The 57,234-nt window shown below is 54.8% G+C and carries 55 protein-coding genes (2 of these 55 running past the window's edge); 26 read left to right on the top strand and 29 right to left on the bottom strand.

Translation table 11 applies throughout. The features are described from left to right. The 5 genes from IV433_RS16680 to IV433_RS16660 form a co-directional block, all read right to left on the bottom strand. On the bottom strand, positions 1–253 hold the 5' end (the start) of the coding sequence (locus IV433_RS16680; protein WP_195815105.1) for a pirin family protein. It extends 602 nt beyond the left edge of the window; only the first 253 of its 855 coding nucleotides appear in the window; it begins with the start codon at positions 251–253; its stop codon lies beyond the left edge, outside the window. Positions 254–408: 155 nt separating this feature from the next. Beyond that, on the bottom strand, positions 409–636 hold the full coding sequence (locus IV433_RS16675) for a hypothetical protein (protein ID WP_015697366.1): 228 nt from the start codon (positions 634–636) through the stop codon (positions 409–411). 208 nt (positions 637–844) lie between these two features. Beyond that, positions 845–1,801, bottom strand: a complete 957-nt coding sequence (locus IV433_RS16670; protein ID WP_195815106.1) for an ABC transporter substrate-binding protein — start codon at positions 1,799–1,801, stop codon at positions 845–847. Between the two features lie 9 nt (positions 1,802–1,810). Next, on the bottom strand, positions 1,811–2,908 hold the full coding sequence (locus IV433_RS16665) for an LLM class flavin-dependent oxidoreductase (RefSeq protein ID WP_195815107.1): 1,098 nt from the start codon (positions 2,906–2,908) through the stop codon (positions 1,811–1,813). An 851-nt stretch (positions 2,909–3,759) separates the two neighbouring features. After that, positions 3,760–4,668 (bottom strand): LysR family transcriptional regulator, encoded by a 909-nt coding sequence (locus IV433_RS16660; RefSeq protein WP_195815108.1) that lies wholly within the window; start codon positions 4,666–4,668, stop codon positions 3,760–3,762. 195 nt (positions 4,669–4,863) lie between these two features. Between IV433_RS16660 and IV433_RS16655 the strand changes: the two genes are divergently transcribed. Both IV433_RS16655 and IV433_RS16650 read left to right on the top strand, forming a co-directional pair. Then, complete coding sequence (locus tag IV433_RS16655) at positions 4,864–5,469, top strand: cysteine dioxygenase family protein (RefSeq protein WP_195815109.1); 606 nt, start codon at positions 4,864–4,866, stop codon at positions 5,467–5,469. Then, positions 5,462–7,078, top strand: coding sequence for a rhodanese-like domain-containing protein (locus IV433_RS16650; RefSeq protein ID WP_195815110.1), 1,617 nt, complete (start codon positions 5,462–5,464; stop codon positions 7,076–7,078). The genes IV433_RS16655 and IV433_RS16650 overlap by 8 nt, the downstream gene beginning before the upstream one ends. Before the next feature lie 64 nt (positions 7,079–7,142). Here IV433_RS16650 and IV433_RS16645 read toward each other — a convergent pair whose 3' ends face one another. Then, positions 7,143–7,409, bottom strand: coding sequence for a DUF3811 domain-containing protein (locus tag IV433_RS16645; protein WP_095922033.1), 267 nt, complete (start codon positions 7,407–7,409; stop codon positions 7,143–7,145). 174 nt (positions 7,410–7,583) lie between these two features. Here IV433_RS16645 and IV433_RS16640 point away from each other — a divergent pair, with 174 nt between their 5' ends. Next, a complete protein-coding gene (locus tag IV433_RS16640; RefSeq protein WP_195815111.1) occupies positions 7,584–8,702 on the top strand; it encodes an ABC transporter substrate-binding protein in 1,119 nt (372 codons plus the stop codon). A 112-nt stretch (positions 8,703–8,814) separates the two neighbouring features. Here IV433_RS16640 and IV433_RS16635 read toward each other — a convergent pair whose 3' ends face one another. Then, entirely contained in the window at positions 8,815–9,186 is a 372-nt protein-coding gene (locus IV433_RS16635) for a protein YebF (RefSeq protein ID WP_104922019.1), read from the bottom strand. A gap of 215 nt (positions 9,187–9,401) precedes the next feature. Here IV433_RS16635 and IV433_RS16630 point away from each other — a divergent pair, with 215 nt between their 5' ends. Together IV433_RS16630 and IV433_RS16625 are read left to right on the top strand one after the other, a co-directional pair. After that, entirely contained in the window at positions 9,402–10,277 is an 876-nt protein-coding gene (locus tag IV433_RS16630) for an NAD(P)-dependent oxidoreductase (RefSeq protein WP_195815112.1), read from the top strand. Positions 10,278–10,436: 159 nt separating this feature from the next. Beyond that, positions 10,437–11,450 carry an isopenicillin N synthase family dioxygenase gene (locus tag IV433_RS16625; protein WP_195815113.1) on the top strand — a complete coding sequence of 338 codons (1,014 nt, stop codon included), beginning with the start codon at positions 10,437–10,439 and terminating at the stop codon, positions 11,448–11,450. Position 11,451: 1 nt separating this feature from the next. On the opposite strand, the gene IV433_RS16620 is transcribed toward IV433_RS16625, so the two are convergent. The 4 genes from IV433_RS16620 to IV433_RS16605 all read right to left on the bottom strand — a co-directional run bounded on the left by IV433_RS16620 (position 11,452) and on the right by IV433_RS16605 (position 16,165). Continuing rightward, positions 11,452–12,501, bottom strand: a complete 1,050-nt coding sequence (locus tag IV433_RS16620) for an HlyD family secretion protein (protein WP_195815114.1) — start codon at positions 12,499–12,501, stop codon at positions 11,452–11,454. A 48-nt stretch (positions 12,502–12,549) separates the two neighbouring features. Then, positions 12,550–14,298 carry an MFS transporter gene (locus IV433_RS16615; RefSeq protein WP_195815115.1) on the bottom strand — a complete coding sequence of 583 codons (1,749 nt, stop codon included), beginning with the start codon at positions 14,296–14,298 and terminating at the stop codon, positions 12,550–12,552. Between the two features lie 189 nt (positions 14,299–14,487). Beyond that, complete coding sequence (locus IV433_RS16610) at positions 14,488–14,946, bottom strand: MarR family winged helix-turn-helix transcriptional regulator (RefSeq protein WP_195815116.1); 459 nt, start codon at positions 14,944–14,946, stop codon at positions 14,488–14,490. 151 nt (positions 14,947–15,097) lie between these two features. Continuing rightward, entirely contained in the window at positions 15,098–16,165 is a 1,068-nt protein-coding gene (locus IV433_RS16605; protein ID WP_195815117.1) for an FAD-binding protein, read from the bottom strand. 114 nt (positions 16,166–16,279) lie between these two features. Between IV433_RS16605 and IV433_RS16600 the strand changes: the two genes are divergently transcribed. Then, complete coding sequence (locus tag IV433_RS16600; RefSeq protein ID WP_195815118.1) at positions 16,280–16,690, top strand: VOC family protein; 411 nt, start codon at positions 16,280–16,282, stop codon at positions 16,688–16,690. A gap of 137 nt (positions 16,691–16,827) precedes the next feature. Here the strand turns inward: IV433_RS16600 and gap are convergent, their stop codons facing one another. After that, on the bottom strand, positions 16,828–17,838 hold the full coding sequence (gap, locus tag IV433_RS16595) for a type I glyceraldehyde-3-phosphate dehydrogenase (protein WP_195815119.1): 1,011 nt from the start codon (positions 17,836–17,838) through the stop codon (positions 16,828–16,830). A 79-nt stretch (positions 17,839–17,917) separates the two neighbouring features. Further along, on the bottom strand, positions 17,918–18,895 hold the full coding sequence (locus tag IV433_RS16590; protein WP_195815120.1) for a GlxA family transcriptional regulator: 978 nt from the start codon (positions 18,893–18,895) through the stop codon (positions 17,918–17,920). Between the two features lie 200 nt (positions 18,896–19,095). Between IV433_RS16590 and IV433_RS16585 the strand changes: the two genes are divergently transcribed. Both IV433_RS16585 and IV433_RS16580 read left to right on the top strand, forming a co-directional pair. Further along, on the top strand, positions 19,096–19,701 hold the full coding sequence (locus tag IV433_RS16585; RefSeq protein WP_195815121.1) for a transglycosylase SLT domain-containing protein: 606 nt from the start codon (positions 19,096–19,098) through the stop codon (positions 19,699–19,701). Positions 19,702–19,827: 126 nt separating this feature from the next. Beyond that, the gene (locus IV433_RS16580; protein ID WP_195815122.1) at positions 19,828–20,190 is read left to right on the top strand and encodes a cupin domain-containing protein; all 363 of its coding nucleotides are present in this window, start codon (positions 19,828–19,830) and stop codon (positions 20,188–20,190) included. 202 nt (positions 20,191–20,392) lie between these two features. Here the strand turns inward: IV433_RS16580 and IV433_RS16575 are convergent, their stop codons facing one another. Beyond that, positions 20,393–21,001 (bottom strand): class I SAM-dependent DNA methyltransferase, encoded by a 609-nt coding sequence (locus tag IV433_RS16575; RefSeq protein ID WP_195815123.1) that lies wholly within the window; start codon positions 20,999–21,001, stop codon positions 20,393–20,395. Between the two features lie 204 nt (positions 21,002–21,205). On the opposite strand from IV433_RS16575, the gene yqfB reads away from it, so the two are divergent. Next, positions 21,206–21,514: a N(4)-acetylcytidine aminohydrolase gene (yqfB, locus tag IV433_RS16570; protein WP_195815201.1), complete on the top strand. Its 309-nt coding sequence runs from the start codon at positions 21,206–21,208 to the stop codon at positions 21,512–21,514. A 56-nt stretch (positions 21,515–21,570) separates the two neighbouring features. Here the strand turns inward: yqfB and IV433_RS16565 are convergent, their stop codons facing one another. Further along, on the bottom strand, positions 21,571–22,212 hold the full coding sequence (locus IV433_RS16565; RefSeq protein ID WP_195815124.1) for an HD domain-containing protein: 642 nt from the start codon (positions 22,210–22,212) through the stop codon (positions 21,571–21,573). Positions 22,213–22,327: 115 nt separating this feature from the next. On the opposite strand from IV433_RS16565, the gene IV433_RS16560 reads away from it, so the two are divergent. Then, on the top strand, positions 22,328–23,287 hold the full coding sequence (locus tag IV433_RS16560; RefSeq protein ID WP_195815125.1) for a GlxA family transcriptional regulator: 960 nt from the start codon (positions 22,328–22,330) through the stop codon (positions 23,285–23,287). A 27-nt stretch (positions 23,288–23,314) separates the two neighbouring features. On the opposite strand, the gene IV433_RS16555 is transcribed toward IV433_RS16560, so the two are convergent. Then, a complete protein-coding gene (locus tag IV433_RS16555; protein ID WP_195815126.1) occupies positions 23,315–23,896 on the bottom strand; it encodes a DNA-3-methyladenine glycosylase I in 582 nt (193 codons plus the stop codon). Between the two features lie 180 nt (positions 23,897–24,076). Here IV433_RS16555 and tus point away from each other — a divergent pair, with 180 nt between their 5' ends. Beyond that, a complete protein-coding gene (gene tus / locus IV433_RS16550) occupies positions 24,077–25,012 on the top strand; it encodes a DNA replication terminus site-binding protein (protein ID WP_195815127.1) in 936 nt (311 codons plus the stop codon). A 69-nt stretch (positions 25,013–25,081) separates the two neighbouring features. Here the strand turns inward: tus and fumC are convergent, their stop codons facing one another. Next, positions 25,082–26,479, bottom strand: a complete 1,398-nt coding sequence (gene fumC / locus IV433_RS16545) for a class II fumarate hydratase (protein ID WP_165057555.1) — start codon at positions 26,477–26,479, stop codon at positions 25,082–25,084. Positions 26,480–26,740: 261 nt separating this feature from the next. Here fumC and manA point away from each other — a divergent pair, with 261 nt between their 5' ends. From manA to fetB, 4 genes are all read left to right on the top strand, one after another. Continuing rightward, positions 26,741–27,922: a mannose-6-phosphate isomerase gene (gene manA, locus IV433_RS16540; RefSeq protein ID WP_195815128.1), complete on the top strand. Its 1,182-nt coding sequence runs from the start codon at positions 26,741–26,743 to the stop codon at positions 27,920–27,922. Between the two features lie 144 nt (positions 27,923–28,066). Further along, positions 28,067–29,602 carry a YdgA family protein gene (locus IV433_RS16535; RefSeq protein WP_195815129.1) on the top strand — a complete coding sequence of 512 codons (1,536 nt, stop codon included), beginning with the start codon at positions 28,067–28,069 and terminating at the stop codon, positions 29,600–29,602. 154 nt (positions 29,603–29,756) lie between these two features. Continuing rightward, entirely contained in the window at positions 29,757–30,428 is a 672-nt protein-coding gene (gene fetA, locus IV433_RS16530) for an iron efflux ABC transporter ATP-binding subunit FetA (RefSeq protein WP_195815130.1), read from the top strand. Then, a complete protein-coding gene (fetB, locus tag IV433_RS16525) occupies positions 30,415–31,188 on the top strand; it encodes an iron efflux ABC transporter permease subunit FetB (protein ID WP_195815131.1) in 774 nt (257 codons plus the stop codon). Before fetA ends, fetB begins: the two co-directional genes overlap by 14 nt. Positions 31,189–31,239: 51 nt before the next feature. Here the strand turns inward: fetB and IV433_RS16520 are convergent, their stop codons facing one another. The 5 genes from IV433_RS16520 to IV433_RS16500 form a co-directional block, all read right to left on the bottom strand. Further along, positions 31,240–31,935 carry a GntR family transcriptional regulator gene (locus IV433_RS16520; protein WP_195815132.1) on the bottom strand — a complete coding sequence of 232 codons (696 nt, stop codon included), beginning with the start codon at positions 31,933–31,935 and terminating at the stop codon, positions 31,240–31,242. 284 nt (positions 31,936–32,219) lie between these two features. Next, entirely contained in the window at positions 32,220–32,834 is a 615-nt protein-coding gene (locus IV433_RS16515; protein ID WP_229893430.1) for a dual specificity protein phosphatase family protein, read from the bottom strand. A gap of 93 nt (positions 32,835–32,927) precedes the next feature. Next, a complete protein-coding gene (locus IV433_RS16510) occupies positions 32,928–34,661 on the bottom strand; it encodes an ABC transporter permease (protein ID WP_195815134.1) in 1,734 nt (577 codons plus the stop codon). Between the two features lie 19 nt (positions 34,662–34,680). After that, complete coding sequence (locus tag IV433_RS16505) at positions 34,681–35,682, bottom strand: ABC transporter substrate-binding protein (protein ID WP_195815135.1); 1,002 nt, start codon at positions 35,680–35,682, stop codon at positions 34,681–34,683. Positions 35,683–35,736: 54 nt separating this feature from the next. Further along, positions 35,737–36,798 carry an ABC transporter ATP-binding protein gene (locus IV433_RS16500; protein ID WP_195815136.1) on the bottom strand — a complete coding sequence of 354 codons (1,062 nt, stop codon included), beginning with the start codon at positions 36,796–36,798 and terminating at the stop codon, positions 35,737–35,739. Between the two features lie 320 nt (positions 36,799–37,118). Here IV433_RS16500 and IV433_RS16495 point away from each other — a divergent pair, with 320 nt between their 5' ends. Next, complete coding sequence (locus IV433_RS16495) at positions 37,119–37,457, top strand: type II toxin-antitoxin system RelE/ParE family toxin (protein ID WP_326838661.1); 339 nt, start codon at positions 37,119–37,121, stop codon at positions 37,455–37,457. Continuing rightward, positions 37,441–37,743: a helix-turn-helix domain-containing protein gene (locus IV433_RS16490; protein WP_195815137.1), complete on the top strand. Its 303-nt coding sequence runs from the start codon at positions 37,441–37,443 to the stop codon at positions 37,741–37,743. The genes IV433_RS16495 and IV433_RS16490 overlap by 17 nt, the downstream gene beginning before the upstream one ends. A gap of 27 nt (positions 37,744–37,770) precedes the next feature. On the opposite strand, the gene xdhC is transcribed toward IV433_RS16490, so the two are convergent. The 6 genes from xdhC to IV433_RS16460 all read right to left on the bottom strand — a co-directional run bounded on the left by xdhC (position 37,771) and on the right by IV433_RS16460 (position 45,661). Then, positions 37,771–38,559: a xanthine dehydrogenase accessory protein XdhC gene (xdhC, locus tag IV433_RS16485; protein ID WP_195815138.1), complete on the bottom strand. Its 789-nt coding sequence runs from the start codon at positions 38,557–38,559 to the stop codon at positions 37,771–37,773. Between the two features lie 11 nt (positions 38,560–38,570). Continuing rightward, a complete protein-coding gene (gene xdhB / locus IV433_RS16480) occupies positions 38,571–40,973 on the bottom strand; it encodes a xanthine dehydrogenase molybdopterin binding subunit (protein WP_195815139.1) in 2,403 nt (800 codons plus the stop codon). After that, positions 40,966–42,384, bottom strand: a complete 1,419-nt coding sequence (xdhA, locus tag IV433_RS16475) for a xanthine dehydrogenase small subunit (RefSeq protein WP_195815140.1) — start codon at positions 42,382–42,384, stop codon at positions 40,966–40,968. The genes xdhB and xdhA overlap by 8 nt, the downstream gene beginning before the upstream one ends. Further along, positions 42,381–43,019 carry a TetR family transcriptional regulator C-terminal domain-containing protein gene (locus IV433_RS16470; RefSeq protein WP_195815141.1) on the bottom strand — a complete coding sequence of 213 codons (639 nt, stop codon included), beginning with the start codon at positions 43,017–43,019 and terminating at the stop codon, positions 42,381–42,383. Before IV433_RS16470 ends, xdhA begins: the two co-directional genes overlap by 4 nt. Then, positions 43,016–44,368, bottom strand: a complete 1,353-nt coding sequence (gene guaD, locus IV433_RS16465) for a guanine deaminase (protein WP_195815142.1) — start codon at positions 44,366–44,368, stop codon at positions 43,016–43,018. Before guaD ends, IV433_RS16470 begins: the two co-directional genes overlap by 4 nt. Positions 44,369–44,488: 120 nt before the next feature. After that, on the bottom strand, positions 44,489–45,661 hold the full coding sequence (locus tag IV433_RS16460; RefSeq protein ID WP_195815203.1) for an ROK family transcriptional regulator: 1,173 nt from the start codon (positions 45,659–45,661) through the stop codon (positions 44,489–44,491). A 317-nt stretch (positions 45,662–45,978) separates the two neighbouring features. Here IV433_RS16460 and IV433_RS16455 point away from each other — a divergent pair, with 317 nt between their 5' ends. From IV433_RS16455 to ydfG, 8 genes are all read left to right on the top strand, one after another. Continuing rightward, positions 45,979–47,229, top strand: coding sequence for an extracellular solute-binding protein (locus IV433_RS16455; RefSeq protein WP_195815143.1), 1,251 nt, complete (start codon positions 45,979–45,981; stop codon positions 47,227–47,229). 69 nt (positions 47,230–47,298) lie between these two features. Then, on the top strand, positions 47,299–48,201 hold the full coding sequence (locus tag IV433_RS16450) for a carbohydrate ABC transporter permease (protein ID WP_195815144.1): 903 nt from the start codon (positions 47,299–47,301) through the stop codon (positions 48,199–48,201). After that, entirely contained in the window at positions 48,198–49,037 is an 840-nt protein-coding gene (locus tag IV433_RS16445; RefSeq protein ID WP_195815145.1) for a carbohydrate ABC transporter permease, read from the top strand. The genes IV433_RS16450 and IV433_RS16445 overlap by 4 nt, the downstream gene beginning before the upstream one ends. 25 nt (positions 49,038–49,062) lie before the next feature. After that, positions 49,063–50,016 carry a carbohydrate kinase family protein gene (locus IV433_RS16440; RefSeq protein WP_195815146.1) on the top strand — a complete coding sequence of 318 codons (954 nt, stop codon included), beginning with the start codon at positions 49,063–49,065 and terminating at the stop codon, positions 50,014–50,016. Beyond that, on the top strand, positions 50,017–51,111 hold the full coding sequence (locus IV433_RS16435) for an ABC transporter ATP-binding protein (RefSeq protein WP_195815147.1): 1,095 nt from the start codon (positions 50,017–50,019) through the stop codon (positions 51,109–51,111). A gap of 115 nt (positions 51,112–51,226) precedes the next feature. Continuing rightward, positions 51,227–52,672, top strand: coding sequence for an MFS transporter (locus tag IV433_RS16430; protein WP_195815148.1), 1,446 nt, complete (start codon positions 51,227–51,229; stop codon positions 52,670–52,672). A 47-nt stretch (positions 52,673–52,719) separates the two neighbouring features. Further along, entirely contained in the window at positions 52,720–53,784 is a 1,065-nt protein-coding gene (locus IV433_RS16425; protein WP_195815149.1) for an aldo/keto reductase, read from the top strand. Positions 53,785–53,959: 175 nt separating this feature from the next. Further along, a complete protein-coding gene (gene ydfG, locus IV433_RS16420) occupies positions 53,960–54,709 on the top strand; it encodes a bifunctional NADP-dependent 3-hydroxy acid dehydrogenase/3-hydroxypropionate dehydrogenase YdfG (protein ID WP_152326213.1) in 750 nt (249 codons plus the stop codon). A gap of 122 nt (positions 54,710–54,831) precedes the next feature. Here the strand turns inward: ydfG and IV433_RS16415 are convergent, their stop codons facing one another. Beyond that, positions 54,832–56,127, bottom strand: coding sequence for an NCS2 family permease (locus tag IV433_RS16415; protein ID WP_104922061.1), 1,296 nt, complete (start codon positions 56,125–56,127; stop codon positions 54,832–54,834). Positions 56,128–56,454: 327 nt separating this feature from the next. On the opposite strand from IV433_RS16415, the gene IV433_RS16410 reads away from it, so the two are divergent. Then, positions 56,455–57,234: the 5' portion of a LysR family transcriptional regulator gene (locus IV433_RS16410; RefSeq protein ID WP_195815150.1), read on the top strand. 126 nt of this gene lie beyond the right edge of the window; the window shows 780 of its 906 coding nt (coding positions 1–780); it begins with the start codon at positions 56,455–56,457; its stop codon lies off the right edge, out of view.

Genomic DNA, 57,234 nt, shown 5'->3' with positions numbered 1-57,234 from the left:
TTTCATGGCCGCCGGTGTCGCTGTGTGCCAGTTCGCCGCGCAGGATAAACGTGACGGTTTCAAACCCGCGATGCGGGTGAGGGCCGAAGGGTAAACCGAGGTTATCCGGTGCATAAACCTGCGGGCCGTGATGATTGAGAAACAGGAAAGGGTCGAGCTGCTCGAGTTCCGGCCCCGGAACCGGACGGCGGGTTTGCAGATCGCGGATATCATCACGACTGGCTTTGTATTGCTTAACAATTTTTCGGGTCATGGCGGGGTTTCCGTTAAAACACTGGATAATAACGAAGACTAGCGGGTTCAGCGGAGGTTGTCACAGCAGATTGTTAACAAGGTGTAATTTACGCTGAAACGGTAAACAAAACGCGGGCGGCTGGCTCACAACCGCCCGGAAACGCAGTCCTGATGTCAGAAAACTTTCGACGAGAAATCCGTTTTCACTTCGCTTTCGATGTAGGTATTCAGCCCCCAACCGGCGCGGGCGAGTTCTTTCATTTTTTCGAGATGTTCCGGGCCGGGATGACGGATATCGTAGAGATAAACGTGATTGTTTTTGAATCGGACTTTGATCGAGTTGGCATCAATCTGGAAGCTGACAACCTGTGAATCACCACTTTTGTTCGCGTAATTTTCCATGCTGCATCCTGTTAGCTGAGCCTGATGACGGGCGACGTCTTCTATTAACCACGTCTGAAATTTCCGTACAGGGCGGCAGTTCACAGTTTACGAAACACAGGGAAAACACGGCTTATCAGTGTGTTATAGCGCACAAAGAGAGCAGGCAAAAAGGTAAACACCGGCACTGAGCCGGTGTTTATGAAGGTGCGGCAGAAACCGCGTGACGTTATTTCAGCAGGAAAGAATGGTCAAAGGTGCCGGTGACATTCAGCGCGACCGGCAACAGACCCTGCGCATGATAGAAATCGGCAGTCTGCTGTTGCTGTGTTTGCGTAGCTGCGTCGATGGGTTGCCAGTAGGATTTACGGCGTTCAAACGACAACTTGGCCGCGTCCAGCGGGAAGCCAATAATCTTCGCCAGCTTTTCGCTGTAGGCATCCAGATTTTTATACGCCCAGATCTGCGCGTCGCTCAGCCGTTGCAGGTAATCCGCAATCGCCTGACGTTTACCCTGATCTTTAAGCGCCGTGTCAGTCGCTGCAAGGAAGCTATTCCCCGACCACAAACCGCGCCCGTTCACCAGCACACGCAGATGATCCTGCGTTTCAGCAAACGCGGTGTAGGGTTCCCACGTCGCCCACACATCTACGGAACCCTGCGTCAGCGCCAGTTTGGCATCGCTCGGCGGGAGAAAACGGAACGTGACATCTTTGGCGCTCAGCCCGGCGGAGGCCAGCGCTTTCAGCGCCACGAAATGTCCGATAGAACCGCGGTTGGTGGCGATGCTTTTACCTTTCAAATCCGCCGCCGATTTAATCGGGCTGTCGGCTTTCACCAGCAACGCGGTGCCGTAAGCGTCAGATTTGTCGACGGCGATGGCTTTCACCTGCGCGCCCGCCGCTTCGGCAAACAGCAGCGGCGCATCGCCAATAATGCCGACATCCACGGCCTGGGCATTCAGGGCTTCCGCCAGCGGGGCGGCGGCGGGGAATTCTGACCATTCAATTTTGTAGGGCAGATTGTCCAGTTTATTCGCCGCTTCCAGCTGTGCCCGCATATTTCCTTTCTGGTCGGCAACGCGCAGGGTGACCTGTTCGGCGAAGGCAGACGATACGCCGCCGACCAAAGACATCATTAACAGCAGATTTTTCAGAGTATGTAATGTATTGACAGAAACTCGCATCGGGATCCCTTAAACCAGCGTAGGCTGGGTGGTCGGACGGACAGCCTGACGTGCGGCGATTTTCGCACGGGTCAGGGGAATCAGGCTTTTGCCATACTCAACGGCGTCGTTAAGCGGGTCAAAGCCACGGATCAGGAAAGTGGTAATGCCCAGATCGTAATATTTCAGCAGGGCGTCAGACACCTGTTCGGGCGTACCGACCAGCGCGGTCGAGTTTGATCCGCCGCCAATCAGCCCGGCGATACCGGTCCACAGGCAGGAATCCAGACGATCGCCCTGCGCCACGGCATTCAGCAACCGCTGTGCGCCAACGCTTTGCGGTTTCGGTGCCAGCGCCGTCCCTTTTTCCACCTGCTGCGCGGTGGCTTTCGCCAGAATTTCATCCGCCTTTGCCCAGGCTTCTTCTTCGGTATTGCCCAGAATCGGGCGGAAAGAAATGCTGAAATCAATCTCACGCTGATGTCTGGCCGCAGAGGCTTTCACCGCCTCAACGGTTTCCCTGGCGCTTTCCAGCGGTTCGCCCCACAGCGCAAAAACGTCAGCCTGTTTACCGGCTACGCGGATGGCGTCGTCAGACGAACCGCCGAAGAAGACCGGTAAGCGTTTCTGGAAAGGTTTGATGGCGGAGAAGGCGTTTTCCGCCTGGTAAAACTCGCCCTGGTGGTTGTAGCCTTTTTCCGAATACCAGCTCTGTTTCAGCACATCGATATATTCGTCGGTGCGGCGGTAGCGGGAATCTTTCGGCTCGAAATCGCCGTCACGCTTTTGCTCAGCATCGCTGCCGCCGCTGATGATGTGTACCGCCAGACGGCCATCGAGCAGATGATCGAGCGTCGCCAGTTTACGGGCCGCCAGCGTCGGCGCGACAAAACCGGGACGATGCGCCAGCAGGAAATGAATGCGCGAAGTGCTGGCACCGGCATGGGCGGTCACCAGAAATGCGTCGGGCTGGTCAGAAGCGTATGCCACCAGAATGCGGTCAAAACCGGCGTTTTCATGGGCACGGGCGAAATCCGCGATGTATTGCTTATCAAAAATCGGTCCGGTCGGCGGGATGATTTCAGATGCCAGACGATGGCCGATCATACCAATAAATTGCACGCTCACAGGCTGTCACTCCTCAGGTCAGAGGCCAGCGGGATTGTGGCTGCGCTGGCAGGAGTTATCACCATAAACGGGATGGTACTATGTTAAAAATTAATTATATGGATAAGCTAATATAAAAAATGTGCATTGTATGGGGGCAGAGTTTAGCTGTGGGCATGGGGCAAGACCTTGGGGTGGCCCCAAACTGGCTTTAAGCCAAAATCAAGACCTTGGGTTGCCACCCAAACAGGCAAAACCTTGGGCTCGCCGCCCAAACTGGCCCAAAGGGCGCGTTAACGCGCGCGCCCTCTGGACACCCGCGCTTTTTAACTGCGCGCTATCGCTTGTAAAGTATGTTTCAGGTACGGCAGTTATTGCCGCAAACGTCGCCGCTGCGCGGTCCTCTCATTTTGGATTCGAACCAGCTCGAAAAAAGACTCTCGCTGTTTCTCATCACTCATTCGACGCCGTTTTGAAAGCGGCCAGAGACTTTCTAATTCGAAACCTAACTATTTCCGAACTAAGAAATGCAGTGCAAACTTCTATTTTTGAAAGCTTCTGGCCGCTTTCAAAAATCACGCCGTAGGAGTGGTGGAAAACCGAGCGTGTTTTTGCGAGGTTTGTAACCCGAACGAAGGGAACCGCGCAGCGGCAAGTTTTCGCGGCAATAGCTGTGGCTGCTGAAACATAGCCAGCGAGCGGCAGCGCGCAGTTTAAGAGCCCGGGATTTTCAAGGGTTGCGGCGATAGGCGCCCCTTGAAGCCGGTTTGGGTGGCAACCCAAGGTCTTGATTTTGGCTTAAGACCGGTTTGGGCGGCGAGCCCAAGGTCTTGATTTTGACTTAAGGCCAGTTTGACAGCCCCCCAAAGGTTTTAGCCCGTTTGGCTGGCAACCCCAAGATCCAGCCCCTCGGCTACCGCCGCTGCAAACGCGTCAATCGCCGGAACCTGACTCGCCGGGACATTCGGATACACCAGCCATAGCTGGCTTCGCGGGGCGAAATCTTTCAGGGCGTAAATCTCAAGCTCATCGCGCAGAGGGTGGCGTTCGACCAGCGGTTTAGGCATCAGGCCGAGCCCGCGGCCTTCGGCGATCAGCGATAACTGGAGCGTGGTGCCAAAGGCTTCGAGATTGATGAGCAGCGGCAAACCCTGCTCGGTCAGTGCGCGTTGCAGGGCGGCGCGAAAACCGCAGCCTTCGGGATTGAGGATCCAGCCGCGCTGATAACAATCTTCCAGCCGCTGCGGCAGGGTGCCGGTGGTTTTCGGGCCGACAACCACCAGGTCAACCGCGCCGAGTGGCTGGTTTTCCACGCCCTCGGGGAATTGCTTACTGGCCGGAAACAGCACCACGGCGGCTTCCAGTTCCTGACGCTGAATGCGTAACAACAATTCTTCTCCCCAGCCGCTGGAGAGACGAGGCTGAATCTCCGGGAACTGCGCGGAGAGGCTTTTCAGCGCGGGAAGCAGGCTGCCTTCGCTCAGGCTTTGTGGCACTGCCAGACGTAACAGGCCGGAAGGCGGGCTGTCGGCGGCGACCAGATCACTGAGCGCATCCACTTCACGCAGAATATGACGGCACTGCTGATAAACGCGGTTGCCCATCAGCGTCGGTTTCAGGGGTTTGGTCTGGCGATTTAACAGCGGAATACCCAGCGACTCTTCGAAATTCTGCACCCGGCGGGTAATTGCCGGCTGCGTCAGCCCCAGCTCATCAGCCGCAAGTCGCGTTGACTGCAACCGGATAACCGCCACAAAAGCGGTCAAATCTTCAATTTTCATCGGGACCCAATATCGGAAAGTAAACGTTATGCGTCTCCACAGGATAAAACAATTCAACCGGTGACGCTGGATCCCACCGCACATTTTTATGTGTGAATTGCATATTAGCTTATCCATAAAATGAATTTTGCTTGAGTTTGACCGGTGCTAGCCTGAAGGAAATCAGAATCGCTTACAGAAGAAAGAGGTGAAGGTATGGCGGCTTTACAGGTGGCACCGCTGCGGCAGTTTCTGGCGGATTTTACCCGGCTGGTGCAGGAGCCTCACGGGCAGACCGAATTACTGGCGCAGGGCAGTACGTTGCTGGAAAAGCTCGTCAGCACGGATAACTGGCTGCCGGAGGACACTGCGCAACCGCACGCTGAGCATTATCAGCAATACCTGTTGTATGCCGATCCGCTTTCACGTTTTTCTGTCGTCAGTTTTGTCTGGGGACCGGGGCAGAAAACGCCGGTACACGATCACCGCGTCTGGGGGCTGATTGGCATGCTGCGCGGCGGGGAAACCAGCCAGAATTATGTCCGCCACAGTGACGGCAGTTTGCATCCGGAAGGCGCTGCCGTGACGTTACAGCCAGGCGATGTGGAAAAAATCGTGCCGGATTTACTCGATATCCATCAGGTCAGCAACCTGCATGACGACCGGGTTTCAGTCAGCATTCACGTCTACGGCGGCAATATCGGCGCGGTGTCGCGGGCGGTTTATCTGCCGGACGGCACCGAAAAAACCTTCATCTCCGGTTATTCCAATTCGCACATTCCCAATATCTGGGATCTGTCAAAAGAGAACACTCATGTCTGAATCTCATCCGTTACCTCTGCGTCATTTTTCACAACTGCATCAGGCCCTGCGTGACGGGCAGGAAGTGGCTCTGGTTGATCTGCGTGAAGAAGGGGCGTTTGCCACCGGGCATCCGCTGTTTGCCGCCAATCTGGCGTTGTCCAAACTGGAACTGGAAGTGCAGGACCGCATTCCTAACCGGCAGACCGCCATCACGCTCTATGATAACGGTGAGTTTTATGACGAACGCCGCGGCGAACGCAAAACCACGCGCGCGGCGGCATTGCTGAAATCGCTGGGTTACCGGGATATCGCGCTGCTGGCGGGGGATCTGGCTGGCTGGAAAGAAGCGGGCGGTGAGATTTTTATTGATGTGAATGCGCCAGGTAAGGCATTTGGTGAATGGGTTGAACATCATTATAAAACTCCGTCTCTGACGGCTAATGAAGTTCAGGCGTTACAGGAAAAGGGCGCGAATGTGGCGGTGCTGGATGTGCGCCGGTTCGATGAGTTTCAGACGATGAGTATTCCGGGTGGCGTGAGCGTGCCGGGCGGAGAACTGGCGCTGCGTTTACGCGACGTGGTGCCTGATAAAAAAACGCAAATCATCGTCAACTGCGCCGGTCGTACCCGCAGCATTATCGGTACGCAATCGCTGATCAATGCCGGATTCACGCAGCCGGTTGCGGCATTGCGTAACGGCACCATTGGCTGGACGCTGGCGGGGAAAACGCTGGCGCATCAGGAACATGCTCATTATCCGGCGCTGAGCGAAGATTCCCGTCGCATTGCCCTGAAAGGCGCGCAGGCGCTGGCAATTCGTGCGGGCGTACGCTCGGTGACATTGTCACAAATCCATGAATGGCAGCAGGATCCGCAACGGACGTTGTATCTGTTTGATGTCCGCACGGCGGAAGAATACCGTGCCGGGCATCTCACCGGTGCGCGGCATGTTCCGGGCGGCCAGCTGATTCAGGAAACCGATCATTATGCGACGGTGCGCGGCGCGCGCGTCGTTCTGGCCGACAGCGACGGCGTGCGTGCCCGGATGGCAGCTTCCTGGCTGGCGCAGATGAACTGGGAAGTGTACGTCGCGGAATTCAAAGAAGAAGATTTCGCGGAACAGGGCGACTGGAAAGCACAGGTCGCGCCTGCGCCTGCTGTGGAATCCGTCACGCCGGAACAGCTGCAACACTGGCTGGCAGAAGGCAGCACGGGCGTGATTGATCTCACCACCAGCGCGAATTTCCGCAATCGCCGCATTCCCGGCGCAGTCTGGACGACGCGGGGCAATATTCCGCAGGTCATTGCCGCACAGCCGGAGAAAACGCGCTGGGTCGTGACCTGCACCAGCGGTTTGCTGGCGCGTTACGCTGTCACGGAGGTCACGGCGCTGACCGGTAAAGAGACGTATTTGCTGGAAAAGGGCACGGTCGGCTGGATTAACGCCGGAGAATCACTGGAGCGCGGCGAGTCGGTATATCTGGAGAACGCGCAAGATCGCTATCAGCGTCCGTATGAAGGCACGGCGGTGAGCGCGCAGGCGATGCAGGATTATCTGGACTGGGAATACGGTCTGGTGGCGCAGCTGGAAAAAGACGGGAGCCACGGCTTTAAGTTGCTGAAGTAAAATCGGTTAACGCGATGTTCTGAGCTGACCCTCTGCGTAATACACGAAGAGGGTCAGTTTGTTCTTAACGGCGGCCGCGCGGATGGGTGCGGGCAGTCCAGTCATAGGTCGCTGAGGTGCTTGGTACCGCTTTATTGCGGCGTTTCTCGGCACGCGCACGCGCGGCCACTTTCTCTTTCTCTTCCATCAGCTTGTCGATGTAGTCATCTTTAATCCGGTTGTTTTCCGAATTAGTCAACTCACGGCCCTGAGCTTTGCGGGCTTTGTCGAGCAACGTTTTCAGCTCGCGTTGTTCGCTTTCCGTCATATCTTGTTGTGTCAGTCTTTTCATCATTACTGCGTCCTGTGAGGAAAGTGGCTACCAGTGTAGTCGAATTACGGGCAGGCGTCGCTGCAAACTGGCGCGTGCGCGTTACCCAACCCTGTAGTAGTGGGCAATCATCACATTGCGGCAAATAACGATAATCATTATCATCTCAGCCTTTGTGACGGGTTTTGAGGTGTTATGCGTAAGTTCACACAGTCTCTGCTGGTTTCCTGCCTGTTATTATCCGGCCTGGCGCAGGCCAGAACCGTGACCGATATTTCTAACCGGACGGTCAACGTGCCGGATAATCCGCAGCGGATCGTGGTGGGCGAAAGCCGTATGTTGTATACGCTGGCGCTGGTGCAGGACGGAAACCCCGCGCAGCACGTTATTGGCTGGCCGGGCGACATGGCGCAGCTCGATGCACAAAGCTGGGCGATGTACGTAAAAGCTTTTCCGGAAATCGCCACCATCCCGCTGCTCGGGCAAAACAACTATACGCAGCTGAACGCGGAGAAGGTGATTGCGTTGAAACCCGATCTGGTGATTTTGCCGGTGTATGCTAAGAAACAAACCGACCGCGACCAGATGGAAATCACGCTGACCAGTGCGGGGATCCCGGTGATCTACGTCGATCTGCGCGTGGATCAACTGCATAACACGATCCCCAGCGTAAAGTTGCTGGGCGACGTGCTGAACCATCCGCAGAAAGCGGCGCGCTTTATCGCTTTTTATCAGCAGCATATGGATCGCGTTCGTGAACGCATCGCGGCGTATCAGGGCAAAAGACAGACGGTGATGCTGCAATTGCATCTGGGGCGCCGTGAAGGGTGCTGCACCACGGTTTCTCACGGGAATCTCGCTGACCTGCTGGCGTTTGCTGGCGGGGATAACATCGCCAAAGGTGCTTTTGGCAGCGTGTACGGAGATCTGAACGCAGAGAAAGTGATTATGGCCAACCCGGATGTGTATATCACCACGGGCATGGCGGGCCCGGAAGGGAGAAGAGTGTCCAACCTGATGCTGGGGCCACAGGTCACGCAACAGGAAGCGGAGCAAAGTTTCCGGCAGATAATGGATAAACAGCCGGTGCTTTCCACGCTGAAAGCGGTGCGCGAAGGGCGGGCGTACAGCGTCTGGCATAATTTCTATCTCAGCCCGTATCACATGGTCGACGTCGAAGTGTTCGCCAAAGCGCTGTATCCGCAGCTGTTTAAAGATGTTGATCCGCAGGAAACCTTGAAAGAACTGTATACGCAGTTCCTGCCGGTTCCGTTCAGCGGCACTTACTGGAGTCAGCTGCCACCGGCGAAGTAATTCATCCGTTCGCAACAGACAATAAAAAACCGGCACAATCGCGTGCCGGTTTTTGTTTATGGGGCAAATGCTGTTATCAGAAATCCACCGCTGCGGGGGAGGAAAACCGGCATTATTCGACGGTGGAATATTTCACGTAATGGTTTGAGCAGTTGAAGTGCGCCACATAACCCAGCGTGCCGTTAGGCCCCTTGGCGCTGAAAGGAATGTGGTAAGTGCCTTTGTCTTCTTTGACGTCATCGCTGATGAAATTCAACACCGGCACGGAGGTACCCATATTGTCTTTATCGTTGCCCCAGTTGGGAATGCGGTTTTGCATGTAATCGCGGGTCACAGTGTCGATGGCGTTATCTTTGGTGATGGTGCTGCATGCGCCTTCAGTCGTGCGCTGCATCCACCACGGATAAACATAGACCGAGCCCAACATCAGCACCATCAGGGCGAAAATGACGGAAATGATCCCGATTAAAACAACTTTACTCATAGTGCTGCGACTCCTGAAAATTCTCAGTCAAATCAGAGTTGCCGGGGCATTATGGGACAGCCCTGGCACGAAAGCGCGTATGTTACGCCACTTCGCTGGAAGAGGTTAAGTATTATAAGCCCCTCTGTTGCATCTGGTTACAGAAGCCGGTTCCGCCGCAGGGCCTGCGATGATAGCCTTTTGAATACATTTAACGTTTGCACAAGGAGTAAGACATGAGTCAGCAACCTGTAGTCGCGGTGCTCGGTTTGGGGGCGATGGGACATGCATTTGCCACCAATCTGATTAAAAAAGGTTTCACCACCCGCGTGTGGAACCGGACAGCATCGCGTGGTGACGATCTGGTGAAGGCGGGCGCGCAACGCGGCCTGACACCGCGTGAAACCGCAGAAGGTGCCGATGTGGTGATTACCATGTTATCGGACGGCAAAACCTCTCTGGAAGTTTATCAGGGCGATAACGGGCTTTTAGCCGGGCTGAAGCAGGGCGGAATTATCGCGCAAATGGGAACGCTGGGCGTCGATGCCACTGAATCGCTGATTGTGCTGATTAAAGAACAGCGCCCGGACGTGGTGTTCTTTGATGCGCCGGTTTCGGGTACCAAAGCGCCCGCTGAACAGGCGCAAATTGTGGTGCTGGCCAGCGGTGACCGTGAGGCGGGTGCGGCCGTTGAACCGGTTTTTGCTGCCATTTCGAAAGCCACTAAATGGCTGGGTGAAGCCGGTCGTGCGTCTAAAATGAAACTGGTGGTTAACGCGTGGCTGATTGCCATGATGGAAGGCATCGCCGAAAGCACCCAGCTGGCCGAAGAACTGGGCTTTACGCCGGATGACCTGTGGGACGTCCTCGACGGCGGCCCTCTGGCGGCGCCGTATATCAAAGGCAAAATGGCGATGTTCAAAAGCGGCGATTATACCCCGCAGATGCAGCTGACCTGGGCGCTGAAAGATATCAATCTGGCGATTGATGCGGGCAGTAAGCTCGAGTTGCCTGTAATGAAACGCATTAGTGAAACTTGGCAGGCCGCCGTGGATGGCGGTTATGGCGACCAGGATCTGGCGGTGGTTTACCGGTATCTCGGTTCCCGCTGACCGGAGAGGCCCACGGACGGGCGTGCTATAACCGGTTAATATCCCGCGTAGTTTTTTCATAACTCCGAAGCATAAACCAGATTATCTGGCTATTGGTCGGCCGCTCCGGCGCTGTGATAGCGTTGACGATTATCACCCATAATCACGGCGGAGTAAGCAATGAGCCAGACGTCAGCAACTATCCCATTGGTCGATTTCAGCCTGTTTTCCGGTACGCCAGAAGAGCGTGAAGCGTTTTTGTCGCAGCTGCGTTATGCCGCCCGCGAAATCGGCTTCTTCTATCTGAAAAACCACGGCGTGGATGCCACGCTGCTTCACGACGTGCAGCGCGTAGCGCGGGAATTTTTTGCCTTGCCGGAAGAAGATAAACTGGCCGTCGCCATGATCAATTCTCCGCATTTTCGCGGCTATAACCGCGCCGCGTCAGAGATTACCCGCGGTCAGCCGGACTGGCGCGAACAGTTTGATCTGGGTGCCGAACGGCCAAAATTACCGGTAAGCGGAGAGACGCCTGCGTGGGCAAGATTGCAGGGGCCAAATCAGTGGCCGGAAGCGCTGCCTGAGTTGCGCCCGCTGCTGCTGCGCTGGCAGAGGGAAATGACGGCGATGTCGCTGCGTTTATTGCGCGCTTTTGCGCTGGCGCTGAAACTGCCGGAAGACGCCTTTGATCCTTTGTATGGCGAAAAACCCAATGAGCACATCAAGCTGATCCGTTATCCGGGGCGGGCGGCTGAGGCGGGAAATCAGGGTGTCGGCGCGCATAAAGATTCCGGTTTCCTGAGCTTTTTATTGCAGGATGAACAGCGCGGTTTGCAGGTTGAAGTTGAGGAAAATGAATGGGTCGATGCGCCGCCGGTGGCGGATACGCTGGTGGTGAATATCGGCGAACTGCTGGAGCTGGCCACCAACGGTTACTTGCGTGCGACGGTTCACCGCGTGGTGTCTCCGCCTGCTGAAGGCGAACGGCTGTCGCTGGCCTTTTTCCTCGGCGCGCAGCTGGACGCCGTTGTGCCGCTCTTTCCGCTGCCGCCGGAGCTGGCAAAAGAAGCCCGTGGCGATGCCAGCGATCCGCTGAATCCGCTGTTCCGCGACGTGGGATTCAACTATCTGAAAGGGCGGCTGCGCTCTCATCCTGACGTTGCGCGGCGCTATTACGCTGATATTGTCAGCTGATTCAGATTTTGGGTGCCTTTGAGGTATCAACGCTGACGACCGTGGACATTCCCGGTCGCAGCTGGTCGCTCTGCGCCTGATCCGGTTCCAGCTCAATGCGTACGGCGATACGCTGAGAAATCTTGGTGAAATTCCCGGTCGCATTATCGGCTTTCAGTACGCTGAATTCCGAACCGGCGGCCGGAGAAATCCGCACCACGTGGCCTTTAAACGGATGATCGTTCAGCGCATCCACCGTGAAAGACGCAGGCGTCCCGACAGCCATTCCCGCCAGCTGGCGCTCTTTAAAATTGGCCGTCACCCAGACCTGTTTTGGCGTGACCGACGTTAGTTGCGTTCCGGCACTGACGTATTGCCCCATGCGGGCACTGATTTCGCCGAGCTGCCCGTCGGACGGCGCGATAATCTGCGTGTGCTGTAAATTGATTTGTGCCACTTCAACTTTCGCCTGTGAGGCTTTTAATGCCGCCGCCAGCGACGCTTTATTGGCTTCCACCAGCGCGAGACTCTGGCGTGCGATATTCACGGATGCGCGCGCTTTTGCCACGTTGGCCTCCGCCGTCAGTAACGCCGCCTGAAGTTCATCTCCGGTGGTTTTTGACACCAATCCTTTTTGTAGCAATGGCCCGTTGCGATGGGTATCGAGTGACGCCTTGCTTTGTGTTGCCTGCGCGCTTTGCAATTCCGCTTCTGCAAGTTGCAGGCTGGCAGCACTGGACGCACGGTTCTGCTCGAAGTTTTGCAGCGTCACCTGCGCCTGCGCCGCCGCGGCTTCGGCCTGTAACAACTCCTGCCGGTAAGTGCTGTCGTCAATCACAAACAACACATCGCCTTTTTTCACCGGCATAAAATCCTGCACTTTCACCCCGGTGATGTAACCCGAAACCTGCGGGCTGAGCAGGGTGACGTTTCCGCGGATATACGCGTTATCGGTCGATTCCACCCTGGAGTTAAATGGAAACAGCTGCCAGCTGTACAACACAATCATCACGCCAATAATGCCTAAGCAAAGCACTACAATAATGGATGGATAACGAAAGATATTTTTCATCACTTTGTCCGTATACCTCGTTTCAGTTCGTCAACAGGATCTGTTTATTCAGGCAACCGCTTCGGAGGCTGCGCGTTTTTTTGTCTGGATCCTTCCGGCAATAATGTGCGCGCCGAGCACGGCAATACAGCCCAGCGACATATAAAAAACCACTCTAAAAACATCGTTGTAGGCCAGCAGTCCCGCCTGCTGGGTGATCTTCGTGCTCAGCTGCGCCAGACCTTCGGCATTCAGCTGTGAGCCATCCGTCAGAACCGGTTTCAGCAGGTGGCTGTACTGGGAAATTCGTTCGACCACCAGCGGATTCTGCAAACTGATATGTTCAACCAGAACGGCGGAATGATACTTCTCGCGCAATATCTGAATGGTGCCCAGGAAAGCGCCGCCGACCTGTGCGCCGACGTTCTGCGTCGACAGAAACACCAGCACGAAACTGATGATCTGGCTTTGCCCGAACTGCAACGCGCGGATAAAACCCAGCCATAAGGACGTCGGCAGAAAGATGGCACCGGCAAACGCAATCATGCCCTGCGTCAGGTAAAACTGTTCCGGGCGGGTGTCCGCAGTGGAACTGGCGTCCATCAGCGAGGCCACGGCAATCAGGGCAATGGAAAACAGATGGATGTAAACGATGCGGTTCGCTTTATGAATAATGCTGACGACCACCAGCCCGGCAACGGTGGCGGCCAGAATCACGCAAAACAGCGTAACCAGCTGGTCATTCACCAGACCGACCAGATTCAGAAAGCCAACCATGCCGGTGGTTTGCTCGGAAAGCAGCATACGGATAAACAGCATTGAACCGCTGAACAGCAGCATTTCCGGCGTCATCAGCCAGCGCAAATCGATAATGGGATTCTTACGTTTGAGCTCGACCATAAAAGACAGTGTCAGCGCAATAATCCCGACCACCAGCACTTCGCCGATCCAGTCTTTCTCCTGCCACCAGTAATAACGGCCCATCGTCAGCACCACGGACATACAGGCGACGGCGGTGGCAATCAGCGGATAGCTGATCCAGTCGATGCGTTCGAATACCTTCACGCGGGGCGGATGCGTCAGCGGCAGGATCCAGATAATTGCCAGACAAATCAGGGAAAGACCGGATTCCAGCATCGTCAGCTGGTGCCAGTGGCCGAGATCGAGAAGATGCGGCGAAATAATGCGTGAAACCGGCAGGGCAATCTGGCTGCCCGCCAGCCCGAAACACAGCCCGGCGGTCAGCTTTTTAGCGGGCGGGAAAATCTCGAACATATAAAACAACGCCAGCGGGCCGAGAGAGGCCATCGCAAAACCCATGACGGCGCGGACGGCCAGCGCGGTCTGAAAATCATGGGTAAAGGTTTGTGCCAGAGACGCCATGGCAAAAAACAGCAGCCCGTATTCCCCGAAACGCCTGAAGCCAAACTGGGTACGGATTTTATAAAGCAGGATCGTGCCGGTGACGCTGGTCGCGGTATAGGCTGCCACCAGCCAGTAACTTTCGACATTGGAAATGCTCAACGAGCCCTGAATACCCGTCAGGTTAGAGCTGACCAGGTTAATCCCCAGCCCCTGCGTCAGGCCAATAATCAGCGAGGCCAGCGCATAAACCACAATCCGGCCACGCGGATAGTGCCAGAGCCAGGTGCTGACCCGGACGGCGAAAGGGTGATGCTGTGACGGAGGCACCGAGGCTGGCTGCGGTTTCGGTAATCCTTCAGGCGGTGGTGCGGAGAGTTCTTTTTCTGGTGATGCATCCCGTGTTGTTAATTCACCGGCGTCCTGCCGGACATCTGAATCAGAACGCGTCGTCATCGTTATGCCTTGTAAGTCGTTACCCAACTAGTTTGTAGCTTGCTACATAATGTAATAAGGCGTTTCAGATGTGTCTAGTCCAATTATTCATATTGGTGATATTTACAAACGCAAATAACGAACAACAAATCAGTAACGCAAGTGATTAATGCAGAGGAAAGGGGGACAAACGGGAAGGGGAAAACGCCACTAAAGCGCGGCGATATTGGCGGTGATGCTGGCGAGAACGTCGCGGGCGACATCAATATCTTTATCCGGAATGCCTTCCATTACGCGGATCAAAATGTCATCGGTCATGCTGCGAACCTGATTCGCCAGTTCAATTCCGGCATTTGTCAGCTTAATGTCTTTCGAACGACGGTCAGAATCTCCTGGGCAGCGTTCCAGCAAACCCAGCTCGGTAAGGCTGTCAAACAGGCGGATGGCGGTAGGGTGCTCGACTTCCAGCAGGGCAGTCAGCTCTCCCTGAGGCAGGCGACCCTGAGCCGCCTCTAAGTGCAACAGCACCTGCCCGCGGGCGAGCGTCAGCCCAATGGTTTTGAAACGGGCATCACAGTAAGTGCGCAACTGACGGCCGATATGGATAGTTTCCGGGAGGAAACGGAGCCTGGGAATGGATGCTTCCGGGCGGCGGCGTAAAGTGGTCAAAAGTTCCTCACTGTCGGGCGTAAGCAGGTTTTCAGTGGCGTAAGATTAGCACGATCAGCAACATTTACCATTAATCCCCCGGCTCCATTAACATTTTGAGACAACAGGAAGAGGGCCTTCCTGCCGTCCAGAAACGCCGGAAACAGCGGTTTTATTTCTGTGTTGTCATATCGACATGTGAAATTTTGCTTTTCATGATCAGCCCGCGCAACAGCGGAGACGTCAGAATGGCCGCTTTGACAATTTTGCCGAATAATTTAAGACGAAGTTTCAGCGTCCCTTTCTGATAAGCCCGGTGCGGCGAAACGCTCTCTGCATTGAGGATCTTGCTCAGGATCTCCGCGCTGTCAAAAGCATAACTGATGCCTTCCAGAGAACTGGCGCTGATAAAACCGGCGGCTTCGCCAATCAGGAAAATGTTCTCTTTACCGCAGCGGAAATCGCTCAGTTTTGACGGGCAGAGCACGATACATTTCTCCGTTTTAACCACGTCGCCGAACGTAAAGGAATAGGGCTGCAAACGGTTTTTCAGCGCTTCAAATTGCTGATTGCCATTCTTCATCGGAAAGGCTCCGCCCAGAATGAAATAGCCGTCTTTCGACATACTCCAGGCATAGCAATCCGTCACCGCATTATCAAAAATACAGGAGTAAAACGGCACCGGATGTTTATCGACAAACCATTGTTGTATTGAGAGATACTTGCGGATTTCATGATCAGGATAAAGCATGCGACGAAGCATGGAGTTTGCGCCGTCAGCGCCCACCACGTATTTCACAGTCGCTTCCTGTTCAGCGCCGTTATCGTTAAAACGAATGTGATACAGGCCATCGTCCCGGCGGGTGATTTTGCGACACAGACTGTCATGCCGGACATCAACGCTGGCAGGAATCAGTGTTTTAAGCCACAAATCAAACCGGTGACGATTGATATTCACGTAAGTACGCTGATAATTACGAATGAGCTTCGTCTGCAAATCGTAGGTTTTCACGCTAAATATCTGTGGATCGGCCAGCACGGAAGTCGGCAGGTTGACGCCAAAACGGACAAAAGAACGTTGCGCATCCGTGGCCAGTAAACCGCCGCAAGGTTTCTGAAAACCGTCTTCACCGCATTGTTGTTTCTTATCGAGGGCCAGAATTTTCAGACCCGGTTTAAGCAGCCTGGCGAGCGTTGCACCGGCCGGGCCTAATCCAATAATCGCTATATCGTAATCCATCGGGGGCTCATCATCCCTGAGAAAAACAAGAGTATAAGCGTTACGCCTGCTCAGCGAGAAGCCGGTAATTCACTCTTTTTTGAGATTTTTTAAATCAATAGCCTGGAGTCAGTTATGCAACCTGTCATCAATATGATTACGCTCGGTGTGAAGGATTTAGCCGTCGCAACGGAGTTTTACCAGAACGGTCTGGGGTTCCCCAAAGTGGTTATTGATTCTGACGGTGTGAGTTTCTTTGAGCTGGCAGGGGCGTGGCTGTCTCTGTTCCCGTGGGATGAGCTGGCCAAAGATGCCGAACTCAGCCCGGAAGGTCAGGGATTTCGCGGAATGGCGCTGGCGCAGACTGTCGCCAGCGAAGCAAAAGTAGACGCCGTTCTAGAACAGGCTGTGAAGGCGGGCGGTACGCTGATAAAGCCAGGGCAGAAAGTTTTCTGGGGCGGATATTCGGGTTACTTCGCCGATCCGGACGGACATCTGTGGGAAATCGCCTATAACCCGTTTATGAAAATAGGGCCGCAGGAGTAACGCATTTCGTTCAAAGCGCAGACGCTTAGTTACAACATACTGTTTATTGTTCGAAACAAGGAGTCTGTCTGAAACAACTGTAAAAACACCGCCTTGCGGCGGTGTCTCATTATAATGTCTTGCAGGAAAATAGGGGGTTATAAACCTCTTTTTTCCATCAGCAGGGCCAGATCAACCAGACGGTTTGAGAAGCCCCATTCGTTATCGTACCAGGCCAGAATTTTCACCAGCTTACCGCCGATAACCAGCGTGGAAAGCCCGTCAACAATCGAAGAACGTGGGTCGCCGCGATAATCGCTGGAAACCAGCGGTTCTTCGCTGTAGCCCAGGATATCTTTCAGCGGGCCAGACTCCGAAGCTTTACGGAATGCCGCATTGATTTCTTCGACCGTGGCTTCGCGTTTCAGGTTGACGGTCAGGTCAACAATCGACACAACGGGAACCGGCACGCGCAGGGAATAACCGGTCATTTTGCCATCCAGTTCAGGAATGACTTTACCGATAGCTTTGGCCGCTCCGCTGGAATACGGAACAATCGACACCGCCGCCGCACGCGCACCGCGCAAATCTTTCTCCGGCTGATCGTGCAACGCCTGGCTGTTGGTATACGCATGCGTGGTGTTCATCAGGCCATGCTCAATCCCGAAGGTTGAATGCAAAACCAGCGCCGCCGGTGCCAGACCGTTGGTGGTGCAACTGCCGTTACTGACCACTTTGTGTTTGGCCGGGTCATAGTCGCCGTCATTTACGCCCATCACGATAGTGATATCGTCGTTTTTGGCCGGTGCGGAAATAATGACGCGTTTGGCGCCGCCTTTGGTGATATGCAATTCGGCTTTGTCTTTTTCAGTGAAGAAGCCGGTCGCCTCAATAACGATATCCACACCGACGCTGCTCCACGGAATCGCTGCCGGATCTCTTTCGGAGAAGACGCGGATAGCTCTGCCATCGAGCAGCAGCTGCCCTTCGCCTGCTTCGACTTTGGCATTTAACGTGCCTGAGAGTGAATCATATTTCAGAAGATGCGCGAGGGTTTTACTGTCGGTGAGATCGTTGATAGCGACGACCTGGAAGTCATCACGACCCAGTGCGGCGCGTAAAACATTTCGACCAATCCTGCCAAACCCGTTGATACCAACTTTGACCATGATGAAACTCCTTTATTATCAGACCTGCATGTAATGTAGACCGAAGGAGATATGGCGTAAATGACAATAAAAGATCAATTTACGCCAACATGCGTGAGCAGAAGCGTTCCCGGTATTCCGTCGGGGTCAGGTGTAAATTCCTTTCAAAAACACGCCGCAAATTCAGGCCACTGCCAAATCCGGTGACCTGTGCGATTTGCTCGACGCCTTGTGTGGTTTGTTCAAGCCGTTGCCTGGCCGCATTAAGGCGAACTTCTTCAACATATTTGGCCGGCGTGATCCCGGTTTCGCGGGTGAAAACCCGGGTAAAATTACGCGGGCTCATGGCGGCACGTTCAGCCAGAGCTTCGACAGATAAATCGCCGGTGAGGTTCTCCGGTAACCAGAGCTGAAGCTCGCGGATAGGGCCTTCGCTGGCCTGATTCAAAAGATAGCGGCTAAACTGTGCCTGTCCACCAGGCCTGCGCAGAAACATCACTAAATCCTGTGCAACGTCTCTGGCCAGATTAAAACCCTGATCGTCTTCCACCAGCGCGAGTGTAAGATCAAAGCCGGAACTGACGCCGCCGGAAGTCCAGACCGGGCCATCCTGCACATAAATAGGCCCGCGTTCGACGGCGATCTGCGGGAATTCAGCTTGCAACGTGTCCAGTAACCGCCAGTGCGTCGTGGCGTGACGTCCATCCAGCAAGCCGGTTTTCGCCAGTAACATGGCTCCGCCACAAATGGAAACAACACGCCGGGCATGGGGTGCAGCGCGTTTGACCCAGTCAACGACGTCCGATCCTTCTTCTTCGGTCAGCCCTTTGCCAGTGATCAGAATAGTGTCGCGGGGAAGTTCAGGGTCAAGGTCGCAAAGCCGGTGGTCAGCCAGCAAATTCAGGCCGGAAACGCCGTGAACCACGCGGTGAGGTTGCGTGGTGGCGACCGTGACCTGATAAGGAGAATTCGTCCCGCCAGCAGGCATCAGACGATTCGCCTGCATAAGGATGTCGGCGATACCGGCCGCTTCAAATAACATGCCCCCGTCAGGGACGATAATCAGAAAAGTTTTCATGGCATTAAAAATACAATTTGTATTAAATAAGTCAATACGCTATTTAAGGCTAAGCCCGTGAAAGAAGAAACGGCAGGAGGTTTGCATTGCGCATTTTTGGCACACGTAAAACGTGAAAAAATTCAATTAAACCATGATACTCAGCGGCGTTAAGGGTATCTTGTCAGCGTCCAAAATGACGCATTTAACCGTGAGATTTCATGAATTCATTACTCAAACAGCCGTCACGGATCAGCCTGTTGATCATGCTGATGATTCTGGCGGGTTGCTCTGGCAAAACGCATTATAAAAAATACGATACCCACGCTTATGACAATATCATTGAAGATGCGGCCGATAATTACAAAGTTGACCGGAAACTGATCAAAGCAATTATCCAGGTTGAGTCCAGCTACAATCCGGACGCCGTCAGCCCGTCGAATGCCATTGGCCTGATGCAACTTAAAGCCTCGACCAGCGGCTGCGATGCATACCGGTATAAAGGTAAACGCGGTTGCCCGAGCGACAGACAATTGCATGATCCGGAAACCAACATTGATTTGGGTACGGCATATCTCAGCGGATTACAGCATCAGCAATTAAACTGGATTAACGATCCGCTGACGCGTCGCTATGCTACAGAAGTCGCTTACGCTAACGGTGCCGGTGCTTTATTGCGGACATTTTCCTCAAACCGCCAGACGGCAATTCTGATGATCAATCAGCTGACGCCGGAAGCGTTTAACTGGCATGTTCGTCAGTATCATCCGGCCCCGCAGGCACCACGATATATGGCGAAGGTCGAGAAGGTTTATGCCGGGTTATAGCTGAAACCGGCCAAAATAAAGAATGCGCTACGTGAATTCTGCAGCATTATGGTACTGCCAGAAATTCAGAATTCACGTAGCGTTGTCAGTTTGAACTGGTTGATATCCGCCGAAAGGAGCGTCCGCATGCTGTCTAATTTGTTTGCCGGTTTACCGGTTACTGCCAGTGCGCAGGAAAACGAAACCTTCGAAGCGCTGTTGAACATACCGGGCATGCGTATTGAGAGAATTGTTTCAACCGGCCAGGCAAGTCCGCCAGATTTCTGGTATTGCCAGACGCAAAGCGAGTGGGTCACGGTTCTGCAAGGTTCAGCCGGTTTGCGAATGGAAAACGAAACGCAGACGCGGGTAATGCACGCCGGCGACTGCATCAACATTCCGGCGTTACGCAAACACCGTTTGGAGTGGACAGCCGCAAATGAAATCACAGTCTGGCTGGCCGTGCATTATGGTGATATTGAAGATCAAAGCACAGGTGAAGAGTCATGAAAAAGGAACAGAATGGCAGGAGAGACGATAGATTGATGGTGGGTTCGTTAATAGCATTTCAATTTAACATAATATACATTATGCGCACTTTGGTTATCTAAGAAACTCAGGATATCCGGCTTTAGTTCGTCACGTCATTCCGTAAAATCTGCCAGTTCTGCATCCTTTCATTCCGGCAGCTTTCACCACTTCACTGACTATCTCAGCCTTTAAACTGTGCCAGCCAGATGGTATGTCCTGCACATGTCGGGTCTTCGGCAACCATCTTCACTTCCCTGAAACCATGTTCATCAAACAGCGCACGGTATTCTTCCGGAGCCAGACTTGCGTGATACAGATCTTCCCCTTCAAATGTGCCAATCGCCTCACCGTTGCCGGGACCGCTGGTGAACATCAATGCTGCATCAGGCTTTGCGTGTTTCTCAAAAATGGCAAACATGGCACGCTGATCATCGCGCGTCAGATGAAAAAAACTGTCCCAGGCAATCAGCCCGTCGAACTTCTCGTTCAGCGATAACGAACGCATATCGGCAACCTGCCAGTGTTGTTCCGGGAAACGTTCACGGCAAATCGAAATCATCGGTTCTGAAGAATCGACGCCGGTCACTGAGAAATGACGTTCTATAAAATATTCGGCGATGGGTTTTCCTGCTCCGCAACCGATGTCCAGAATGCGGCCTTCTGACGGGATCAGAGCCAGAAAACGGTCCAGCCACGCCTTTTCATATCCCTGATTTTTACGCAATTTATCCCAGATATCAGCATGTCGCTGATACAGTGAAATGATGTTTTTCGCCGAAATATCGTCCATTTCCTCTCCGTTCTGACCGTCATTTGATCGCGCTACGTGAATTCTGAGTGTCTCACGCGACCTCAGCACCTGTCAGCGAAAGATTTGGATTAGTTCGTAATTCATCACTTTTTTATCATATTTATCAATGTGTTTGTTGATTTTATCGGCATGCTTCGTATGATGTGGCGAACAAGACTTTAACGTAGCGCTGAGGGATAACATCTGATGAAAGACATCACATTTTACGGTCGTTTCGAGGCCGATATTCTGGCCGGGCGCAAAACGATCACGCTCCGTGAAGCCAGCGATGCTAATTTTGTGGCGGGCGATCGTGTTCGCGTAAGTCGTTATGAAGACAACGTTTTCTTCTGCAATATCGAGATTATCGACGTTACGCCGGTACAATTTGACGAGCTGAATGACGCCCATGCCTTGCAGGAAAATATGACATTACCTGAGCTGAAACAGGTGATCAGCGAGATTTACCCCGGTCTGAAATCACTGTTTATGATTGAGTTTCGTCTGGTCTGACAGTTTTGTACGACAGGAAAACGCACCGGAATCTTGCCCGGTGCGCCCTTTTCTTCTTACCCCTGCCAGCGGGATCCGCGGATCACCGAACAGAAATTGCCTCTGATGAAATCGGGTTCTTTGTCGGCAATGACATCCGCTTTCACGTTGCCAAATGTGGTTTGCGGTCTGTTTTTGATGCCATCATAAAATGCCTGAATGATGTCTTCTTTAAATGCCGGTGTCCGCGGATGCGCATCCACAACCGCATTTCGCACGTCGTCATCGTATCCCTGATAATTAATCCCGAGAACGTCCATTTCCACACCTGCTGTCACCAGCGCAATGACCGGATCCATAAATTCAGGGATCCCGGGCGTCGTGTGCAAGGCAATCGCGGTCCAGACTTTATCAATATCCTGCGTGCTGACGCCGTGTTGCTGCATAAATTTGCGGGCCGCGTTTGCGCCGTCCACTTCAAAGCGTTTATCGCAGCTACAATTTTCGTGGGTCAGCCCCATGTCGTGGAACATACAGCCGATATACAGCAACTCGTGATCGACTTTAAGCTGACGTTGCTGACCGGCAAGTGCCGCCCAGTAATACACGCGGCTGGAATGATGGAACAGTAAATCGGTTTCTGTATCGCGGACCAGTTCGGTGGCTTCGCGCGCCATTTTGCTGTCGGGAATGCGGATGCCCTGAATGTTCAGACTCATAATATTTCTCCGTTGGGGTTGAATGAGCCCAGATTAAGCTTCACTATGAATGTCATCAATCGTCGCAATATGACGATTAGGGACATATCCGCATTCTGCGACAGGAAATCATCTCATGCCCAAACACATCATCATTCTGGCCGTGCCAGGCGTTCAGTTGCTGGATGTCTCCGGCCCGCTGGACGTTTTTGCCGAGGCAAATCAGCAACGCGGGCGTGAGGTGTATAAACTCAGCGTGATGGCCGTGGCCGATCCGATCGTTGTTTCATCTTCCGGCGCCCGCCTGCTGGCCGATCTGACACTCGACGACCCGCTTCCCGACGCGCTTGACACCTTCCTGGTTGCCGGTGCGCCGGTGCTCGACAGCTTCATTTCAGACGAAAAGCTGCATGAAAATATTTGCCGCTGGAGCCATCACGCACAGCGTTTCGGTTCGGTTTGCAGCGGCGCGATGCTGCTTGCGGCGGCCGGATTAATCAACGGGCGTCGCGTTACCACACACTGGACTGTTGCGGAACGGCTTCATCAGGAATATCCGCAGGTGAACGTAGAAGCTGACGCAATTTTTATTGCCGATGCCGAACTTCGCACCGCGGCTGGCGTAACGTCCGGGCTGGATTTAGCACTGAATATGGTGGAGGAAGATCTCGGGCGGGAAACGGCACTCGACGTTGCCGCGCAGCTGGTAATGTTTTTCAAACGTCCCGGCGGCCAGTTACAATTTAGCCGCCATGGGCAGGCTTCGTTAAGCGGGCGTTCTGCTTTGCAGGACGTTCAGCGCTGGGTGCTGAACACTCTGGATCAGCCGCATAATTTGCAAAGTCTCGCCACACATATGGGGATCAGCACCCGGCACATTACCCGTTTATTTAATCAGGAACTGAATCAGTCCCCGGCCGAATGGCTTGAACAGCAGCGTGTATTTCACGCGCGTCAGCTGCTGGAAACTGGCGAGCTGGCGGTGAAACAAATCGCGGCGGAATGCGGATTTTCCAGCGTCGATATCCTGCGACGGGCGTTTGTCAGACAACTTTCAGTGACACCGTCACAATATCAAAAGCATCACAGCTCATGATATTTATTGCCTATCATTCAGTAGGTTTCAGGCATCTTCCGCAACCTGAGCACGTCGAAAACAGTCGGGATGATGTGTATTAATCAGGCCCGTCGCTTCCATCCAGGCATAAACAATCGTCGGGCCGACGAAGGTAAATCCCCTTTTCTTCAGATCCTTCGAAATCCGTTCTGACAGCGCATCTTTCGTGGGAACCGGGCCGGTGTGCTGAATGGCTTTCCCGCCAATTTGCGCCCAAATCCACTCACCAAATTCTTCGCCTGACGCCTGCATGGCCAGATACGCACGGGCGTTTTTAATCACTGCGGTGATCTTGCTGCGTGAACGAATAATGGCGGCGTCATTCACTAATCTTTCGATATCTTCTTCAGTAAATTCAGCCACTTTTTGCGGGTCAAAATGGTAAAATGCCTGCCGCAAAGCATCGCGTTTTTTCAGTACGATCCGCCATGATAAACCCGCCTGGAAACCGTCCAGCATCAGCTTTTCCCATAAGGCACGACTGTCGCGAACCGGTTTTCCCCATTCGCGATCGTGGTAATCGCGCATCATCGGGTCGTTATCGCCCCACGGGCAACGCGGTAAATCATCAGGAAATTCAGAGTTCATGGCAGGCCTTCTGGCGATGTGATAATCAAGCTTACGATAAAGCCGCGCAGGTTTAAACCGTTGGCCTTTTTCCCTGATAAACAGCATTAAAATCCTGGAATTGATAAAAAAACCGAAGGTCAGGTGTGCACGGTTTTGAATTATGTCATAAACTGTATGTTGTAACTAACTGGAGGATTTATGGCAGATTATGATTTAATTGCCCGGATGAACGGTTGTTTTAACGAACTGGAACTGGCTTTGCACGATCTGGGTAATTTCCTGAATCAGCTGGAATTATTGCAGGCCAGAGTGTTTGCCTTGCCGGAGATTGCCAAGGGCGAAGAACATAATCCTGCGGATAAAATTCAGGTCACCCCTTTTACCGGTGAAGCCGCGCAGCAGCTGGCGTTACAGCATTTCCAGCGTCTGTTTATCCATCATAATAACGAGAATGTGAGCAGTAAATCCGCCGTCCGTCTGCCTGGCGTGTTGTGTTATGCGGTGGACGAAGCCGAGCATCAGTCCGCCCTGCTGCTGATTGAAGAAGTGAATAAATTAAAAGCCGAGCTGGAGAATATTGTCACGGTTGAATCAGGTCTCGCCCGCGAACAGCGCTTTGAATTTGTTCATACTCACCTGCGCGGGCTGATTACGCTGAACGCTTACCGCTCGGTCAATTTTCTGAATGATCCGGATTCCGTGCGGTTTGGCTGGGCGAACAAACACATCATCAAAAACGTCACGCGCGATGAAGTGCTGGCTCAGCTGGAAAAAAGCCTGAATGCGGGCCGCGCTGTTTCGCCATACACCCGCGAACAGTGGATGGAAAATATTAACCGTGAAATGAACGACGTAAAGCGCCTGCCTGAGCATGCGGCGCTGAAATTTAAACGTCCGGTGAAAGTCCAGCCGATTGCGCGCGTGTGGTACCGCAACAGTCAGAAGCAGGTGCAACATCCCTGCCCGCTGCCGCTGATTGCGCTGTGTCTGCGCACGCCGGTAATGCAGGTGCCAAAACTCGGCGAATTGCAGGATTACGATGCGTCGTCGGTGAAACATAAATATAAGCCGAAATCACAGCCGCTCAGCCTGCTGATCAAACGTCTTCATTTATATACCGACTATCCGTTATAAAGCGCGGCACATAAAAAAGGTCCGGAAATCCGGACCTCATTTTGCGTTCTCACAGTTAACCGGAAACGATCAGCGTTTCATGCTGCCCACCATGTCTTCCGGACGCACCCACTCATCAAACTGTTCTTCCGTCAGATAACCGAGTTTCAGGGCTGAGCCTTTCAGCGTCAGGCCTTCGTGGTGCGCTTTTTTGGCAATTTCTGCCGCTTTGTCGTAACCGATATGCGTATTCAGCGCGGTCACCAGCATCAGCGATTCGTTGAGCAACTGCGAAATACGGTCACGGTTAGGCTCGATGCCCACTGCGCAATGCTCGTTAAAGCCGCGCAGGCCGTCAGCCAGCAGACGGACGGATTGCAGGAAGTTGTGGATCACCAGCGGACGGAACACGTTTAGTTCGAAGTTACCGGAAGCACCGCCGATATTCACCGCCACATCATTACCCAGCACCTGCGCGCACAGCATGGTCATTGCTTCGCACTGCGTCGGGTTCACTTTACCCGGCATAATGGAACTGCCCGGTTCGTTTTCAGGAATGGAAATCTCGCCGATGCCGCAACGCGGGCCGGATGACAACCAGCGCACATCGTTGGCAATTTTCATCAGCGACGCGGCCAGGCCTTTCAGCGCGCCATGCCCGTGAACCAGCGCATCGCAGGTGGCCAGCGCCTCAAATTTATTCGGTGACGTCACAAACGGTTGACCGGTCAGTTCGGCCAGCGCTTTCGCCACGCGCACGGCATATTCCGGATGCGTATTCAGGCCGGTACCGACCGCAGTGCCGCCCAGCGCCAGTTCGGCGATATGCGGAATGCTGTTTTCGATATGCTTAAGGTTATGTTCCAGCATCGCCACCCAGCCGGAAATCTCCTGGCCCAGCGTCAGCGGCGTGGCATCCTGAAGGTGTGTACGCCCAATTTTGACGATATCGCGAAACGCTTCGGCCTTAGCCTGAAGGGTTTTGTGCAACACGTTCAGTTCAGGGATCAGCTTTTCGCGCAGCTCAGTCACCGCCGCCACATGCATGGCGGTCGGGAAGACATCGTTCGAGCTTTGGCTTTTGTTCACGTCATCGTTCGGATGAACTTTGCGCCCTTCGCCGCGCTCGCCGCCGAGGATTTCACTCGCCCGGTTGGCCAGCACTTCGTTCATATTCATGTTGGTCTGGGTGCCGGAACCGGTCTGCCAGATAGAAAGCGGGAATTCTGTGGTGTGTTTGTCGGCCAGCACTTCGTCTGCCGCCGCAATGATGGCGTTACCGCGTTCAGCGGGTAATAAACCCAGATCGATATTCACACTGGCCGCTGCACGTTTTGTTTGTGCCAGTGCGTGGATCAGGGCCACCGGCATTTTTTCCGAGGAAATACGAAAGTGTTCAAGCGAACGTTGTGTCTGTGCGCCCCAAAGCTTATCTGCCGGAACATCGATAGGCCCCATTGAGTCTTTTTCAATGCGAGTCGCTGCCATTACAGTCTCCTTAGCTTTTTTGCCCGAATGATGAATTCGGTTGATAATTGTGGTTTTTTGCAGGTTTTTGAGTGCCGGATGCGGTCCCACGCATTCACGAAGCTATGCCTCGAGTATAGTGTCATATAAGGCAGACGTATAATTCGAATCGGTTCTGATTCCGAGTTTTCGCCCTAACCGCACTTTTTGAGGCATCTTAGTTGTAAAGCCCGCTTTGTCATTGTTTACTATGCCCAGAACTTTTCTATTCAGGATGAAGCAATGCAAAAAATGCATAACGGTGTACAAAATTACGCCTGGGGCAGTAAAAACGCGCTGACTAAACTCTACGGTATCACCGACCCGCAAGGCCGTCCGATGGCTGAGCTGTGGATGGGTGCTCACCCGAAAAGCAGTTCTCAGGTTGAGAATGCCGAAGGCCAGACCCTTTCCCTGCGTGATCAAATCAGCGCTGACCTTGATGGCCAGCTGGGTAAAAAAGTCGCCAAACGTTTCGGCGAATTGCCTTTCCTGTTTAAAGTCCTGTGTGCCGACCAGCCGCTTTCCATTCAGGTTCACCCGAGCAAAGGTGCTGCCGAAATTGGTTTTGCGAAAGAAAATGCGGCGGGCATTCCTCTGGACGCCGCAGAGCGTAACTATAAAGATCCGAACCATAAACCTGAGCTGGTTTACGCCCTGACGCCTTTCCAGGCGATGAACGGTTTCCGTGAACTGCGTGACATCGTTTCCCTGCTGCAACCCGTTGCCGGTGCGCATCAGCTGATTGCCAGCTTCCTGAATTATCCTGATGTCGATCATCTGCGTGCCCTTTTCGCCGGCCTGCTGAGTCTGAAAGGCGAAGATAAATCCCGTGCGCTGGATGTGCTGAAATCCGTACTCCGTGAGCAACACGGCGAGCCGTGGGACACCGTGCGCAGTATTTCTGAATTCTATCCGGACGATTCCGGCCTCTTCTCTCCGCTGCTGCTCAACGTGATCACCCTGCAACCGGGTGAAGGCATGTTCCTGTATGCCGAAACGCCGCACGCCTACCTGAAAGGCGTGTCTCTGGAAGTGATGGCGAACTCAGACAACGTGCTGCGCGCCGGTCTGACTCCGAAATACATCGATATCCCTGAGCTGCTGGCAAACCTGAAATTCAACGCCAAGCCTGCCGGTGAACTGCTGACCACGCCGGTGCAAAAAGGCGCGGAACTCAACTTCCCTATTCCTGTCGAAGATTTTGCCTTCTCGATTCATGAGATTGCCGCGGAACCACAAACGCTGGAACAGGACAGCGCCGCAATCGTCTTCTGTATTGAAGGCCAGAGTGTGCTGTCAAAACAGGGTGAAACGCTGACGCTGCTGCCGGGTGAATCCTGTTACCTGGCCGCCAGCGAATCGCCGGTGACCGTGAGCGGTAACGGTCGCATTGCGCGGGTCTTCAATACCCTGAGCAAGTAAGGTGAGATGAAACGAAGATGAAACAAATTGGGGCTCCGTGCCCCAATTTGATGATTTTTCTGTTGATTCAGCTACACTCAGGAGACTAATAACGCCGTAAGGCGTTTTTTATTTTCGGGATATTTCATAAGGATAAACAGAGATATGAATAAGTCGATAGTCGCTGTAAGCGTCATTGTAGTCCTTGGCGCGGCCTGGACAGGCGTCTCGTGGTATACGGGTAAACTTATTGAACAACATCTGGATGAACAGGTTGCGGCGGCTAACAGCCAGTTGCAGAGCGCTTATCCAAAAGCAGGTCTGAAAGTCAGCTATCAGGATTACCATCGCGGGTTGTTCAGCAGCAACTTGCGTCTTGTTTTGCAACCTGATGCGGCAGCTGCCGCGGCCGGTACCAGCGTGCTGAAAACCGGTGATGAAATTGCCTTTATCGAAACCATCGATCACGGTCCGTTCCCTGCCGCTCAGCTGAAAAGATTCAATCTGATTCCAAGCATGGCTTCCGTGCATTCAGAGCTGCAAAACACCCCGACGCTGAAAGGTCTGTTTGACGTCACCAAGGGTAAATCGCTGATCACTGCGGACACGCGTCTGTCTTACAGCGGCGCCAGCGCGTCGGCGATTGATATCATTCCGGTGACATACCAGAAAGACGAAAGTCAGCTGCAATTCTCCGGCGGTACAATCAATGTTGATGTTGATAAAGACATGACTGCGATGAAACTGAAAGCCAGCACCGACAGCGTGGCACTTACCTCTAAAAACCAGTGGGGCCAGCTTGAGAAAGTGACGCTGGCCGGTTTCAGCATGGACAGCGATACGCAGCAAGGGAAATTCCAGGTTGGCGTGGGCGATCAAAATCTGATCGTGAAACAAATTCTGGTCAACATTGACGGCAAAGATGCCGGTTCACTGGACAATTTCAAGCTGGTGAGCAAGTTCTCTGAAAGCGGCAATAACATCAACGGTCAGCAGGATTACACCATTGATGCGCTGAAAATACAGGGCGCGGATTTCGGCTCTGCCAAACTGACGCTGAAACTGGATAAACTGGACGGCGCTGCACTGAAAGAGTTTGCCGACAAATACAATAATCAATCCCGTGAACTGCTGATGCGTCAGAGTGAACTGGATCCGGCGGTTTATCAGCAACAGGCTGCCGATTTACTTCTGGCCGGTCTCCCGACGCTGCTTAAAGGCAACCCGAGCATCAGCATTGCGCCGCTGAGCTGGAAAAACAGCAAAGGCGAAAGCACCTTCAACCTGCAACTGGATTTGAAAGATCCGGCCGCAGCGCCAGCACAGACGCAAGATCAGATGTTGTCTCAGCTGGTGAATAAGGTCGATGCCACACTGAACATTCCACTGCCGATGGCGACTCAGGTCACCACGCAGGTTGCGCAGCTTGAAGGCTACAGCGCCGATGACGCCGCGAAACTGGCTCAGCAGCAGGTTCAGGGTCTGGCCGCGATGGGTCAGATGTTCAAACTGACCACCGTGAAAGATGACACCATCACCAGCAGCTTCCATTACGCTGACAATCAGATTGACCTGAATGGTCAGAAAATGACGTTGCAGGAATTCGCCGGTTTGTTCGGTATTCTGGGCGGGCCAGCAGCGCCAGCACCAACACCTGAACAGGAAGCACCTGCTGCTCCTGCACCCGTTCCGGCTCAGTAATATTCTTTACTCCTCCCCCTGCGAAGGGGGAGGTTGGGAGGGGGTTTTACACACGACACCTTCTGGCCTGCGTTAACCCACACCCCATCCCAACCTTCCCCTCGTGAGAGGGGAAGGAGTAAGACCCCCTACCGTTATCAAAGGATTTTCAGGCGTGACCACTCCTACTGACCTCCTCCGGCTGAACGATGTTTCGTTCACCCTCAATAATATTCCGCTCCTTGAGCCCGTTTCATTAACCCTGAATCCCGGTGAATTTACCCTGCTGACCGGTCCTTCCGGCAGCGGAAAAAGCACGCTGCTGAAAATCATCGCATCGCTGCAAAATCCGACCGGTGGCAACCTGTATTTTAAAGGCGAAGACATCAGCCGGATTAAACCTGAAACCTATCGTCAGCGTGTTTCCTATTGCTTCCAGACGCCGTCGCTGTTTGGCGAAACGGTGTACGACAACCTCGCGCTGCCTTACCAGATCCGCAATAAAAAGGTGGATGAAACACAGCTGCGTGCCTGGCTGACCAAAGTGAACCTGGCAGAGGATATGCTGACGAAACGGGTTCAGGAGTTGTCCGGCGGTGAGAAACAGCGCGTCGCCCTGCTGCGTAATTTGCAGTTTATGCCTGATGTGCTGCTGCTCGATGAAATCACCAGTGCGCTGGACGAGGAAAATAAGGTCAATATCAATGACATTATTGCCAGTCTGGTCGCCGAAAAACAGCTGGCCGTGTTGTGGGTCAGCCATGACCTGAACGAAATTCGTCACGCCAGACACGTCATTACCCTGACCCGCCACACGCAAGGAAGTCCGGCTCATGAATCAGCATAATATTACCGACCAGTCACTGGCGCTGGCGTTGATCCTGGTGGTCGTCGCCCTGCTGGTCAGCAAGAAAGAAAAACTCGGGCTGGAAAAAGACATCATCTGGAGCGTGGCGCGCGCCATTGTTCAGCTGGTGGTGGTCGGCTATGTCCTGAAATATATTTTCGATATCAATAACAGCCTGTTAACCGTGCTCATGGTCCTGTTTATCTGCGTCAATGCGGCGCTGAATGCGAAGAAACGCAGTAAGAATATCGATAACGGTTTTGTTATTTCGTTTGTCGCCATTACGGTCGGTACTGCGCTGACGCTAACAATTCTGATCCTCAGCGGATCGATTGAATTCCTGCCAATGCAGGTGATCCCGATTTCAGGGATGATTGCGGGGAATGCGATGGTGGCGGTGGGTTTGTGCTACAGCAACCTCAATCAGCGCTTTATCGACAATCAGCAGAAAATCCTCGAAATGCTGAGCCTAGGCGCGCCGACAAAAATGGCCTCCGGGAAGATTATCCGTGACAGCATTCGTGCAGCGATGATCCCGACAATTGATGCCGCAAAAACCGTGGGGATCGTGAGTTTGCCGGGCATGATGTCCGGCCTGATTTTTGCAGGTATCGACCCGGTGAAAGCGATTAAATATCAGATTATGGTGACGTTTATGCTGCTGGCGACCGCCAGTTTATCGACGATTATTGCCGGCTATCTGGCGTATCAGCGTTTCTACAATGACCGCGCACAGTTGCGGTCACTGAAATCTTCTTAGCTGTCAAAGCGCCTGCCTGCGGATCCGCGGCGGGCGCACTTTTCTTCCGGCCTAGAGATCCGACAGCACCTGACGAAGATTAATTTCTCCCGACGCTTCATCATCCAGATCCAGAACCCTTTCCAGTTCGTTCAGATGTTCCTGCATCGACTGCACGGCCAGCGCATTGTCGCCCCTTTCCAGCGCCTCAATAATCGCCTGATGCTCATCGCACTGGCACGAAGACACGTCGGCGCGCTGATACAACGCCACAATCAGGGAACTGCGCACCATCAGGTTCGAGAGGATTTCACTCAACACGCTGTTGCCCGAGATTTCCCCGAGGATCAGATGAAACTCGCTCAGTTCGCGCACAATCACACGACGGTCTTCGGATTTCGCCGCTTCCCGCTCGCCGTCCAGATGCGTCTGAATGCGCTGACGATGCTGACGGATACAGTCCGGGCTAATCCCTTCCACTATTGCGCGTTCAATCGCACGACGGGCAATAAACACTTCACGGGCTTCTTTCGCCGTGGGCTGTGACACCATCGCCCCGCGGTTAGGTTCAATGGTGACGATGCGCTGCATAGACAGGCGCTGTAGCGCAACCTGCACATGATTACGGTTAGCGCTGAGAGCCTCAACCAGCTGCGACTCTACCAGACGGGTGCCGGGACGCAGACGTTGCTGCGCGATAGCCTTCGATAAAACGTCGACAATGCGCTGAACTTCCAGCTGCTTGGCGGTTGTAATTTGATTACTCATGGAATGCTAAATAGCCTCTTTATGGCAGTTTTCGTGCAAACTATCACCGGCCGTCAACTTTCGTCATTAGCAAATGAAGTCTGACCGTGAATAATGCACAAGTCCGCAACAAAACGGCACGTATTATTCATCATAATTATCATTCCCGCACGCATTCCCTAAATTCTTACATTATCAAAACGAATCCGCATTCCGGCTGGCGAAGTTGCGCAGGCTCCCCGCGATGACAGGGAGTGCGGGTCTGTGAAATGAATCTGTTGCTGGAAGTGATAAAAAGAGGGGAATTAGGGCATGGATCCTGTGTCTGAATGCGCAATTTGTCCGAACATAAAACTCACCGGCAATTCAGCAACCTGATGAATAAGCGTCAGCAACGGTTCGCAGGGATGCGCATTATCCAGCCCGCGCACGGTCCGTAAAAAGGTCAGCGCGGTTTCGGGCGTCGGGAATTTATCCTGCTGGGTGAAATACAGATAAAGCGCCAGCACCGCAACCGAACGGCTGCGCCCGCCACGACAGTGAATCAGCACATTGGCCGCGCGGTGTGGCGGATAACTGCGTTTACCTGGGCTGGCCTGTCCGAGTAAACCGTCCAGCGCCAGCACGCCTGCGAGCAGGTGATTTACCGTATTGCCCGCCCCGTCAATCAGCCCGATTTGAGTTCGCCGCAGCCAGGTGCCATCGGGCAGCGCCAGATCACCGAGCTGGAGATTAACCGCCATATTCAGCGCCGAGGTAATATTGTGCTGGTGTAACAGATAAGCATCCTGCGCCGCCGGGCCATTTCCGAGGTATAACCAGCGGTGGCTTTGTCCGGTAACCGGGACGAGTTTAATGAGTAGCGGCCGGCTGTCTTCTTCTTGTTCAGCTTGTTTACGCGTTTGTAGGGAATCAGTCATTATCATCTTCCTGATATCAGTGAGTTCCGAAACGGTAACACATCCGAAAGCCGCAAACCTTTGCCTGTTTAGCACTTTACCGACTTCCTTAATTCATACCCTCCACGGCAGTACACCTTCCGGCAAACGTCGGGCAAACAGCGACGCCAGTAACATCAGGATCAGCACCACGCCAATCATCAGGCAGCCTGTAGCCGCAGCGAGCGTCGAAGAACCGCCCTCGTCGAGAAACACAATCATCGGACCAAGCGTTTGTGTGCCGGACGTCACCAGCAGAATCGATACCTGAATTTCATTAAGCGCCGTCAGGAATACCAGAATCGTCCCCGCCATTGCCGAAGGCGCCGCCAGCGGCATCAGGATATCGCGCATCCGCCGCAGGAAACCGGCACCAAAAATTTGCGCGGCCTCATCCAGAGAACGTTCTATCTGCGCAAAGCCTGCCATTGTGGGCCGCAGGACCAGCGCCATAAAGTTGGAAAGATAGGCCGCAAGAATAATCCACACCGTGCCATACAGGCTGACGTGGATCAGCGGCAGCGGTTTAAGAAAAAACAGAATGGCCGCAATACCCGTGACAATCCCCGGTAACGCATAAGCCAGCTCCGTGGATAACTGTAAAACGCGCACCAGCCGCGTGCGCTGCCAGCTGAGAAAATAAGCCAGAAACAGCGAGGCAACGGTCAGGATCACCGCCGTGAGCAGCGTCAGCCCCAGACTGGTGAAAAAGGCCTGGCGGATAGCCGGATACCCGAACAGCGCATTGGCATAATTACTCAGCGTCAGGCTGCTGAACGTCAGCGCCTGACCGAATCCCTGCGTCAGTGATGTTGTCAGCAGCGCGGAAAGCGGCAGCAACAGGGTCAGGATCATCCAGAGCCAGACGATAATCTCTACCGGCAAACGCCAGCGGCCGAGCGGCTGATGCAAAGATCGCGGCGTACCGGTCACGCGCACATCCTGACGCCCGCCCAGCCACCGGCTGAGCATCAGACCCGCCAGCGTAATCGCGGCAATCAGTAAAGACAGCACCGCCATGTCCGCCAGCGCCGACGCGCCAAGTGTATTGAGCTGCTGATAAACCAGCGTGATCAGCGTAGGCACGCGCCCCGGAATGCCCAGCATCGCCTGAATACCGAAATTTCCCGCCGCTGTGACAAACGAAAGCGCCGCACCGGCAAAAATCGCCGGACGCACCAGCGGCAAAATTACCGTAAACAGAACCCGCCACGGTTTCGCCCCGCCAGCCCGCGCCGCTTCAACCAGATCGGCGGGCAAACGACGCAGCCCCGCGCGCACCATCAGAAACACCAGCGGCGCATTGTGTAACCCGAGCAAGATAATGATGCCGCTCATCGAATATAACGGCGATGGCGAACCCGGCGGCAGGCTCAGTCCGAAGAATTGCAAGACCGGGCTGGACGGCGAAAGCGCCTGAACCCACGCCAGCGCCGTTACCTGCGGTGGGATCATCAGCGGCAGGATGAACGTGAAAACCCATGCCTGTTTGCCGCGCAGATTCGTTAACGCGATAAGCAGCGCCGCCACGGTGCCAAGCAACATCGCCAGCAACGTGGAAATAACGGCGATCGTCAGCGTATTCACCGTGGCGGTCAGCACCCGTCGGGTGCCCAGCAGATGGCTGAACCGCGAGAGATCCGGGATCCCCTGCGGTGCCACCGCCGCCCACACCAGCCGCGCCAGCGGTGCGACCGACAGAATACCTATCAGCAACGTCAGCCCCCAGAGAACCGCCTTCTCACTGCCCGGCCAGTAACGCCTGCGCGCTGCCACCGTGCGGCGCTGAATTTCACTCATCACGCTCATCTGCCTTTCCCTTCAGCCATCAGCCGCCGAAGATTTCTGTGAATTTCGCACGTACCTGCTTATCGTCAGCCACGGCTTTGTCAGAATCGAGCGTCAGCAGTTTGATGGAATCCACCGGCGCAAACCCTTCCGGTGCAGGAACGGTTGCATCAATCGGACGGTTACCCTGTTTTGCCACCAGTTGCTGCCCCTGTGGCGAGAGCATGAAATTCACAAACGCTTTGGCTGCCGGCACGTTATGCGCCCCGGAGAGGATGGCTACCGGCTCCGTCACAAAGGACGCGCCTTCTTTCGGATACACCAGATCAATCGGGGAGCCTTGTTTCTTCGCACGGATAATATCGGCATCCGTAATCACACCGTATTTCGCCATGCCGCTGGCAACGGCTTTCAGCGCCGGGCCATTTCCACCTTCCGGCGTAATCCCGTTTGCCGCCAGTTTCTGATAAAACGCCCAGCCAATATCCGGCGTGTTAATGGCGGTATGCAGGTGATAAAGCGCAGCCCCGGAATACAACGGGCTTGGCACCGCCACCTGGCCTTTATTCTGTGCGTCGGTCAGTGCCATCCAGCTGTCGACCGGTTTGGCATTTTTCGTGTTGTACGCAATAACCGTGGCGATGATTTTTGTGCCAAACCAGGTTTTATCTTTATCGTAGAAATCCGGGCTGATATTGCTGACCGGGGCATCAGGATACGCCATCAGCTTGCCGTCTTTTTTCAGCGCACCCAGATTGATGGAATCGGCCACCAGCAGCACATCGGCTTTCACATCTCCTGCCATCATTTCCGTCTGCAACACATTCATCAGCTGCGTGGTGCCGTTACGCGTCCATTCCACCTGAACGTCGGGATATGCCGCTTTAAAGGCATCGACTGTCTGTTGTGCGATTTCCGGAGCCTGAGAGGTATAAATCACCAGTTTGCCCGACGCCGTTTCTGCCGCATTGGCAGAGGTGAACAGCACGGCAGCCAGTGACAGCGTGCAAAAACTCAATCTGATGGTAGTAGAAATGTGCATAGCCCTGTCCTTTTGAGAATCAATAGTTTTAAAAATGAGTGAATTGAGAAGGGATCATTGAGGAAGTACCCAGCCGTCTTCGATGATAAAAGTGACATTGTCACCCGACTGAACCTCTTTTTTAGAATGAATGGATAATCTGAGTTCCGGCGCGGCGTGCGGCGTGATGTCAGTCTGGCAGTAGCCGCCGCGATAAATCTGCCGGGAAACCCGTGCCGGAATCCCCGTTTCCCCCGGTTCGGCAAAACGTAAATCCGCCGCGTGAACACACGCCTGCGCCTTTACCACGGAAAGCTGTGAAACCGGCGACCGTAACCTGACGTGGGTGCCGAAAATCGCTACCCGCGCATGGCCGTTACCGTCCGGCCGGACATCCGTTACCGGAATGACGCGCCCGTCATCGATAAACGTGGCGACCATTTCATTGGCCGGTTCCCGGTACAAAATCTGTGGCGTGGCAAACTGCATCACACGCCCTTCGTTCATCACCACCACGCGATCCGCCAGCGACATCGCCTCCTGCTGGTCATGAGTGATATACAAAAGCGTCGCGCCGGTGTGCTGATGAAAGCGGCTGAACTCTTCTTCCATTGCCGCCCGCAGGTGCACATCCAGGTTTGCCAGCGGTTCATCGAGCAGCACTACGCCCGGGCGCGTGACCAGGCAACGTGCCAGCGCAACCCGCTGCCGCTGACCTCCCGATAAATCCGCTGGCCGCCGTGTTGCATATTCGCGTAACCCGACCAGCGCCAGCGCCTCTTGTGTGCGGACGCGCCGTTCATTGCGCTCCATTCCCACGACTTTCAGGCTGTACGCCACGTTCTCTTCCACCGACATATGCGGCCACAACGCGTAATTCTGAAACACAATCCCCAGCTCACGTTTCTCCGGCTGCACATGCACATCAGGCGATGAAAACAGACGATCGCCTACGGTGATCGTGCCGCTGTTGACCGGCTCAAACCCGGCCACGGTCCGCAGGAGCGTCGTTTTTCCGCAACCCGACGGGCCCAGCACGGCCACAAACTCCCCCGGCAGGATGTGCAGGGAGACATCGTTTAGCACCGGTTGTGTGGCGAAGGATTTACTCAGGTGGGAAATCTGGATGGCAGACATGCGTCGGTGTTTTCCTCAAAGCGGCGATGGCCTGTTCAATGAGAAAACAAATTACTGCGGTTTTGTGACTGTTTTATGAACGGGTTGAGAAGGTTTGGTTTGTCTTATGTTTCAGTGATTTATTTTTTGCGAGACATCGCGGAGGAAAAGATCGCCCTTCTGAATTCCCTGCAAATACCCGACAGGATGCGCGGGTGCGATGGCACAACGCGTCGGGCGCGGGAAAGAATGTGAACCCCGTTCCCGATTAAAAATAATCATAAATGATTACTTCCACTTTGCACAAAACGTAATCATAATCCACCGCAAGGAACGCCATTGTGTACGACGTGAAGGTATTACCCGCTGCCATGAAGGAGCTTCGCAAGTTGCCTCCCACGCTGAGTGCCAGCATTGCTGATGCTTTGAAGGAGCTGGAGATCTACGGTGCCGCGTTACAGGATCCGCAGGTCCGGTATGTCGGAAATGGAATACGGGAAGTCCGGGTAATCAGTCTGGAGGGCCTGGGCAGAGCGTTTTATTTTTTTATGCAGGGTCGCCGCATTTATGTCGTGCATATCCTGCATAAGAAAACGGCTAAAACGCCGCTTCAGGATTTAGAACTGGCATTACAACGTATGAAAAATATTAAAAAGGATGAATATGAAAGATTACGATGAAAACAAACTCATTCCCCTCAGCGCAGTTATGGAGGAGATGATGCAGGATCCTGAATTCGCCGCAGCGTATGAGGCAATTCAGATGCACAAAAAAATGGTCGCCGAACTCAAGGCAGCGCGGCTGGCGGAATCCCTGACGCAGGAGGATATCGCACGGCGCACCGGCATGAAAAAACAAAATATCAGCCGGTTTGAAAACGGTGCCGCATCCCCGACGCTTAATACCGTCAGTCGTTACGCGGTCGCGCTTGGCGGCACTTTTGAATTCAAAAAACTGCACAGCTAGCCTTTAGCGGGTACGGGCAAAAGTCTGTCAGTTAACCGACTGATTTTGCGCCCCGTACGCCGCGATAAATTCCCCCGCTATCGCCACTGCGATTTCAGCGGGGAGTTTACCCCGCACATCCGGCAGACCGACCGGGCAACGCATTCTCATCAGTTGCTCGCCGGAAATCCCCTTGCCGGATAAACGATAATCAAAGCGTTTGCGCTTCGTCTCAGAACCAATCAGCCCGAAGTAGCGGAAATCACCGCGTTTCAGAATCTTTTCGCTGAGGGCAAAATCCAGCTGATGATCGTGGGTCAAAACCATGAAATAACTGCCCGCAGGCATTTGCGCCACGGTGCCTTCCGGCTCGTCATCCACCACACACGTAATCTGCGGGTCAACGTGAACAGGAAACTCACTGGCACGCGCATCCACCCAGGTTATCCGGCACGGTAATGTACTGAGTATGTTCACCAGCGCGCGGCCGACGTGTCCGGCGCCATACACCACCACATGCGGCTGAGGTTGCCCGAGGGGTTCCAGCAGAACGGACGCCATACCGCCGCAGCATTGACCGAGCCGTGCGCCTAACGAGAAACGCTCTAACCGGCTGGTTTTCGCGCCCTGTTGCAGCATTTCGCGGGCAATGGCAGTGACCTGAAACTCCAGATTTCCGCCGCCCAGGGTATAAAACTGGTCACCGGCGGTGATCAGCATTTTACTGCCCGCGTCACGCGGCGTTGAACCTTGCTGATCGACCAGCGTCGCCACCACGCAAGGCTCTCCGCGCTGCCGGAGGTCATTTAAACGGGTTACCCAGTCATCGGTACGCATAAAATCCTCCGTTAACCGTTCGCTTTTTCGGTATTTGCGCTGACGACACTTGTGACAACGTCACCGTAAAATCTCAGCTGGTTAATGCCGTTCAGCACTCTTTCCGGCGTAGCAGGTGCATCGATATGCGGATGAACGCGGTAATCCGCGAGGCTGGAAACCGCGTCTTTAATCGCGCACCAGACAGATATTCCGTGCATAAACGGTGGTTCACCCACGGCTTTGGAATGGAAAACCGTGTCTTCCGGGTTCTTTCTGTTTTCCACCAGATGAACGCGCAAATCCTGCGGGATATCACCAATGGCCGGGATTTTGTACGCCGCCGGGCCACTGGTCATCAGCCGCCCTTTGTCATTCCATACCAGTTCTTCGGTCGTCAGCCAGCCCATGCCCTGAACAAATCCGCCTTCCACCTGGCCGGTGTCTATCGCCGGATTCAGCGAATCGCCGACGTCATGCAGAATATCGGCGCGCAGCAGTTTGTATTCGCCGGTCAGCGTATCAACCAGCACCTCGGCGCAGGCCGCACCATACGAGAAATAATAGAAAGGATGCCCGGCTGCCTTGCTGCGGTCATAGAAAATTTTCGGCGTTTTGTAATAACCGGTGCTGGAAAGCGGCACCTGATTGAGCCAGCACTGGGTGGCGACCTGCTCAAAGCTGAAATACTCGTTTTTGACCCGCACCTGACCGTTGCTGAACTCTACGTCGCTTTCTGCCGCGTCGTGAACGCGCATCAGCATTTCCACCATGCGCGCTTTAATGATTTCGGCCGCATTCTGCGCCGCTTTACCGTTAAGGTCCGCGCCGGAAGAGGCCGCTGTCGGCGAGGTATTCGGCACTTTTCCGGTGTCGGTAGCCGTAATCTGAATGCGGCTGATATCCACCTGAAAAACTTCGGCGACCACCTGCGCGACTTTGGTATTGAGCCCCTGTCCCATTTCCGTGCCGCCGTGATTGAGCTGAATGCTGCCGTCGGTGTAAACCAGCACCAGAGCCCCTGCCTGATTGAGAAAACTGGCGGTAAAGGAGATGCCGAATTTCACCGGCGTCAGCGCCAGTCCCTTTTTAATAAACGGATTGTTTAGATTAAACTGTGTGACAGCGTCACGTCTTACGGCATATTCCGCGCTTTCTTCCAGCTGGCGTGTCATCTCCTCAAGCAGATTCTGGCCGACCGGCTGGTGATAATGCGTGATGTTGCGGCTTTCCTGGCCGTAGTAATTATTTTTACGCACGGTCAGCGGATCCATCCCCAGTTCGCGGGCGATGTGATCGACAATATGCTCGATGGCCAGAATTCCCTGTGGCCCGCCAAAACCGCGGTAAGCCGTATTCGACGCCATATTGGTTTTACAACGGTAACCGGTAATTAAGGCGTCGCCGAGGTAATAGGCGTTATCGGAATGGAACATCGCCCGGTCAACAATGGAACCGGAGAGGTCCAGCGAATACCCGCAGTTGGCCGCCAGCTTCAGGTCGATACCGTGAATGATGCCGTCATCCGTAAACCCGACGTCGTAGCTGACGTGGAACGGATGTCGTTTGCCGGTGATCAGCATGTCGTCCTGCCGCGCCAGACGCATTTTCGCCGGGCGTCCGGTAAGATGTGCCGCCAGCGCGGCCAGACAGGCCGTGCCTGCCGCCTGCGTTTCCTTACCGCCAAAACCGCCGCCCATGCGCCGCATATCAACCACCACTTTGTGCATCGGTAAATCCAGCACCGAGGCCACCAGTTTCTGGACTTCGGTCGGATGCTGCGTCGAGCTGTAAACCAGCATCGCGCCGTCTTCGCCCGGCATCACCGACGCAATCTGCGTTTCCAGATAGAAATGCTCCTGCCCGCCAATCTCCAGCTCGCCCTGCAAGCGGTGCGGCGCACTGGCCAGCGCCATTCCTGCATCGCCGCGTTTATGCTGATGCGGTTCTTCCACGTAATGCTCAAGTGCCAGCGCCTGTCTGATAGTCAGCACGGCGTCGCGGGGCTGATAATCCACTTTCGCCAGCGCAACGGCGGCGCGGGCGGCTTCCGGAGAAGTCGCGGCAACCACCAGCACAATCTGCCCGACGTATTCCACCACGCCCTGCGCCATCAGCGGATCGCCGTGGGTCAGCGGCGCGATATCAGGATTACCCGGCACATCTTCCGCCGTCATTACCCGCACCACGCCCGGCACGCTGTAACAAGGCCCGGTATCGATATGCAGAATGTCGGCGTGCGCGTGCGGGCTGAGCAGCGGCACCAGATGCAGCTGGCGCGGAAACTCCAGCCGGTCATCGGTGTACACTGCTTCTCCGCTGACGTGTTTATCCGCGCTTTCGTGTTTCTGGCTTTTGCCCACGCCGCTTTGAAGTCCGGCACGGAACAACTGTTCCATCTCCAGCCGGGAAAGTGACGGTTTGGATTCAGACATAATGAGTTACCCGCATCAGCGTTTCAGGAGAGATCAGTTCGATATGGCAGCGGCGCAGCAGGTTTTTGGCGACCTGCATGCGGTATTCGCGGCTGGCGCGGAAATCAGTGATCGGCGTGAAATCCTTCTCCAGCGCCTGACATGCGCGCTCAAGGGTGGCGGTTTGCCACGGTTGCCCGAGCAGTTGCGCTTCACACTGGGTGGCGCGTTTCGCCACTTCAGCCATGCCGCCGAACGCGATGCGTGCATGCACCACCACGCCGTCCCGGACTTCAATCTGCAACGCGGCGCACACCGCCGAAATGTCGTCCTCAAGCCGTTTCGACACTTTATAAACCCGCAACTGCCGCGCCTCGGACGTCACGCGCGGGATGCGGATCTGCTCGATAAATTCACCCGGCTGCAAGGCCGTTTTGCGATAGCCGAGGAAGAATTCGTCCAGCGGTAATTCGCGTTGTGCCGCGCCGCAGCGCAACAGTAATGACGCCCCCAGCGCCAGCAGAACCGGGCCGCCGTCGCCAATCGGTGAGCCGTTGGCGATATTGCCGCCAAATGTGCCCTGATTACGGATTTGCTGCGAAGCAAAACGCTCAAGCAGCTCACCAAACGCCGGAAATTCACGGTGCAGAACCGGCATACAGGCGCTCAGCGTCGCCGCCGCGCCAATATGAATTGCCTGACCGGTCAGCGTAAACTCTTTCAGTTCTTCCACATGGCTGAGCGAAATCAGTTTCGGGATACGCTGATAACGTTGCGTCACGTCCAGCGCCAGATCGGTGCCACCGGCCACCAGGCGGGAATCCGGCTCCGCCAGATACCGTTGCGCCAGCTGCTCAATCGTGACCGGTTGCTGCGTCGCGGAAATCGCCCGCAGTTTTTCGAGCGAATGCAGAGTATTGGCGTCAAAGTGATCGGCCTGCGGGGCTTCGCAAACCGCCTGCGCCGCCGCCATAATCGTCCGGTAACCGGTGCAGCGGCAGAGATTGCCGGAAAACGCCTGCAGGGCTTTTTCGCGGTTAAACGGCTCGCGGTCAGACGTCAGTGTTTGCTTTTCCAGCGCAAACAGCGACATCACAAAACCCGGCGTGCAGAACCCGCACTGCGAAGCATGGTTATCCGCCATCGCCCGCTGAACAGGGTGCAGCTCGCCCTCATGTTTCAGATCTTCAACGGTGATCATCTGTTTGCCGTGTATCGCAGGCATAAATGTCAGGCAGGCGTTGACCGTGGTGTATTTCAGCCCGTCACCCTCTTTTTCGGCCAGCACGACGGTGCAGGCGCCGCAGTCACCGGAGGCGCAGCCTTCTTTGGTTCCGCAACGCCCGGCATCGCGGCGCAGATACTGGAGAACCGTGGTATCGTCCGGCAAATTTTCCGTCTGGATCCTGCCGTTCATCAGAAACTGGATCATGCGTTATCCCCCTTCCGGCACCCGTTCAAAATCAGCGTGGTGACTTCGCCGATGATGTGTTCCCGCGCGATGTCATCGCCGTCAAAATTGCCGTACATGTGTTTCACCTGCACGGCGAAATCGGCGTAATACTGCGTCAGCGCCCAGATGTGCATGATGAACAGACGCGCATCCAGCGGGCGGATTTTGCCCTCAACAATCCACTGATGGATCAGGTTTTCTTTTCCGACGATGTTCTGCGTCGCCTGCGGCCAGTATTTTTGCAAATAATGTCCGCCACTCAGCACTTCGCTGGTGAAAATGCGTGACAGTTCCGGCTGGTCGAACGAAAAACTCAGCTTGTTGCGGATGTAGCGGCTCAGCACGGCTTCCGGCTCACTGAGTGTCGGGTCGAACTGAATAATGTCGCCCCAGACTTTCAGCACTTTCTGCAAGAGCTCCTCGTACAGCTCTTCTTTTCCGGCAATGTAGTAATACAGTTGGGCTTTTTTAATGCCCGCGCGCTGTGCAATCGCCTGCGTGGTGGCGCCCTGAAAACCTTTTTCGCTGAACTCCGCAATCGCTGCCGCATGGATATTTTCCAGCGTGCGCTCGCGGGCTACGCGGACTTTACTGCCGGTATCGCTGTTCATCATGCGCAAAAATCTCCTGACATTTCGTCCCGTGCATAGGCCAGTTCGCCGTCGATGTACGTGCAGTAAACGTTGCGGTCGTCGCCGAGGGTCATCAGCACAAACAGTTTCTCCGCCAGCGTTTTGCTATTGGTCGCACGCAGTTTTTGCAGCGCGCTGACGCCCGGTTCGAGCACCACGAAATCGGCTTCTTTTCCGGCGTCGAAATTGCCGATTTTGTCATCAAGATGCAGCGCCCGCGCGCCGCCCAGCGTGGCGTGATAGAAGGCTTCGAATGCTGACAGCCGGTAACGTTGCAGCTGGCCGACTTTGTAAGCTTCAAGCAACGTTTGCAGCATGTTGAAAGTGGTGCCTGCGCCAACGTCGGTGCCCATCCCCACGCGGATCTGCTTCTGCCAGGTTTTTTGCAGGTTGAACAAACCGCTGCCGAGAAACAGGTTGGACGTCGGGCAAAACGCAATCGTCGAATCCGTTTCGCTCAGACACTCCCATTCGCTGTCATCAAGATGCAGGCAGTGCGCGAAAACGCAGCGCTCGCCGGTCAGACCATGCTGATGATAAACGTCGAGATAATGCTGATGTTCCGGGTGCATTTCTTTTACCCAGGAGAGTTCCGCCACGTTTTCGCTGAGATGGGTGTGCATATACACGTCCGGGAATTCCTGCTTCAGCAGACGGACTTTTTGCAGCAGTTCGGGCGAGGACGTCGGCGCAAAACGCGGCGTCAGCGCGTAGCTCAGGCGCTGACGGTTATGCCAGCGCGTAATAAGGGCGCGCGTATCGGCTTCACTTTGTTCCGGGGTTTCCAGCAGTGCGTCGGGAGCGTTTTTGTCCATCATCACTTTGCCCGCCACCAGCCGCATGTTGATGTCAGACGCTTCTTTGAACAGCGCATCGACCGACTGCGGATGCACGGTGCCAAACACCAGCGCCGTGGTGGTACCGTTGAGTAAAAGCTGGTTGATGAAGAATTTCGACATGCGCCTGGCGTAATCCGCGCAGTGATATTGCTGTTCCGTCGGGAAGGTATAGCGCGTCAGCCATTCGAGCAGTTGCTCGCCGTACGCGCCGATCATTTCGGTTTGCGGGTAGTGAATATGGGTATCGACAAAACCGGGAACGATCAGTTTGTCGCGGTAATCATCAATTTCCAGCCCGGCGGTTTTTCGCACGCTGGCGAGCTTTGCTTCGCCCTCCAGCCATTCCCCGAGCCAGACAATATGCCCGCCGCTCAGCAGCATCAGGCCGTCTTCGATATAACGCACGCTGGCTTCAAGTTCTTCCGGCCCGGTGACCGGCTGGCGGATATCAAAGAAGTTTCCGCGTACCGCGCGGGTGATAACCTGACTCATGGCATAGTCCTTCTGTGCAACATTCTTATTGATGATTAATAACAGAACGTTTGCAAAGCTTATGCCAAATCTGACCAACCGGTCAGACCGTCTGGTTCTTTTTCTGCGCGCCAGCCAGAACTACTTCAGCAGCACCTCATATTGCGGATTGAATTCATCAAAGATCGGCAACGCCGCCGCGCCCAGCGCCGGGGTGTCACTACCGGACATGCCTAGGCGAATTCTCGCCGTCTGCGCATAGCGGCTTCGTACCGAACTGTACAGCGGCGTCAGGCGCCGGATCAGCTTCTCCACCAGCGGTTTCGGCATCGTGCCGCCGATGATTACGCTCTGCGCATCAAACACGCATTCCATAATATTGATGGCCTGAAGCGCCGGTTCGACCGCGGTATCCAGCCATTTATCGAACAAGGCCTCATCCACGTTCAGCAAATCTTCCGGCATGGCGGACATCGGATCCAGCCCGCAGGCTTCGTACGCGGCCTGCAAAGAAACGTAGCGTTCGAGGCATCCTTTGTTGCCGCAGTAACATTCGCGGCCGCCCGGTTGCACCACAATGTGGCCGACCTCGCCCGCATTATGTGCATGACCGGTGTAAATCCGCCCGTCGGTAAATATCCCCGCGCCGAGGCCGGTGCCGATATAGAGATACACAAACGAGGAAAGTTGCTTGGCAATGCCGTGAAAACGCTCGCCGATGGCCGCCACCGTTGCATCGTTTTCAAGCGTGACCGGCCAGCCGGTAGAGGCACTTAACCGCGCTTCAATATCCACATTATCCCAGCCGTGCAGCGTGGTCGGCCCCTGCGAAGAAATGCCCTCAACGCCAAATGGCCCCGGCATCACCACACCGACGCCCAGCATTTTGCGCCAGTCGATTTTCACCTGTTGGCGCATTTCTTGCAGTATCTGATCAATCAGGGCCAGCGTGGGCTCAGGCTGAGGTTTCTGAATGTGGATCTGGTGGCGAAAACGCACCGAGCCCGTGAGATCCACCAGCACAATCAGCAGCGACTGATGATCAAGATGGATGCCGATGGAATAGGCGCTGTCAGGATTGAGTGTCAGTGGCGTTGCCGGTTGACCACGTCCGCCCGCACGACGCGGCAGATGGGAAGAGAGTATGCCCGCCTGTTCGAGTTCGGTCGCAATATTGGAAACCGTCTGCGGCGTGAGCGACGTCAGCCGGGCAATTTCCGCGCGGGTCAGCTCACCGTTGAGGCGAATGGCTTCGATGACGACCCGGCGATTATGCGCGCGGGCATGTTCAAGATTGGTACCAGAAGTTGTTATCACGGCCTTGTACCCAGAGGGGAAACCTGTGGGCAGTATGCGGAGAGTGATTACAGCAATCAAATTGATTTTATAAATATCAGAATATGAATATGACGATGCCATCACAGCTTTCAATGTTATTGGTATGTTAATAATAATCGTCAGTCACTATTCAGTTTGCACCGTTTATAGAATTCGTTTTAAGCCTCAGGTAGCAAGTATCAATCCGGCAGGGACGCAGGGGTTGCCGCCATCAACGGCTATCCCACTTTTTTTTAGCCGATTAAAGCAATCAAATTGATTTAATAAACTTAACCCTGTTTCGGAGAATGACGATGAGCCTACGACTTACCCCTGCGGCCACCCTGTGCGCCCTCTCTGCCCTCACTCTGGGATATTCCGCCAGCGCGCTGGCTGAAACCACGCTCAGTGCCTTGTTTATGACTCAGGCGGCGTACAGCGAAGCCGATATCCGCGCCATGACCGCGGACTTCACCAAACAACATCCTGACATCAAAGTGAATCTGGAATTTGTGCCGTACGAAGCGCTGCACGACAAAATTGTGGCCGCCCGCGGTGCCGGTGACAAAGGTTATGACGTGGTGCTGTTTGATGCGATCTGGCCAGCCGAATTCAACAAATACGGCCTGTTGCAGGATGTCACGGCGCGTATCCCTGCCGACGAAAGCAGCAAGATTTTCGACGGCGCGATTTCTACCGTGACCTACAAGGACAAACGCTGGGGCATGCCGTGGATCCTCGACACCAAATATCTGTATTACAACAAAGCCATGCTGGCAAAAGCCGGGATCACCACCCCGCCTGCGACCTGGGCTGACGTGGAGAAACAGTCTGAGATCCTGAAAGAAAAAGGCATCGTGAAATTCCCGCTGGTCTGGAGCTGGTCACAGTCCGAAGCCTTGCTGTGCGACTACACCACGCTGGTTTCGGCGTTCAAAGGCGATTTCTACAAAGACGGCAAGCTGAACTTCACTAATACCGGCGCGATGAAAGCCATCAACTACATGAAAGAGACACTGGATAAAGGGCTGACCAACCCGAACTCCCGCGAATATCTGGAAGAAGATGTGCGTAAGTCTTTCTCCAACGGTGACGCGGCCTTCGCGCTGAACTGGACCTACATGTACAACATGGCCAACGACCCGAAACAGAGCAAAGTCGCGGGTGACGTCGGTGTGATCCCGGCACCGGGCGAAACCGCAGGTGAGGCGTCCGGCGTGAACGGTTCGATGGGTCTGGGCATCGCCAAAGCCAGTGCGCATCCGGATCAGGCGTGGGAATACATCAGCTACATGACCTCCCAGCCGGTACAGGACAAATACGCCAAACTGAGCCTGCCAATCTGGAAATCCTCCTATGACGACCCGGCGGTGCAGAAAGATCAGGAAGCCCTGATTGCGGCGGCTAAAGTCTCGCTGAACGTGATGCTCTCGCGCCCGGTAACGGCGGATTACTCACGCTTGTCGAACATTTTGCAGCAAAACATTCAGGCGGTATTGCAGGGTAAAACCCCGGCGAAAGACGGTATGGAAGCCGCAACCACAGCCGCTGACCGTTTACGTTAAGTCTTTTTATAGCCAACACAACGCCCCGGATACTGCGGTATGCGGGGCAAACCAACACCACGGAAAACTATGCTGACTTTACCGCAACGAGAACGTCGACAAGCCTGGTTGCTCCTTGCGCCCATGTTGTTAATGATGTTTCTGCTGACCGCCTGGCCGCTGGCCCGCACGCTGTGGCTCAGTTTCACCGACGCTGGCCTGATTGGCGACGGTTCTGCGCCCAGCTGGGTCGGCAGCGACAATTTTATTTATGCCCTGACCGATCCGGATTTTCGCGCGGCGCTGTGGCGGACACTCTATTTCACCGTAGTTTCGGTGATTTTCGAAGGCATTATCGGCGTGCTTGTGGCGCTGCTGCTGAACCAGAAATTTTGGGGGCGCAGCGCGTTACGCGTACTGGTGATCTTACCCTGGGCGCTGCCGACGATTGTTAACGCCACAATGTGGCGGCTGAACTTCAATCCGGACTACGGCAGCATCAACGCCCTGCTTTCCCAGCTGGGCCTTATCGACACCTACCGCAGCTGGCTCGGCGACCCGTCGTCGGCCATTAACGCCGTGATGTTTGCCGATATCTGGAAGAACTATCCGCTGATCACCCTGCTGGTGCTGGCGGCGCTGCAAACCATTCCTGAGGATCTGTTTGAAGCGGCGCGGCTCGACGGCGCGTCGGCATTCCTGCGTTTTCGTAAAATCACCTTACCGGCGATTGCGGCTCCGCTGGCAGTGGCGCTGATTTTGCGCACCATCGACGCGTTTAAAGTCTTCGACATCATTTACGTGATGACCCGCGGCGGCCCGCTCGACAGCACCAAAACCGTCAGCTTCTTCGTTTATCAGGAATCCTTCAGCTATCTGCGGGCGGGCAGCGGTGCCGCTTACGCCATCCTCATGACGCTGATTTGCGCCCTGTTAATTCTGGTTTATATGGTCATGCTGCTGCGCCAGCGCCGTTCGGGGAACGCAGAATGAAACAGAAAATCCGACTCGTTTTACGTTATCTCGCCGCGCTGGTTCTGGCCATCTCCATTCTCGCGCCGCTGTTGTGGATGTTCCTGATGAGCGTCAGTTCGGCGGAAGACCTGACCCGTATTCCGCTGGAATGGCTGCCGCGACACTGGGATTTCAGCCGCTACGCCAGCCTGCTGACGCTTCAGGCCGGGCAACCGGGTGCGCTGTTCCTGCATGCACTCGGCAACAGTTTGCTGGTGGCCTGCGGGGCGACGATTATTTCTCTGCTGCTGGCGATCCCCGCGGCGTACAGCTTCTCACGCTATCCGGGCCGCGACGGCTGGCTGTTTGGCAGTCTGGCTATTTATATGGTGCCGCCGGTGGCATTCGTTCTGCCGCTGTATTTCATCCTGGAAAAACTGACCCTGCTCAACACCCATCTCGGGCTGATTCTGGTGTATTGCTCGATGATTTTGCCGTTCCTGACCTGGATGCTGAAAAACCAGTTCGATGCGTTACCGGTGGATATCGAACAGGCATCGCGCCTCGACGGTTTGCGTTACTGGCAGGTGTTGTTGCGCATCACCCTGCCGCTGGCGAAACCGGCGCTCGGCGCTTCTGCGATGTTCGGCTGGCTACTGGCCTGGGATGAATTTTTCTACGCCCTGCTGTTTACCAACAATATCGATGCCCAGACGCTGCCGGTGACTATCGCCGGATTCACCGCCGGGCGCGCCACCGATGACGGACTGATTGCCGCCGTCGGCATTCTTGCGGCCATTCCGCCGCTCTTTATTGCGCTTTGGCTGCAAAAAACATTGGTCAGCGGATTAACCGCCGGCGGCAGCAAAGGCTGAATATGAACATCAGGGAATCTCATCAATGATTACAAGACCTGACACCCGCGCCACGCTGTATGTGGTGGGCAATATTAACGTGGATTTGATCATGAGCACGCTCCACGCGTGGCCTAAAAAAGGCACCGAAGCGATGCTCGAAAGCAGCTCTCTGCGCCCCGGCGGCTCAGCCGGAAACTGTGCGCTGGCGCTGTCGGCGCTGGACGTTCCGCACCGGCTGGTGGCCAATCAGGGTAACGACCAGTTCACCGGTTGGCTGGCGGGTTTGTTCCCGGAAAGCGCGCCGCACTGGCCGACCTGCGACTGCGAAACGTCGCTGACGTTTGGCGTCACGCATCCCGACCACGAACGGACGTTTTTCAGCAATCAGGGGCATATTGTCCGCCTTTCCATGCAGGACGTTCTGGCTCAGTTACCCGAAAACGCACAACCCGGCGACTGGGTTTTACTGTGCGGCACCTGGTTGTGTACGGCGCTGTATGCGGATTATCCGCAACTGCTTTCCGCACTCAGAACCCGCGGTTATCGCGTCGCCATCGACAGCGGCTGGCCGCCGGAAGACTGGAGCGACACGTTGCGCACCCAGGCTGCGCAATGGCTGCCGTTTTGCGATGCACTGCTGCTCAATGAAGTCGAAACGCTCGGGCTGGCCGATGCTCAGACGCTGGACGCTGCCGCGCAAAAACTGCTGGCGCAGATGGCTGAGAATGCTTTTTGTGTTGCGAAATGCGGCCCGGACGGCGCGCGTCTGTGGAGCACAGATCAGGCGTTGCATCAGCACGCCGGGCCGGTTGAGGTGGTCGATACGATCGGCGCCGGAGACAGTTTTAACGCCGGATTTTTATCCGCGCTGATTTATGGCCTGCCGCCTGCCACGGCGTTGCAATGGGGTGTCCGCGTCGCCGGTTGTGCGATCAGCAGTTCCCCGCGCCGTTATCCTGACTGGCAATCGCTTTTTGGCCTTGTGGAGAAACTCTGAATGGCTCTGGTAGAACTGGTAAAAGTCGCCAAACATTATGGCAAAGTACAGGTGCTCAAACCGCTGGATCTGACCATTCCCGATGGCAGTTTTACCGTGCTGGTCGGGCCGTCCGGCTGCGGTAAATCCACCCTGCTGCGCCTGCTGGCAGGGCTGGAATCCTTATCCGACGGCGACATCCTGCTCGATAAACAGCAAATCAATAATTTTGACCCGGCGGATCGTGATATCGCCATGGTGTTCCAGAGTTACGCGCTGTATCCGCACCTGACCGTGGCCGAAAACATGGCGTTCCACATGCAGGTGAAAAAGGTGCCGAAAGCCGAACAGCAGGCCAAAGTGCAACAGGCCGCAAAAGTGTTAGGCATTGATCATCTGCTGAAACGCCTGCCGAAAGATTTGTCCGGCGGGCAGCGCCAGCGCGTCGCGATGGGCCGCGCACTTGTGCGAAATCCGAAAGTTTTCCTGTTCGACGAACCGCTGTCTAACCTTGACGCGCAGCTGCGCATGGAGCTGCGGGCGGAAATCAAATCCCTGCACCAGCAGTTCCGCACCACCACGGTTTACGTCACGCACGATCAGATTGAGGCCATGACGCTGGCGGATAACATTGTGGTGATGAAAGACGGTTTTATCGTGCAGCAAGGCGATCCGCTGTCGATTTACGACAAACCGGTGAACACTTTTGTGGCGCGCTTTATCGGTTCACCGCCGATGAATTTACTCAGCGGCGTGTTCCAGAGCATCGGTGGCAAACCGGGCGTGACCTGCAATCAGCTGTGGTTTGCCCTGCCGGAGAAATGGGCGTTACAGGCGCGGCATTCCGAAGGTGAACCGGTCACGCTCGGCCTGCGCCCGCATGACCTCAGGCCCGTTCAGCACAGCGCGCAACCCGCTGCCACACTGCGTCTGCTGGAAGTCACCGGCGAAAGCAGCCTGCTGCACATCGACTGGAGCGGCTTCCCGCTGCACGTCCAGTTCGCTGGCCGCGCCCGCGTCAGCACCGACCAACCGCTGTACCTCGAAGCCAACAGCGACGCCATTCATCTGTTCGATGCGCAGACCGGGGAACGACTGGCAGAAACAGAACTCTGAATTAATGTGCAAAATCTCCCCTTTCACTGGGGGAGAACCTCAATCTCGCCGTTGACGCCTTGCCCCGATGCGCTATGCTCAGACTTTGCTTATTTCATTAGCGCGCTTACCTTCTATGAGCTTCTTCTCAAACAAAAAATTCCCGCTGCCGCCGGGTTCCGCTTTGCCGTTGCTGGTGGCGGGCGCGTTCTTTATGGAAAATCTGGATGCCACGGTGATTGTCACCGCGCTGCCGCAGATGGCGAAAGATTTCGGCGTGCATCCGGTCGATATGAATATCGGCGTATCGGCGTACATTCTGACGCTGACGGTGTTTATTCCGGCCAGCGGCTGGATCGCTAACCGATTTGGCACGCGTAACGTCTTTTCGCTGGCGCTGATCCTGTTCACCCTCGCGTCACTGTTATGTTCCGCCAGCGACAGTCTCGGCACGTTTACCGCCGCCCGCATGTTGCAGGGGTTTGCCGGCGCGCTGATGGTGCCGGTCGGGCGGCTGGTGGTATTGAAGAATACGCAAAAATCAGATCTGATCCGCGCAATCGCGACGATTACCTGGCCAGGGCTGGTAGCGCCGATCCTCGGTCCGCCGCTGGGTGGATTCATTACGACGTATGCTTCCTGGCACTGGATATTTCTGCTCAATCTGCCGCTCGGGATTATCGCACTGATGTTCAGCCGTAAGCTGATCCCGCAGGTTGAGGGGCAGAAAGGCGTGCCGTTTGATATCACCGGTTTTGTGCTGACCGGCGCGGCGTGTCTGGGGTTAATCTTCGGGCTGGATATGTTTAATCAGGGCTCCATTAACTGGAAACCGGTGACGATGGTGGGCGGCGCGGTGATCGTCGGGGCGCTGGCCGTCTGGCATTCCGGGCGGGCAGCGTATCCGTTGCTGCCGCTGACGGCGCTGAAAATTAAAAGTTACGCCGTCACGATTTACGGCGGTTCATTGTTTCGCGTGGCTATCGGCGCCCTGCCGTTTTTGCTGCCGCTGATGTTCCAGCTGGGTTACGGCATGAACGCGTTTGGTGCCGGGCTGCTGGTGCTTGCCGTGTTCGCCGGTAATCTGGGGATGAAGCCGTTTACCTCGACGATTTTGCACCGCTTCCGCTTTAAGTCGATTATGCTGGTTAACGGCCTGCTCAATTCTGCAACGATATTTGCCTGCGCGTTGCTGACACCGGAAGTGCCGGCTGCCATCACGCTGCTGTTCCTGTTCGCCAGCGGCATGACCCGTTCGATGCAGTTCACCGCGCTCAATACACTGGCCTTTTCGCAGGTTCCGGCAGAACAAATGAGCGGCGCAAATACGTTATTTAACACCGCGCAACAGCTCTCTACCGGGCTGGGCATTGCCATCGGCGCGCTTTCCCTGCGCGTCGCGGAACATTTTTTACCGGCCAGCGCCGGGATGCAGACCGGAACGTTTCATATCGCTTTTATTATTATCGGGGTGTTTTCTCTGGCAGGAACACTCGACAGTCTGACGCTCGACCCTACCGCGGGCGATGAAATACGCCGCAAAAAAGAATCTGTACCGCAACCGGCTTCGTCACAAAAATAATGACGTTGCTAAACTGAAATTAAGTATCCGATAAATGGAGAAAACCCATGGAATACCGTCTGTTAGGCCATTCCGGCCTGAAAGTTTCAGTTCTCAGCCTGGGCACCATGACGTTTGGTGGTCAGGGAAAATTCGCTAAAACCGGCCAGACCGACGTCAGTGCCGCACAGCGCCAGATCGGCCTGTGTCTGGACGCTGGCATTAACTTATTTGATACCGCCGACGTTTATTCAGGCGGTGAATCGGAAGTGATTCTGGGCAAGGCGCTGGGCACTCAGCGTCATGACGTGCTGGTTGCCAGCAAAGCCCGCTTCCCGATGGGCGATGGCCCGAACAATCGCGGTTCATCACGCCACCATATTCTGCGCGCCTGCGAAGCCAGCCTGAAGCGCCTGAATACGGACTATCTGGATTTGTATCAGTTGCATGAATGGGACGGTCAGACGCCGTTGGAAGAAACGCTGCGCGCGCTCGACGACCTGGTCAGCAGCGGCAAAGTGCGTTATGTCGGTGTCTCCAACTTTTCCGCCTGGCATGTGATGAAAACGCTCGGTGTGGCGGCAGCAAATCACTATATCCGCCCGGTCAGTCAGCAAATCCATTACACGCTTCAGGCGCGTGAAGCCGAATACGAACTCCTGCCGGTGGCGCAGGATCAGGGGCTGGGCATTCTGGTCTGGAGCCCGCTGGCCGGTGGCCTGCTTTCCGGTAAATACCGCCGTAATCAGGCCGCGCCCGAAGGGACTCGCCATCTGGCGGACTGGGGCGAGCCGCCTGTGCGTGACGAAAATGCGCTGTATGACGTGGTGGATGTTCTGGTGGATATCGCCGGGCAACGCGGTGTTTCTGCGGCGCAAATCGCGCTGGCGTGGCTGATTGCACGCCCGCAGGTGACGTCCGTGATTGTCGGCGCGCGTAACGACACCCAGTTGCAGGACAACCTGCTTGCGGCAAATCTGAACCTGAATAGCGAAGAAATTGAAAGGCTTAATCAAGTCAGCCAGTTGCCGTTGCTGTATCCTTACTGGCATCAGGCTCAGACCGCGCCGGACCGGCTGTCTGCGGCAGATTTATCGCTGATTGCGCCTTATTTGAAAAAAACATCGTCATAAAAGGTCATCGCAATAAAATGATACCAAGTCAGACCGGCATCCGCTGCCGGTCTGGTTATTTTTGTGTTAATACTTATAGCGTTTCTTTTTCTGCACGCCGTGCGCGAGCAAAACCGTTCATTTTTGATTCGATTTTTATTTCATTCTATTTATTTAAATACTAAGGATTACCGGGATGATTATTTTTGTGACCGGCGCGACCGCCGGATTTGGTGCTGAAATCGCGCGCCGCTTTGTCAAAGAAGGCCATAAAGTGATTGCCTCCGGCCGCCGTAAAGAGCGTCTGGACGACCTGAAAGCGGAGCTGGGTGACGCGCTGTATACCGTTGAGCTGGATGTGACCAACCGTGCTTCCATCAAAGATGCCATCGACAGCCTGCCTGCCGAATGGAGCAACATCGATGTGCTGGTCAATAACGCCGGTCTGGCGCTCGGTCTGGAAAAAGCCGACAAAGCGTCGCTGGAAGACTGGGACAAAATGATCGACACCAACACCAAAGGTCTGGTGTACATGACCCGCGCTGTCCTGCCGGGCATGGTTGAACGCAACACCGGCCATGTGATTAACATCGGTTCAACGGCGGGCAACTGGCCGTATGCCGGTGGCAACGTGTATGGCGCGACCAAAGCCTTCGTCCGTCAGTTCAGCCTGAACCTGCGCACCGACCTGCACGGCACTCACGTTCGCGTAACCAATATCGAGCCGGGTCTTTGCGGCGGAACGGAGTTCTCCAACATTCGCTTTAAAGGCGATGATGAGAAAGCCAGCAAAACCTACGACAAGACCAACCCGCTGACGGCAACAGACGTCGCCGAATCCGTGTTCTGGGTTTCCACATTGCCTGAGCACGTGAACATCAACAGCATTGAGATGATGCCTGTCAGCCAGTCTCTGGCCGGTTTGCAGGTTCACCGCGAAGACTGATCAGACATTGTGATGACCATGAAAAGCAGCTGCGGCTGCTTTTTTTATTGGGTTTTCACCCGATTTTGAGCACAAAAAAGGCGCGGTAGTCAAACCCGCGCCTTTCACGACCCGCAGAGCGGTTACGCGCTCAGCCAGCCCAGTTTGATCACGAACAGAATCGACAGAACGATCAGCGCGGAATTCAGTTCACGCCAGCGGCCGGTCAGCAGTTTTGCCAGCGTCCAGGTAATGAAACCAAACGCGATACCGTTAGCGATGGAATACGTGAACGGCATGGTCAGCGCAGTCACGGTGACCGGTGCGGCAACGGTGATATCTTTCCAGTCAATTTCAGCCAGACCTGAGGTCATCAGAACCGCGATGAACAGCAGAGCCGGCGCGGTGGCGAATGCCGGAACGCTGCCAGCCAGCGGTGCGAAGAACAGGCTCAGCAGGAACAGGATCGCAACCACGATCGCCGTCAGACCGGTACGGCCCCCGGCGCTCACGCCCGCAGCAGATTCGATATAACTGGTGGTGGTTGATGTCCCTAGGAGTGAACCGAACAGCGCAGCCGCACTGTCCGCGACCAGCGCACGCCCCATTTTCGGGATGTTGCCATCTTCGTCCGCCAGACCTGCGCGTTTGGTTACGCCGATCAGGGTACCGGAGTTATCGAAGACGTCTACGAACAGGAATGCGAACACGACGCTGATCAGCGAAACGTTGAATGCGCCTTTGATGTCCAGCTGCATAAAGGTTGGTGCGATGGAAGGTGGCATAGACATCACGCCGCCAAACGGTGAGTAGCCCAGCGCAATCGCCAGAACCGTCACAGCCAGCACGCCAATCAGCACAGCACCGGTCACTTTACGCGCTTCCAGAACCACAATCAGAATGAAACCGAGCATCGCAAACAGCGGACCCGGTTTGGTCAGGTCGCCCAGACCGACCAACGTGGCCGGGTTTGCAATCACAATACCGGCGTTTTCCAGCGCAATCAGCGCCAGGAATAACCCGATACCGGCCGCAATCGCCGAACGCAGCGGCAGTGGAATACTGCGGATAATCCATTCACGAATTTTGAAAATCGACAACGCGAAGAAGATACACGCGGAAAGGAAAACAGCACCCAACGCGATCTGCCAGGTGTAACCCATGTGCAGCACGACGGTGTAGGTGAAGAAGGCGTTTAAACCCATGCCCGGCGCCAGTGCAATCGGGTAGTTGGCGATAAAGCCCATCAGTGCGGAACCGATTGCGGCAGCAAGACAAGTTGCCACGAAAACCGAGCCTTTATCCATCCCCGTCGCGCCCAAAATGGACGGGTTAACGAACAGAATATAGGCCATTGCTAAAAATGTAGTCAGTCCTGCCACAATCTCAGTCCGCACGTTAGTACGGTGAGCTTTTAACTTGAATAGTTTTTCTAACATGAGAAGGAATCTCTTGGTCGCGTGATCACTTCAACCGGGTGATCAAAAGCGCACGCTTGTTATTAGTGTTGTTTTTCAAAACACGCACGCGCGCCAGCAGTACGAATGCCACAATTCGCACCCCTTCTGTCCAAAGAAAAGCGGCTCACGTGCTCAACGTGTTTTGACGAACCCTGTCATTACCCTTTTGACCTCTTTTGTGCAGAGATTTGCACATAAAACAATCTGAGGTGATTGTTTACAAAGGCCATCGCACAATCTAGGAAAAATGAGTGATGCAGTCCATAATAGATATCTCACTTATTCACTGCATAAATTAGTACACCTATGTCACCCTTCTCCCGTTTTTCGCAATATTTTACCGAAGTCGCCCGAACAGGAAGTTTGCGCAAAGCGGCAGAAGCGCTGCACGTCTCCGCTTCGGCCATTAACCGGCAGATTTTACAGGCCGAACAGACGCTGGAAACGCCGCTGTTTGAGCGCCTGCCGACCGGCCTGAAACTGACGTCCGCCGGTGAGATTTTGTTCGATGATATCCGCCGCTGGCGGAAAGAATTTTCCCGTACCCGCGAACGCTTTGATGAAATTCAGGGTTTGCGGCGCGGGCACGTCACCATTTCCATTATCGCGGCGCTCAGTGAAGGAATTATGGCCCAGCTGATTGCCGAAGTCGGCGCTGAACATCCTTACCTCACGTTTGATATCCGCATTGAAGACAGCCGGAATATCAGTGAACAAGTCAGTTCGGCGGAAGTGGATTTTGGCCTGCTGCTTGACCCTATCGAGCATACCGGGCTGGAAGTGCAGGCGTTTGCGGAATTGCCGATTGGCATCGCGATGCCGGTCGGGCATGAACTCTCAAAGCAGGAATCGCTGTCGTTCAGCGATATCGCGGCTTACCGGCAGATTATTCCGTCAGAACCGCTGATGGTGAACGCCCGCGCAAAGCTGCTGTACAACCGTTATCAGCTGCTGGATACGCCGTCGATTGTCTGTAATGACGTGCGTATGATGCGCGAACTTATCCGCAAAGGGGCTGGCGTGGGTGTGCTGAGTTTGCTCGACGTATTGCCCGATTTGCAGGAAAACCGGCTGGCGTTTGTGCCC

The organism is Rahnella laticis, assembly GCF_015644585.1.
Classification (GTDB): Bacteria; Pseudomonadota; Gammaproteobacteria; order Enterobacterales; family Enterobacteriaceae; genus Rahnella; species Rahnella laticis.
This window is presented reverse-complemented; position numbering and strand designations above follow the sequence as displayed.

What these genes read in the sequence shown, in the direction of transcription:
- IV433_RS16535 (WP_195815129.1), top strand. Translation starts at nt 28,067, where the DNA reads ATGAATAAGTCGATAGTCGCTGTAAGCGTCATTGTAGTCCTTGGCGCG.
- IV433_RS16670 (WP_195815106.1), bottom strand. Translation starts at nt 1,801, where the DNA reads ATGCGAGTTTCTGTCAATACATTACATACTCTGAAAAATCTGCTGTTA.
- IV433_RS16470 (WP_195815141.1), bottom strand. Translation starts at nt 43,019, where the DNA reads ATGATGAACAGCGATACCGGCAGTAAAGTCCGCGTAGCCCGCGAGCGC.
- IV433_RS16640 (WP_195815111.1), top strand. Translation starts at nt 7,584, where the DNA reads ATGCGTAAGTTCACACAGTCTCTGCTGGTTTCCTGCCTGTTATTATCC.
- IV433_RS16620 (WP_195815114.1), bottom strand. Translation starts at nt 12,501, where the DNA reads ATGAAAAATATCTTTCGTTATCCATCCATTATTGTAGTGCTTTGCTTA.
- IV433_RS16520 (WP_195815132.1), bottom strand. Translation starts at nt 31,935, where the DNA reads ATGAGTAATCAAATTACAACCGCCAAGCAGCTGGAAGTTCAGCGCATT.
- tus (WP_195815127.1), top strand. Translation starts at nt 24,077, where the DNA reads ATGGCAGATTATGATTTAATTGCCCGGATGAACGGTTGTTTTAACGAA.
- fumC (WP_165057555.1), bottom strand. Translation starts at nt 26,479, where the DNA reads ATGGCAGCGACTCGCATTGAAAAAGACTCAATGGGGCCTATCGATGTT.
- xdhA (WP_195815140.1), bottom strand. Translation starts at nt 42,384, where the DNA reads ATGATCCAGTTTCTGATGAACGGCAGGATCCAGACGGAAAATTTGCCG.
- IV433_RS16450 (WP_195815144.1), top strand. Translation starts at nt 47,299, where the DNA reads ATGCTGACTTTACCGCAACGAGAACGTCGACAAGCCTGGTTGCTCCTT.
- IV433_RS16655 (WP_195815109.1), top strand. Translation starts at nt 4,864, where the DNA reads ATGGCGGCTTTACAGGTGGCACCGCTGCGGCAGTTTCTGGCGGATTTT.
- IV433_RS16630 (WP_195815112.1), top strand. Translation starts at nt 9,402, where the DNA reads ATGAGTCAGCAACCTGTAGTCGCGGTGCTCGGTTTGGGGGCGATGGGA.
- IV433_RS16455 (WP_195815143.1), top strand. Translation starts at nt 45,979, where the DNA reads ATGAGCCTACGACTTACCCCTGCGGCCACCCTGTGCGCCCTCTCTGCC.
- IV433_RS16625 (WP_195815113.1), top strand. Translation starts at nt 10,437, where the DNA reads ATGAGCCAGACGTCAGCAACTATCCCATTGGTCGATTTCAGCCTGTTT.
- IV433_RS16445 (WP_195815145.1), top strand. Translation starts at nt 48,198, where the DNA reads ATGAAACAGAAAATCCGACTCGTTTTACGTTATCTCGCCGCGCTGGTT.
- IV433_RS16605 (WP_195815117.1), bottom strand. Translation starts at nt 16,165, where the DNA reads ATGGATTACGATATAGCGATTATTGGATTAGGCCCGGCCGGTGCAACG.
- IV433_RS16435 (WP_195815147.1), top strand. Translation starts at nt 50,017, where the DNA reads ATGGCTCTGGTAGAACTGGTAAAAGTCGCCAAACATTATGGCAAAGTA.
- IV433_RS16425 (WP_195815149.1), top strand. Translation starts at nt 52,720, where the DNA reads ATGGAATACCGTCTGTTAGGCCATTCCGGCCTGAAAGTTTCAGTTCTC.
- IV433_RS16675 (WP_015697366.1), bottom strand. Translation starts at nt 636, where the DNA reads ATGGAAAATTACGCGAACAAAAGTGGTGATTCACAGGTTGTCAGCTTC.
- xdhB (WP_195815139.1), bottom strand. Translation starts at nt 40,973, where the DNA reads ATGTCTGAATCCAAACCGTCACTTTCCCGGCTGGAGATGGAACAGTTG.
- IV433_RS16565 (WP_195815124.1), bottom strand. Translation starts at nt 22,212, where the DNA reads ATGAGTCTGAACATTCAGGGCATCCGCATTCCCGACAGCAAAATGGCG.
- IV433_RS16510 (WP_195815134.1), bottom strand. Translation starts at nt 34,661, where the DNA reads ATGAGCGTGATGAGTGAAATTCAGCGCCGCACGGTGGCAGCGCGCAGG.
- guaD (WP_195815142.1), bottom strand. Translation starts at nt 44,368, where the DNA reads ATGAGTCAGGTTATCACCCGCGCGGTACGCGGAAACTTCTTTGATATC.
- IV433_RS16440 (WP_195815146.1), top strand. Translation starts at nt 49,063, where the DNA reads ATGATTACAAGACCTGACACCCGCGCCACGCTGTATGTGGTGGGCAAT.
- IV433_RS16635 (WP_104922019.1), bottom strand. Translation starts at nt 9,186, where the DNA reads ATGAGTAAAGTTGTTTTAATCGGGATCATTTCCGTCATTTTCGCCCTG.
- IV433_RS16555 (WP_195815126.1), bottom strand. Translation starts at nt 23,896, where the DNA reads ATGAACTCTGAATTTCCTGATGATTTACCGCGTTGCCCGTGGGGCGAT.
- IV433_RS16660 (WP_195815108.1), bottom strand. Translation starts at nt 4,668, where the DNA reads ATGAAAATTGAAGATTTGACCGCTTTTGTGGCGGTTATCCGGTTGCAG.
- IV433_RS16505 (WP_195815135.1), bottom strand. Translation starts at nt 35,682, where the DNA reads ATGCACATTTCTACTACCATCAGATTGAGTTTTTGCACGCTGTCACTG.
- IV433_RS16560 (WP_195815125.1), top strand. Translation starts at nt 22,328, where the DNA reads ATGCCCAAACACATCATCATTCTGGCCGTGCCAGGCGTTCAGTTGCTG.
- gap (WP_195815119.1), bottom strand. Translation starts at nt 17,838, where the DNA reads ATGGTCAAAGTTGGTATCAACGGGTTTGGCAGGATTGGTCGAAATGTT.
- IV433_RS16500 (WP_195815136.1), bottom strand. Translation starts at nt 36,798, where the DNA reads ATGTCTGCCATCCAGATTTCCCACCTGAGTAAATCCTTCGCCACACAA.
- IV433_RS16515 (WP_229893430.1), bottom strand. Translation starts at nt 32,834, where the DNA reads ATGACTGATTCCCTACAAACGCGTAAACAAGCTGAACAAGAAGAAGAC.
- IV433_RS16490 (WP_195815137.1), top strand. Translation starts at nt 37,441, where the DNA reads ATGAAAGATTACGATGAAAACAAACTCATTCCCCTCAGCGCAGTTATG.
- IV433_RS16415 (WP_104922061.1), bottom strand. Translation starts at nt 56,127, where the DNA reads ATGTTAGAAAAACTATTCAAGTTAAAAGCTCACCGTACTAACGTGCGG.
- IV433_RS16645 (WP_095922033.1), bottom strand. Translation starts at nt 7,409, where the DNA reads ATGAAAAGACTGACACAACAAGATATGACGGAAAGCGAACAACGCGAG.
- IV433_RS16575 (WP_195815123.1), bottom strand. Translation starts at nt 21,001, where the DNA reads ATGGACGATATTTCGGCGAAAAACATCATTTCACTGTATCAGCGACAT.
- IV433_RS16590 (WP_195815120.1), bottom strand. Translation starts at nt 18,895, where the DNA reads ATGAAAACTTTTCTGATTATCGTCCCTGACGGGGGCATGTTATTTGAA.
- IV433_RS16580 (WP_195815122.1), top strand. Translation starts at nt 19,828, where the DNA reads ATGCTGTCTAATTTGTTTGCCGGTTTACCGGTTACTGCCAGTGCGCAG.
- xdhC (WP_195815138.1), bottom strand. Translation starts at nt 38,559, where the DNA reads ATGCGTACCGATGACTGGGTAACCCGTTTAAATGACCTCCGGCAGCGC.
- IV433_RS16615 (WP_195815115.1), bottom strand. Translation starts at nt 14,298, where the DNA reads ATGACGACGCGTTCTGATTCAGATGTCCGGCAGGACGCCGGTGAATTA.
- ydfG (WP_152326213.1), top strand. Translation starts at nt 53,960, where the DNA reads ATGATTATTTTTGTGACCGGCGCGACCGCCGGATTTGGTGCTGAAATC.
- fetB (WP_195815131.1), top strand. Translation starts at nt 30,415, where the DNA reads ATGAATCAGCATAATATTACCGACCAGTCACTGGCGCTGGCGTTGATC.
- IV433_RS16650 (WP_195815110.1), top strand. Translation starts at nt 5,462, where the DNA reads ATGTCTGAATCTCATCCGTTACCTCTGCGTCATTTTTCACAACTGCAT.
- manA (WP_195815128.1), top strand. Translation starts at nt 26,741, where the DNA reads ATGCAAAAAATGCATAACGGTGTACAAAATTACGCCTGGGGCAGTAAA.
- IV433_RS16430 (WP_195815148.1), top strand. Translation starts at nt 51,227, where the DNA reads ATGAGCTTCTTCTCAAACAAAAAATTCCCGCTGCCGCCGGGTTCCGCT.
- IV433_RS16600 (WP_195815118.1), top strand. Translation starts at nt 16,280, where the DNA reads ATGCAACCTGTCATCAATATGATTACGCTCGGTGTGAAGGATTTAGCC.
- IV433_RS16585 (WP_195815121.1), top strand. Translation starts at nt 19,096, where the DNA reads ATGAATTCATTACTCAAACAGCCGTCACGGATCAGCCTGTTGATCATG.